The following is a 53,713-nucleotide window of genomic DNA, read 5'->3' as shown; positions in this document are numbered from 1 at the left end:
CAGGCCAGTAGTGGCGGGTCAGCTCGGAGAGCCGACCGAAGGGGGTGACGTGCCCGGCGTAGTGGCCGCGGTGGCTGCGGATGGTGTGGATGGTGCGGCGCCCGACCAGTGGGGTCAGCACCGGCACCAGGCGGTTCGCGTCGGTCCCACCGACCACACGGTCGATCCCGCCGATCACACCCTCGACGGACGGGTACGCGCGGCGGGCGACGACGTCGACGAGGACCTGGCCGTCGAGGGTGACCGCGTGGACGTGGAGCGGGCCGGTCATCCAGCCGTTCAGGTCGTAGGCGGCGAGCAGCACGGTGTCGGGGTCGGCGAGGACCTCGCGGGCCCACGCCGAGGCGGCCGCGCGAAGCCGCAGCCACGACGGCCTTACCTTGGCGGTCCGCTCGATGACTACGCACTCGGTGCAGAGCCGCCGGCCGTTCTCGATGTTCGCCAGCGGGTTGGGTCTCGTGGTCTGGCAGCGGGCGCAGGTCCGCGCGGCGGTCCAGGCGGCCTGCCGGCCCGGCGACAGTGCCGGCATCGCCGCCGACGCGGCGATCTCGTACAGGTCGGTGTGCTTGTTGCCGTGGTAGAACAGCGTCGCTGCCGGTTGCTGGCCCTCGGCCTGGCGGCGGCGGAGGCGGCGCAACATGGTCGCGGTGGCCAGGTGATCGGGGATCTCCCCGACCCGGTACACCGGGAGGCCGGCCGGGTCGGGCTTGCGACTGGCGGTCATGGTGATCCTTCGCTCGTACGGAGACTGGCGCGGATGTACTGGCGGTAACGCCCGGCGTCGGCGCCGGCGAGAACGTGCGGAGTGCCGACCTCAACCAGGCGGCCGGCGGCGCCGAGCTGGGCGCGCAGCGCGGTGATCTCCTCGTAGGTGCCGACAGCCCAGACCTCCAGCCCGAGGCTGGTGTGGGCGCGCGGCCGAGGACTAGGCACGGCGGCCGCCGAACGGCCACGGTCCGGGCGGCTGGGCGTTGAGAGCGGCGTAGCCGGCCCGGGTGAGCCGGAAGCGCGGCGGCGCGGCGTACCCGAGCTGGGCGAGCACAGCGATCGTGATCCCGAGCAGGCGGTCCCGGTCGTCGGCGGACAGCGCCGCGATGGCGTCGGCGGCCTGCTGGCCGGGGCAGACACCGGTGTGGGGGCATGCCTCGGCGTCGGCGTGCTCGGCGGCCGCCGTGACGAGCGCGGCCAGCGCGGCGCGGGCCTGGTCGAGCTGGGCCACGGTCGCCGGGTCAGGCGTCAGGTCGTCCACGGTCTACTCCTCCCGCTCGCCGAGGATCCGGGCCTCCAGCTCGCGGGCCGCCTCCTCGATGGCGGTCGGGCGTGTGGCGGCCGGCGTGGTGTCGGGGTGCTGGACGTCGCCGGCCGCGCCGAGCTTGTTGCAGTCGCGGCAGGGGGCCAGCCCGGTCCACGGGTCCGCCGGCACGCCGTCCTGCTGCACGTAGGGGTGCGGCAGGACGGCGGGCCGGCCGGGGCGGCGGACCGTCTTAGACACGGGTCGAGACGGTCAGGCCGAGCAGCGGGGCCAGGCGCTCGACGACGAGCCGGGCCTGCTCCAGCGGTAGCAGGGTGAGCGGGCCGCCGGCGACCTGGAGGGCCAGGTGCCCGTCGCGGTCGACGTCGTCGACGGCAACGTGGCCGGGGAGCTGCATCTGGGCGGTGACCGCGATGGCGTCACCCATCGGCAGGACGAGGACCAGGCGCTCCGGCACGCCGCGGTGCACACCGCCGGCGGCCGGCAGCGTCGGCACCTCGGCGTCGCAGAGCGGCGGCTGGCACCAGTCGGGGTGTCGGGTGGGCGTCGTCATCGGGCCTCCTCGGCGGGGATGCGGGGCAGGATGGCGGTGGTCTCGGTGCTGGCCGGGACGGCCGGCGATACCGGGGACAGCGGGACCGGTGCCGGCGGCTCCGGAGCGACGGGTGCCGGCGCGAGCCAGCACTCGTCGTACGGGGCCAGCTCGCCGAGCAGGGTCAGCGGACCGAACGTGCCGATCGCCAGTTCGCGGGTGTAGTGCAGGCCGTTGACGGCGGACACCAGCAGCGTCTCGCCGACGTCGCCGGCGTCCTGCCGGTCCTGGACGGCGTGCAGCAGGGTGCCGTCGGTGCCGCGCCAGGTCTGCCCGGGGTGCAGCTCGGGCAGGTGCGGGTGGATCTCGACCAGGTCCTGGAAGCGCCCGTCGCGCAGGGGCAGGGTCACGATGTCGCCCGGGTGGCCCGGCAGGGTGATCCGCATCTGCAGGTCGCCGTGAGCGACGATCGTCGCCTCTGGGATCACCAGCCGGACGGTCGTACCGGGAGGGGTGCGGTCGTAGGTCACCGGCCACGCTCCTTGGCCTGCTCGACGACCTTCACGCCGAGGGCGCGTGCGTGCTGGCGGGCGGCCTGACGCAGCGCGGTGCGCGCCCGGGCCTTGCTGCGGCCGCAGTCGATCACGACCATCTCGCCGCCGCCGTCGGGCCGGTGGACCACCCTCCAGCCGTGCTCGCGGGAGTACCGCGCTTCCGCCAGGCAGTTCTCGGCGTTGTCCGGGCGGCGGGTCGTGCTGAGGGCGGCCTGGGCGTACATCGGTGCGTCGCGGGAGTAGTCGTACTCGACGATTCGGATCTCCGGCGTGCCCTGCTGCGGTGAACGCCGGAGCGGGGCGACGGCGTCGAGCTTGCGCCAGAGCGGGATGAGCCACGAGTAGTCGGCGCCGGTCTTGTCGGTCCACACCCGCACCGGCGAGTGGTCGGTGGCCTGCTCGACGCGCTCGACGGTCTCCTCCCGGCCCACCGGCGACACGAACCGCCAGCCCGGGGCCAGCTTCTCCGCGCTGGGTCGGGTGTCGTCGCAGCCGAGGCACTTCTTGCCGCCGCCGCAGTTCAGGCAGGTCGGCTCGCGCTGCGCGAGAAGCTGGGCGGCCAGGCCCCGGCGGTCGCGCAGGATCCGCAGGACGGCGGAGACCGCACTGGCTGAGCTGTCCTGGTCGATCTCAGCGACCGCGTTGCGCAGCTGAGACAGCGCGTGGTCGAAGTCATAGTCGCCGGTCGGGAGACTCGGGATCTTCGCGTCCGCGTCGCGGCGGAACCAGTCGTCGGTGTTGGTGGCGTAGGTCATCGGGTCGTCGCCTCTCGGTCGCGGAGCCGTACGCGCGGCCGCGGGTGGACGGGACGGTCGTCGAGGTCGGCGTCGTAGGAGAGCAGCGAGCCGGGAGCGGCCTTCTTGGCCCGGTACATGGCGGCGTCGGCCTGCCGGAGCGTGGCGGCCAGGTCGCCGATGACGACCCGGGTCACGCCGACCGAGGCGGACACGCAGACGACCTCGCCGGAGGGCAGCTGCACCGGCCAGTGCCGGGCCACCCCGCCCAGGAGTCGGCCGACCACCACGAACTCGTCGCCACCCAGGCGGGCCGCGATCGGGTACTCGCGCAGGCTGTCGGCCACCGCAGTGAGGAGCGCGTCGCCGGCGGCGTGCCCGTGCGTGTCGTTGACCTGCTTGAAGCCGTCGAGGTCGATCAGCGCCAGCTCCCAGCTGCCCTGGGCGAACGCGTAACCGTCGTCGAGGCCGGCGCGGTTGAGCAGGTCGGTGAGCGGGTCACGGCGGGCCTGGCGCTCCGCCGCCTGCAGCAGCTCCAGCAGGCGGTCGTTCTGGGCGCGCAGCGAGGCCACCTCGGCACGCAGCGAGGCCACCTGGGACCGCCGCACCAGCGGCGCCGCAGCGACTGCGTGGGCCCGGTCCGCCGGGGTCTTCGGCTGCCCCACAGTGGGGGCCTCCGGTACGATCTGCGCCATCTGGGTCTCCGATCTATGGCGGGTCAAGATCCGGTTTTCGTGAGCCCTCGACCGTGTCCGCGGTCGGGGGCTCGCTTGCTACGCCGCGGCTTGGTTGATCAAGCGGCGCTGCGTTGACGGGGCGACCGGCGACGGGATTGGCGCTCCAGTCGGTCGCGGGTCTCCTGGATGGCCCGGTCGCGGTCGCCCTGCGGCGTTTCCTTCTCCTCCGTGAAGGTGGCGAACAGGGCTTCCAACTGGGGGTCGGTGACGTACCGCTCCTTGCCGATCCGGATGTGGCTGAACTGCCGGGCGCGTGCCCGGTCGACCAGCCTCCGAGGCGGAATGCCCAGGAGCTTCGCCACGTCGGCGAGCGGGGTGAGATTGGGCAGGCTCGCGGGGGCGTGGGTCATCGCGTCCTCTCTTCCGCGGTGACGATGCGGCCCTCGGTGTGGGCCTCGATGAACGCCACGTAGCTGCTGAGACGGACCCGGACGGCACCGTTACGGCCGTCCGCCTTGGTGGCCTCGAGGGCGCCCGACTTGATGTAGCGGCCGACGCTCCAGCGGGAAACCCGCAACAGGTCGGCGACCTCATCCACGGTCAGGTGCTGCTCTCCCACGCGGCCCTCCAGCCTGCTACGTGTTGCTGCGTCATGTGCGATGCCGACACTAACTTACTGAGCAATACCTATCAAGACGAAGCAGTTGAAGAGTCCAAAGTGCTGCGCTGGCTTAAGTTGCGGGACGATGCTGTGTCCAAAAGGTGCCCGCGTGCTACAACCTGCTACATGACTGAACGGGGCCCTGCCTACGCTTTCTGGCGACGCATGAAGGCCGAACAGGCGTCCCGCAACTGGACGGATTCCGAGCTGCACCGCCAGTCGGGCGTATCCCGCAACACGATCAAGGACTTAGGGACACGCAAGCGCGTCGAGACAGCAACCATCTCCGCGCTCGCTGACGCCCTCCGCATCCCGCGCACCGAGGCGTACGAACTGGCCGGGATCGTGCCGCCAGACGACGAGGCCGAGGTTGATAGCCCGGCCGCGAACGCTCGTCGGGCGATCCTCGCCGAGCCGCTCTATACCGAAGAGCAGCGGGAGGCCATGCTGCGGTTGCACGACCTGTTCGCCCGCAGTAACCGCCCGGACTAGTCGTCGCCCAGGAGGTCGTCCAGGGCGTCGACCGCAGCCTCCTCAGCCTCCGGCATCAGGTCGCCGTAGATCTCGCTGGTCGTGCTGAGCTGGGCATGGCCGAGCCGGCGCGAGATCGCCAGGGGTGTCATGCGACGGTCGGAGAACAGCCACGCGGCGTGCGTGTGCCTCAAATCGTGGGGGGTGGGTCGGCGACGCAGCACCCCCGAGCAGGCGCAGGTTGACACTGCGTCCGGTGCTGGGCCCATGTGGTTGTGGCACCGCGTCATGCCAGCGGCGGTGACCGCGCCGCACGGTTTGCCGCGGTCGTTTGTGCCGCCGTAGTCGCGGCAGCGGCGCCGGCCGGGCTCGTCGCGAGGCCCTCCTTGATCGGACGGCGGATGTTCGGCGCACCTCATCGCCCGAGCCAGCGCCGGGTTCCAGCGACGCTGGAGGAAGTTGGAGTAGTGGACGGCACCACCAGCGGGCGCGGTGAAGAGGAAGGCGTCGTCCGGCCGGTCCGTCATCTGTGCCTTGAGCGTGGTCATCAGGCTGGACCGAACCGAGAGTTCGCGCCGGCGCCGGCCCTTGGTGGTGCCGAGGTACCAGCCGCCCTTGCCATCGCGCTTCCATGCCCGCCAGATCCGGACCTTGTCCTTACTACCCGCGGTTGTGGCCGGGCGGATGTGGGCGATGCTCAGCGCAGTGGCTTCCGACCACCGGGCACCGGTCGCTGCGAGCAGCTCGACGAGCGGCCGATCCTCCGCCGCGAATGCGGCGAGCAGGATCTTGTACTCGCCCGGCGTGAGCCGCACCTGCTGTTGCTCGCCGGTGTCGTCGTGCTCAACCTGGTCCCGCTTGTACTTGACGCCCTCCGCCGGGTTCTCGGTGATGACCTTGTCCCGGACGGCCGCCTCAAGGATCTGGTTGATCAATGTGAAGTAGCGGGTGACCGTAGTGTTTTTCAGCCCCGGCTCGTCGTCATCCTCTGGGTCGTGCAGCAGGTTGAGCAGAGTGCCGATGTCAGTGGCGGTGATGCGGTCCATCGGTCGCTTCCCGAGCGGCACCTGGCCAAGTTTGGCCAGGGCCGGGTAGACGCGGCTCTCCACCTGGGCCTTGTACGCGGCGCGGGTGCCGGGGGTGATGCCGGTCTTCGCGGCCAGCCACTTCGCGGCGTACTCCTCGAAGGTCTGCACGGTTGACGCGGGTTCGGCAGGGGTCACGCCCATGTCACGGTACACCCGGTCGGCAGCGATCCTGCCTCGGTGGCCGGTGACGATAAGGCGGGCTTCCTCGGCGAGCTCGGGGGTGGCCCAGGTGGTGCGTTCCTTGCGGCCTTCGTGGCGCCAGACGAGTCGCCACGAGGGTCCGTGTTGCTCGATGCTGCCGACGAGCCGCGGGCTGAGGGACGCCTTTGCCATGCGGGGAGGATAGTGTCCCCATGGGGACAATCGCTAGGAGACGGCCGGGATTTGCGGTGACGCACCGTGAGAAACGCACTTGGCGAACAGGGGGAACGTCTCGACGCTCAGCTAGCAGGTACCGACTTGGTCAGACTGAAAATCGGAAGGTCGGCGGTTCGACCCCGCCCCTGGCCACATAGCCTTTCGGAAAATCGGAAGGTCGGCGGTTCGACCCCGCCCCTGGCCACATAGCCTTTCGCCGGGCTACAGAAACGCCGACCAGCGCACTCGCCGGTCGGCGTTTTGCTTTGCGGTGAAGGTTCAGCCGTCCTGGCGGCGTTGCGCCAATCCGCTCTGGATCGCGTCCCAGACGCTGCGACCCGCGTGCAGGATGCTCTCCCCGGTCTGCTCGGCCAACTGGCGGGCCGCCGACGGCTCGGGCCCGGACGACGTCGCCGTGCCAGTCTCCGGCTCCTGCGCGGCCCTGTCCCGCGCGGGCGGCCCGTCCTGACCCGCGCCAGCGCCACCCGGTGCCCGGTCGGCCACCGCCCCGATGGCTCCCACCTGTTGTCCGAGTTCGTCGGTGGCACCGCCCGGTGGTCCGATCCCGGGTTCCGGCGCGTCGCCGGGCCGGTCGGCGGTCCGACCGACGGCCTGGCCCTCCGGTCCGGCACCCCGGCCGGTCGGCGATCCGCCCCTCCGGTCCGCGACCTGGCCGACCGAGGTTGCACCCACCGGGCGGTCAGCGGGCCTGGGCCGGGCACCGCTCGCCGGGTGGCCGGGGTGCTCACCCCTCGGGTCCCTCGCCTGCGGGCCGGGCTGCCCGGTCGGCCCGGCCTGTACGGCTGGTCGGCGTTCCGCCCCGTTCGCCCGCCCGGGCGCGTCGATGACCTGTGGGTTGTGGTCGATCGTGGTGAGGGCGCGGTCGAGGATCGTGACCAGCTTCTCCAGGCGCACCTTGAGCAGGGCCTGGGCCTGCGCGCCGGTGATGTCCAGGTCCACACCCTCCAGACGGACACGGGCCCCGGCGTCGATCTCCACGAGACCGGCCACCCGCGCCCGCAGGGAGAGGTCGGCGTCCAGCCCGTCGACGGAGAGCCGGATCGAGTCGACCGACACCCTCGGCACGTCCAGCAGGACGTCCGGCTCGTCCCGTGCGAGCCCGTCGCCGTCCGCGCCGGGACGGGCGCGCTCCGGGCCGAGGCGTGGCTCGTGCGGCTGTCCGGCCCCGGATACCGACTCCTGCGGCTGTTCGCCCATGCTCTCCGCTCCGCCCCACCGCCCGGACCACCCGGCGGCACCGCGCGGCGGATACCCGCTCCGAAGGCCGCCATCCGCCGATGTCCGCAGCGGACCGGAATCAACCCGTAAGCGGATCTTCCGGCAGGTTACGGCCTTGCCGGGAGCTGCGCAGGCGGGCATCAGCCGGTATGGTCCGGGCCTATGGGACAGGGCATTACCGATCCGGTCGACATCCAGCAGGATCACGAACGGTTCACGATCCACAGCGCCCTGGTCGTCCCGGCCACCCCCGAGCAGGCGTACGCGGTGTTCACCCGCAGGCTCGCCGACTGGTGGGTGACGGAGTACACCTGGTCCGGCCCGGAGGCCCTGGCCGAACTAGGCATGGAACAACAGGCCGGCGGCATGCTCTACGAGATCGGTCCCTACGGCTTCCGCAACGACTGGGGCCGCGTGCTGACCTGGGATCCGCCCCGGCGGCTGGTGTTCACCTGGCAGATCGGTGCGGATCGCGCACCGGTGCCGGACCCGGCGCAGGCCAGCGAGGTCGAGGTGCTGTTCACGCCGGAAGGCTCGGACACCCTCGTCGAGGTCGCACACCGGCACTTCGACCGGCACGGCCAGGCCGCCGAGGGCTACCGGCAGGCGCTGACCGCCGGCTGGCACGAGCTGCTGTCCCGGTACGCCGGCACGGTGGTCCAGTCCGGCACCTGAGGGGCGGTGCCCCGACCGGTCCCGCCGATCGTGGCGGCCCGGCACCGCAGGGTGCTCCGGCTCACGCGGCACCGCAGGGCGGACCGACTCACCCCGACCGGTGCCGCAGGGTGGCCACCGTCGAACCCGCCAGAGTCAGCAGGCACTCCGGCAGCAGCCCGTCGGCCACCGCCGCGCCGAACAGGGCCCGGGCCGTGTCCAGATCCGCGTTCGCGTACGCGCTGACGAAGCGGGCCACCCAGCGGGCGTCGTACTCGGCCTGGTCGATGTCGGGGAAGTCGAGCGCACAGGCGCCCGGCGGCACCGGATCGCCGACCATGGTGGCGGCCAGACACCATGCCACGTCGTACGCCCCGACGAGCCCGGCCCGGTCCACCACCGCGTCGAATGTCCCGACCACACCGTCGGAGTCGCCGTCGAGCGCCGAACTGAGGACGGCGGCGGCGTCGTCGTACGTCTGCTGTGGCGAGTCGGTCACCCACCGCACGGTAGGGGGCCCGGTCAAGCCACCGCCGGATGTCACTCTCCGTGATTAGTGAGGGCGACCTGCGGATAGACAGGCCTCCACGGTCCCGCCGGACGTCACGGCACGTTAGTCTGCGCAGCGGACCTTCGCCGTAGGAAGGACGACGATGCACATGTCACGCGGCTCGCGGGCGGCAATCCTGGCCACCTGCGCCACCCTCCTGCTCGCCACCAGCGCATGCGGGAACGACCAGGCCGAGGAGGCGGGCGCCGACCAGGTGCGCCTCTACGGTACGGACGGCAACATGCTCAACTCGTACCCGGAAGAGTTGCAGGATCGCGCCAACCTGGTCGACGGCATGAAGGGCACCACTCCCCTGACTCCGCTGCCGGACGACTTCAAGAACCGGCTGCGCTCCATCGACTCGGGGCTGAACGACTTCCTCTACGCCGCCGAGGCGTACGACGCGGTGGTGATCAGCGCCCTTGCCACGGAACTCGCCGGCAGCACCAACCCGGCGGCCATCGCCCGGCAGATCGTCGGCGTCACCAACGAGGGCACCCGCTGCGAGACCGCCGCCCAGTGCCTGAAGTTGGCCCGCGACGGCGACGACATCGAGTACCGCAGCGTCTCGATCACCCGCGCCGGGTTCACCGACGCCGGTGAGCCCGCCACCGCCAGTTACGCCACGCTGCACTTCGACAACCAGCAGCTCAACGACGCCAAGACGGAGTTCGTCGGTGCCGGCGACGAGTCGGCCGCGAGCACGAAGGCCCCGCCGCGCGGCAACCGGCAGACCAGCACCGCGCCGCTCGTCCTCGGCGGTCTGCTGCCCAAGACCGGCGACCTGGCCCTGGCGTACCCGCCGATCGCAGCCGGGGTGGCGCTGGCGATCAAGGAGATCAACGCGGCCGGCGGTGTGCTCGACGAGGACGTGGTCTGGATCGACGGCGACGACGGCACGGACCCGACGGTCGCCAAGCGGACGGTCGCCAGCCACGTCGACGCCGGGGTGCACGTGATCATCGGGGCCGGCGCCTCCGGCATCTCGGCCGCCGTCCTGCCGGACGTGGTGAAGGCCGGCCGCATCCTCTTCTCCCCGTCGAACACCGCCGCGTCGCTGACCGATGCGGAGGACAACGGTCTCTACTTCCGTACCGCGCCGCCGGACAGCCTGCAGGGTCGGGCGTTGGCCGACGTGGTGCTCCGCGACGGGCCGCAGAAGATCGCCATCGTGGCCCGTAAGGACGCCTACGGCGAGGGCCTCCAGGAGGCCGTCCGGGCCGAGCTGGAGCGGGCCGGGTTCGGCGGCGACAAGGTGACGCTGCTCGGCTACGAGCCGGGCGAGGGTGCCGACGCCGCACCGATCAACTTCAGTGACGGCGCCAAGCAGATCAAGGATTTCGGTGCCGACGCCGTACTCATCATCGGCTTCAGCGAGTCGGCTGCGGTGATCCGGGCGCTGGCGGACGCCGACGTGCCGCTGGCCGCGCTGGGCCGCTGACCGATCCGACAGCGACGGCCGTACCGGAGGGTTCCGGTACGGCCGTCGCTGTCTCTGCGGTCGGTCTCAGTGTCCGCGACGCCGTTGGAGGAACTCCGTCATCCGGCGGTGCTTCTCGTCGTCCTCGAAGAGCACCGCCTGGCTGACCAGGTCCAGGTGCGGATGGGCGGCGGGCGGCGCGTCGACGGCGAGCTTGGTCAGCCGCAGCGCCAGCGCCGAGCCCTTCGCCATCTCGTCGATCAGCTCGTGGGCGGCCGGCAGCAACTCCTCCGGTGTCGCCGCCACCCGGTTGACCAGTCCGATCCGGTACGCCTCCGCCGCGTCCACCCGCCGACCGGTGAACAGCAGTTCCTTGGCCCGTGCCTCGCCGACCAGCGCCGGCAGCCGGTGGGTCGCGCCGGCACCGGCCAGGATGCCGAGCCGGACCTCCGGCTGGCCGAAGACCGCCCGTTCGGTGCAGACCCGCAGATCGCAGGCGTACGCCAGTTCGGCGCCGCCGCCGAGCGCGGGACCGTCGACGGCCGCCACGGTCGGCATCGGTAGCGATCGGATCCGGGCGAACGCGGCCGAGTTGATCGCGGCGAGCGCGTCCAGGCGACCCCGCTCGCGCAGTTGGCCGATGTCCGCCCCACCGGCGAAGATCCCGTCGGTGCCGCCGGTCAGCAGCAGCATCCGGGGGCGGGCCTCCAGGTCGGCGCAGACCTCGTGCAGCGCGGCGATCAGGTCGGCGTCGATGGCGTTGCGCTTCTCCGGCCGGTCCAGCGTGACCACCAGCCGGTCCGGGCGTTCCTCGACCCGCAGCCCGCCGCTCATCGGACCGCCCTCACGGGGGCGTCGCCCGCCCCGGCCTGCGCCGTGCCGTCGGAGCGCACACCGTCGACCCAGTGGTAGAAGCCCTTCCCGGACTTCTTGCCCAGCCGCCCGGCCGCCACCATCTCGACGAGCAGCGGCGGCGGCGCGAACCGGTCCCCGTACGCGGCCTGGAGGGTACGGGCGATGTCGAGGCGTACGTCCAGACCCACCAGGTCGGTCAGTTCCAGCGGCCCGACCGGGTGCCGGTAGCCGAGCACCATCGCCTTGTCGATGTCGGCCGCGTCGGCCACCCCGTCGGCGACCATCCGGATCGCCTCCAGCCCGAGCGCCACCCCGAGCCGGGAGGTGGCGAAGCCCGGCATGTCGCGTACCACCACGGGGTCCTTGCCCAGCCGGGTGGCGAGCGTGACGGCGGCGGCGGTGGTCTCGGGGGCGGTGGCCGCGCCGACCACGATCTCCAGCAGCGCCATCGCCCAGACCGGGTTGAAGAAGTGCAGCCCGCAGAAGCGCTCGGGTCGGCTCAGGCCCTCGGCCAGCTCGGCGATCGGGATGCTGGAGGTGTTACTGCCCAGCAGGGCCGGGTGCAGCGCCTCCGCCTCGGCCAGCACGGTCCGCTTCAGGTCGAGCCGTTCCGGCACCGCCTCCACGATCACCTGCGGCTGCGCGGCCACCTCGGTCAGCCCCGCCCGCAGGGTGACGCGTTCCTGGTTGGCGGCGGCCTGCGACACGGTCAGCTTGCCGCGCCGGACGCCCCGGTCCCACAGTTCGGCGAGCCGGGTCATGGCCGCCGCGCCGCGTTCCCGGTCCACCTCGACCAGGTCCACCGCGTGGCCGGCGCCGGCCGCCACGTACGCGATGCCGAGCCCCATGGTGCCGGCACCCACCACCACGAATCGTTCAGTCATGGTGCCACCACCGCAGGGTGACGACGACACGCTCTCCGACGCCGCCGACGCGCGGGATCGCCGCTACGCCGCAATCGGCCCGTACGCTCCGCTCAGTCATGCTGCGACCCTATGCAGCACCGACCGGGCCCGATGCGTGGGGGCGGACGGGATCGGGTACAGACCGCCGACAGCCAAGGGAAGGACGAACAGATGAGTCAGGCACCGGAGACCACGGGCGACGCGGGCACCCAGGAGACCGTCGAGACGCGCGGCGACGAGCGCATCGAGTTGCTGCGCGCCGACACCAACAACGACGGCCGTACCGACGTCTGGGTGGTCGACACCGACGGTGACGGTAAGGCCGACCTGTTCCAGTTCGACACCGACGGCGACGGCAAGGTGGACGTCACGATGGTCGACATCGACGAGGACGGCCAGCCCGACGAGGTCGTCGACGGCGACGGCGGCCTGCCGCCCGAGCAGCTCCCCCCGACCGTCCAGGTCTGACGCTCCGGGTCGGATGTAAGGAAGGGTCCCCTGCTAACGCCTACGGCATAGCAGGGGACCCTTCCTTACATCCGGGTGCCCAGGCGCAGCGTCGCCAGGTAGTACGGGGCGTCGCGGTCGTCCACGCCGGTCAGTCGCCAGGCGGTGCCCCGGACCAGTTCGGCGAGTTCGTCCGGCGAGCAGACCAGGTAGTCGAACCAGGGCGTACCGAGTTCGCGGTAGCGCAGCCGCAGCCGGAGCTGCCCGCCGAGACGGCCCCGTCGACGGTTGCGCTCGTGGTAGCCGCTGTGCACCGGATCGGTGGTGCCGTACGGGTCGGTGCCGTGCGCGATCACCTGCGCCCCGGGGTTGGCCATCGCGGCCAGGGCCGCCAGGAAGGCGGGTGCGCGCTCCCGGCCCTCGAACAGGCCCAGGTTGTTGCCGAGCAACAGGAACGTGTCGTAACGCCGTCCGCCGGCGCAGTGCTCGTCGACCGTGCCGTGCACCAGGTCGCGTACGCCCCGACGTCGGCACACCGCGAGCGCGCCGGGCGAGACGTCCAGCCCGGTCACGGGTACGCCGCGCTCCTGCAACAGCAGCGCGATCCGGCCGGCGCCGACGCCGACGTCCAGGGTCGCGCCCCGGACCCGGTCCACGGCCCGGTGGTCGTGTGGTTGCCACTCCTGCGGCCCGGCCAGGTAGTGGGCGGCGGGCGCGCCGTTGACCAGCCCGTCGTCCCGTTCGATGATCTCGATGACCGGTCGGGGCAGGCGCCCGCCGGCCAGCGGCCGGGGACCGACCCCGGTCGCCACCGCCAGCGCGTCGCGCAGCAGTTCTCCGAAGACGTCACCGATCCGTGGTTCCCCCGTCACGTCCGTAACGCTAACGGGCTGCTCAGTCAGGCGCGACGCCCGTATCCTGGGCGACGTGACCACGTTGGACCGCCTCTCGGCGGAGAAGTACATACTCCTCACGACCTTCCGCAAGGACGGCCGCGCGGTGCCGACCCCGGTCTGGGCGGTACGCGACGGCGACGCCCTGGCGGTGTGGTCTGCGGCGGACGCCGGCAAGGTGAAGCGGATCCGGCGCAGTGGGGATGTCACGGTGGCGCCGTGCGACGTGCGCGGTCGGCCCCATGGCGAGGCGGTGCCCGCCCGGGCGAGCCTCTACGACCCCGGAGCGACCGATCGCATCCGGGGGCTGATCAAGCAGAAGTACCGAGTGATCGGGCGGCTGACGCTGCTCGGCAGCCGACTGCGCCGGGGCACCGGCGGCACGGTGGGGATCCGGGTCGAGCTGACCGGCTGAGCCGGTGCGCGACCGGGCCGCACCGGGTGGCGGACATGACGAAGGGCGACGGATTCGCGAGAATCCGTCGCCCTTCGTGTTTCCAGCTATCTACCGGCCAGTCAGTCCCCCTGGCGCTGCTGCGGGATCTGCCCCTGCAACAGCGCCCTGACCTCGGACTCGCGATACCGGCGGTGGCCGCCCAGGGTCCGGATGGCGCTCAGCTTGCCGGCCTTCGCCCAGCGGGTCACCGTCTTCGGGTCGACACGGAACATCGACGCCACCTCGGCCGGTGTGAGTAGCGGCTCTGGTTCGTGCGTTCGCGATGCCATCGGTCACTCCTCCACATGTAGAGACATCGGCCGGGGTCCCGCCGGCCGACGCGTCTCCCATGGTCCGGCTAGTCCCCGATGTCCGACATGGGCCGAACGGCCGAACGTCCCTAGACGGACGGATGAACCATGCCCGATTTATACGACTTTTACACGCCAGAAACTACCTTATTCGGACTCATAGTCACGGTTCGTGACGCAACAACTACGAGAGCACCTCATGTTACAGCCCGAAATTTGGGCAAAAGCGGACTAGTTGCAGCGCTCCAGAAGTTGCACGGCCCGCCAGCGCGCGACGAGCTTGTCGTACGCCGCAGACGCCTCTTCCGCCTCGCCTCGCGACAGTCCGGCGAGTCCGGCGGCGACCAGTTCCGCCGAGTCGTCCTCCACGAGCGTCTCGTCGGAGAGCAACTCGACCAGACCCCCGTAGTCCAACTCCACCACCGAGCGGGGATGGAACTCCTCCAGCCACCGGGCGGCCTCCTCGACCGCCTCGGTGATGGGCGCGTCCCCCACCGACTTGCGCAGCACCGACAACGCGCGCGACGAGCGGCGGCGCGCCTTGGAGATCTCGGTCCGGAAGCGCAGCGAGCGGCGCTCCGGCGCGGTCACGTGGTGGCGCTCCTGCGCCTCGAACAGCACGAACCACCGCAGCGGCACGCCCCAGGTGGCGATCTGCTCGTGCACCCGGGGTACGCCGTGCTCCAGCACCCGGGCCCCGCTGCGCCAGTCCTCCACCACGGCCTTGGCCTGCCCGGCCAGCACCGGCGGCACGAACGCGTCGGCCAGCACCGCCGGCACCCCGTCCCGGGCGCTCAACGCGGCCTCGGCCACCCGGATGCGCAGGTTCCACGGGCACACCAGCAGCGTCTCGTCCGTCTCCAAGACGTACGCCTCGTCGGGCAGGTCGGGCAGCCGGGTCCAGCCGGCGCCGAGCGCCTCGATCACCGAGGTCCGCTGCCGGCCCGGACCCTCCACCGGCGCCACCGCCCGCCCCTGCTCGACGTAGCGCCGCCAGTACGCCTGACGATCGCGATCGAAGGCGGTCAGCGGCTCGTACACGCGCAGGTATGAGGCGAAGAGCGACGGCACGGCGCGATCCTCCCACGAACGGCAAGCCGAGCGTTGCTCGGCGTCACCCGGGTGGTGCCGCGTGGCGAGCCGAAACGAGGGCTCGGAACCCTCGACGCGCCCCTCGCCGGGGGCGGAGGACGCCCGGTGCGTACGCCCGCTGGGCGGGATGCGGACGCCCGGGAGAGGCCGTGGGACGCCCGCCGATACTAGGCTCGCACCACCGGCAGCATCCCCGCCGGCTCGACCGAGGTCCGCGTCCCACAAGGGCGCCCGCCGACACAGGAGCCAGTCATGGGCGTATTCGCCACTTCCGACGACCCGGAATCCACGGGCCATGAGCAGGTCGTGTTCTGCCAGGACAAGCAGACCGGCCTGAAGGCGATCATCGGGATCTACTCCACCGCACTCGGCCCGGCGCTGGGTGGCACCCGCTTCTACCCGTACGCGAGCGAGGAGGCCGCCCTCGCCGACGTGCTCGACCTGTCCCGCGGCATGGCGTACAAGAACGCTCTCGCCGGGCTGGACCTGGGCGGCGGCAAGGCGGTCATCTGGGGTGACCCCGAGCAGATCAAGAGCGAGGCGCTGCTGCGCGCGTACGGCCGCTTCGTGGAGTCGCTGGGCGGGCGCTACTACACCGCCTGCGACGTGGGCACGTACGTGCCGGACATGGACGTGATCGCCCGCGAGACGCGCTACGTCACCGGCCGCAGCGTCGAGCACGGCGGAGCCGGCGACTCCTCGATCCTCACCGCCTGGGGTGTCTTCCAGGGCATGCGGGCGGCGGCCGAGCACGTCTGGGGGGTCCCCACGCTGCACGGCAGGCGGGTCGGAGTGGCCGGCCTGGGCAAGGTCGGCAAGTATCTGGTCGGCCACCTGCTGGAGGACGGCGCCGAGGTGGTGGCCACCGACGTGAGCCCCCGGGCGCTGGACTGGGCCCGGACCGCCCACCCCGAGGTGACGCTGGTCGAGGACGCGTCCGCGCTGGCCGCCGCCGACATCGACGTGTACGCGCCCTGCGCGCTGGGCGGTGCCCTGGACGACGACACGGTCGGGGCGCTGCGGGCCAAGGTGGTCGCCGGGGCGGCCAACAACCAGCTCGCCCACTCCGGGGTGGAGAAGCTGCTCGCCGACCGGGGCATCCTCTACGCACCGGACTACGTGGTGAACGCCGGTGGTGTGATCCAGGTCGCGGACGAGATCGAGGGCTTCGACTTCGACCGCGCCAAGCTGCGGGCGACCCGCATCTTCGACACCACGCGGGAGATCCTCCGGCTCGCCGACACCGACGGCGTACCGCCCGCCGTGGCGGCCGACCGGCTGGCGGAGCGGCGGATGGCCGACATCGGCCGGCTGCGCGCGATTCACCTGCGGTGACCTGGCCGTACGTTGAGGGCGGGCCGCGTTGCTTCCGCCCTCAACGTACGTATCCGGCTAAACTGAAGATACGACGCGTTCATGGAGATTTACCCTGTGTCAGGACCGTTCCCGGCATCGCTCCTTACCGGGTACAGTGGGTGACGACTGGTTGACCGCCACGCGCGGCGGCGGTCAGCGGTAACCCGAGGTGCCGAACGGTGGCATCCCCATGTACCGTAAGAGCCACGAGAGATGCCTGACGTCATCGGGGCCCGCCTTCGGGCTGCCCCGCATTCTGTGCGAGGGGGTCGAGCCATGGGGCGCGGCCGTGCTAAGGCCAAGCAGACAAAGGTGGCCCGGGAGCTGAAGTATCACTCCCCGAACACCGACCTCGCCGCCTTGCAGCGAGAACTCGGCGGCAGCGGCAAGTCGGACCACCATTTCGACGACGACAAAGAGTACGTCGACGATGATGAGGACCACGCCGAGGACGACCCGGACACCTGGGTCCGTCCCACCCGCTGACCCCCGGTCACATCCGAGCACGCGGTAACTCCCCGCGTGCTCACGTATGTGCTCGGCACACGGCGGCGTACCACCCGACGCTCAAGGGCCTGCCACGCCCGGAGGTAATCCGGGAACGTGGCGGGCCCTCGACTCCGGCCGCTCAGCGAGGCCGGTTGTTCCAGTTGTAGAACGTCGGGATGTTCTCGAAGTGGTTCCAGGCGCAGACCGCGCTCGCCCCGTCGCCACCCGTCACCTCCGCCCGTAGGCGTCGTGCGTCCTCTGCCTCCTGGAGCAGGGCGGTGAGCCCGGCGGCGGCCTCCCGTACCCGGTCGGTGATGCGGTCGGCCTCGTTACCCGTCACCCGCTCGGGCTCCCGGTGACTTGTGGTCTCGGGCATGATCCAACACTCCCTCCAGTAGGCGGATCTTGCTGTTGCGGCAGTGCTCGGTCTCCGTACCGTCGAAACGGCCCAGCTCGAAGTAGCGGTTGGCCGCGTGGCCTCCGCCACAGAAACCGAAGTACGGGCAGGACGAGCGGCAGGCTTCCACCCCGCTCAGGAACTCACCGACCCAGCCGGTGCCGGCCGCACCGGCCAGGATCGTGTGCAACGGCGTGGCCAGGACGTTCCCGCTGCTGAAGTCGCCGTGGCGCGGATCGGTGAAGCCGGCCAGCTCGGGTGAGAGCACCACCACCGAGCCGTCGTACGCCACGGTGGGGATCGGGTCGAGGCTGGCCGGCAGCAAGCCGTCCGCCGTGCCGTCGAGGACCGCGGCGGCGTACCGCAGCGACCACTCGACCTCCCGCAGGTGGATCCGCGGATCACGCCGCCAGGCCGCGACCAGCTCGGCCCAGAACCCGGTCACCGCGGCGGCGTCGTGAGCGTTGTCACGGGTGTTGACGCCCTCGGTCTCCTCGATGTTGACCCCGAGCACCTCGCACCCGAGGTCGAGGAAGTAGGCGTACAGCTCCGCCGCCCGGGCCGGCGACGGGTCGTTCACCACGGCCAGCGCCGAGAACGGCAGTCCGTGCCGGCGCAGCGCCGCCACCCCGCGCACGATCCGGTCGTACGCCGGGTGTCCCGCCCGGGTCACCCGGTCCCCGTTACGCGCCCGGGGCCCGTCCACGCTGACGCTGACCCGGATCCGGTGCGTCGCGAAGAACTCGCACCACGCGTCGTCGATCAGCGTGGCGTTGGTCTGCACATGGTGCTCCACCTCGGCGGAGAAGGGCGCCATCAACGCCGCCAGCCGCTCCCGGCCCGCCGCGAGCGGCTCCCCGCCGTGCCACACCACCGAGAACCGCCCCGAGGCGGCCCACGGGTTCACCGAGGCGGCCACCGCCTCCGCCACCGCCACCGGCATCCGCCGGTCGGCGGCACGGAACGGCAGGTAGCAGTACGCGCAGTCCAGATTGCAGAGGGTGGTGGGCTGCATCACGACGTACGACGGGACAGCGGAAAGACCCCGCATCCCACGCAACGACCGTCCCCGTGCAGCCATCGCCCTCCTCACCGGTTGACGGCTGCCGGGCACGCCACGGCACGGGCGCACCCACAGCTTCGAAGCAGCCCTTCAAGGCGAAGCAGCCTCAAGGCTAGGCCGCGACGGCCACTTGGGTGAACCCCTGACCAGGTGGTTGGACGATCGGTGTCAGATGATCAGCCGCGGGTGTGCTGCCCGATCATCTGCACCTCACCGGTGCCCTCGATGATTTCACCGGCCTGCCACGCGTCCACCCCGCGGCCGGTCAGCGTGGCCAGCGCGCGGTCGGCGTCCTCGGCCGAGACGATCGCGAACATGCCGACGCCCATGTTGAAGGTCGCCTCCATCTCCGGGTCGTCGATCCGCCCCTTGGACTGGACCAGGTCGAAGATCGGCTGCGGCTTCCAGGTGGAGCGGTTGACCACCGCGTCCACGTGCTCGGGCAGGATGCGCACCAGGTTGCCGGGAATGCCACCGCCGGTGACGTGGGCCAGTGCCCGCACCTCCGCCTCGGCGATCAGCTTGAGGCAGTCCTGCGCGTAGATCTTGGTGGGGGTCAGCAGCTCCTCGCCGAGGGTGCGCTGCCGGCCGAAGTCGTCGATCACCACGTCCAGCCGCATCCGGCCGGCGCCCAGCAGCACGTGCCGGACCAGGGAGTAGCCGTTGGAGTGCAGGCCGGACGAACGCATGGCGATCACCACGTCGCCCACCTCAACCCGCTCCGGGCTGAGGATCTGGCTCTCCTCCACCACGCCGACGCCGGTGGCCGAGATGTCGTACTCGTCGGGGCGCAGCACACCCGGGTGCTCGGCGGTCTCGCCGCCGAGCAGCGCGCAGCCCGCGTACCGGCAGCCGTCGGCGATACCGGCACCGATCTCGGCGACCCGGTCCGGCACGACCTCGCCGGTGGCGATGTAGTCCAGCAGGAACAGCGGCTCGGCGCCGCAGGCCACCAGGTCGTCGACGACCATCGCGACCAGGTCGATGCCGACCGTGTCGTGGATGTCCATCTGCTGCGCGATCACCAGCTTGGTGCCGACGCCGTCGGTGGAGGAGGCCAGGATCGGGTTCTTGTACTTCGTGGTGTCCAGTCGGAACAGGCCGGCGAAGCCACCCAGGTCGCCCATCACCTCCGGCCGCCGGGTCTGCTTCACCTTGGACTTGAGCAGCTCGACCGCGCGGTCGCCCGCCTCGATCGACACGCCGGCGTCCGCGTACGAGACCGAACGTTTGCGAGCCGGGCGGCCGGTGCCGGCCGTCCAGGGCTGGCGGTCGCCGCCGGCGCCGGTCGGGCTGCTACCTGCGCCGCTGCGCTCGGACACGTGCGTCACGGTTCTCCCCTTAGTGGTTCTCGGCGGCCGTGTCGGCGGTGACCGACGCCGCAGCCGGATGGTGCTATGGGCGGTGTGTGGTCGCCGACATCGTCACGTCGGTGCGGGGCGTCGTGCCGGCCTGCTCACCGGCGTCGACATCGTCGTCGACGCGGTTCGCGACCCGGCGGCTGATCCCTTCGAGCACGTGCTTGCCGATCAGGTTGCCGACGGGCAGCTCGATCGGGTACTCCCCGTCGAAGCAGGCCCGACACAGCCGGGTCTTCGGCTGCTCGGTCGCGGCGATCAGACCGGGCAGCGAGACGTAGCCCAACGTGTCAGCGCCGATCGACCGCCGGATGCCCTCGTTGTCGAGGCCGTTGGCGAGCAGCTCGGCGCGGGTGGCGAAGTCGATGCCGTAGAAACAGGGCCAGGAGACCGGCGGTGAGGAGATGCGGACGTGCACCTCCACCGCGCCGGCCTCGCGGAGCATCCGGACGATCGCGCGTTGGGTGTTACCCCGGACGATCGAGTCGTCGACCACGACCAGGCGCTTGCCGCGTACGTTCTCGCGCAGCGGGTTGAGCTTGAGCCGGATACCGAGTTGACGCAGGGTCTGCGACGGCTGGATGAAGGTACGCCCGACGTACGGGTTCTTCATCAGGCCGGCGCCGTAGGTGATGCCGGACTCCTCGGCGTAGCCGATGGCGGCCGGCGTGCCCGACTCGGGCACCGGGATAACCATGTCCGCCTCGACCGGGTGCTCCTTGGCCAACTGGCGGCCGATCTGCACCCGTGCCGAGTGCACGTTGCGCCCGGCGATGGTGGCGTCCGGGCGGGCGATGTAGACGTACTCGAAGAGGCAGCCCTTGGGCTCGGGCGCGGCGAACCGGTTGGACCGCAGCCCCTCGGCGTCGATCGCGATCAGCTCACCGGGCTCGACCTCACGGACCACGCTCGCACCGACGATGTCCAGCGCCGCGGTCTCGCTGGCCACCACCCAGCCCCGCTCCAGGCGGCCGAGCACCAGCGGACGCACCCCGTGCGGGTCACGGGCGGCGTACAGCGTCGACTCGTCCATGAAGGCGAAGCTGAACGCGCCCCGCAACTGCGGCAGCACCTCCAGCGCGGCGGCCTCGACGGAGAGATCCGGGCGGCTGGCCAGCAGCATGGTGACCAGCGAGGTGTCGTTGGTCGAGCCGTCGGTGCCCAGGCCGCGCTCGGCGACCTCACGCTGGAGATCGGCGGTGTTGACCAGGTTGCCGTTGTGGGCCAGCGCGATCGTGGTGCCCGAGCTGGTGGCCCGGATGGTCGGCTGGGCGTTCTCCCAGGTCGAGGCACCGGTGGTCGAGTATCGGGTGTGGCCGATGGCGACGTGCCCGCGCAGGCTCGCCAACGTCGGCTCGTCGAAGACCTGGGCGACCAGGCCGAGATCCTTGTAGACCACCACTCCGGAGCCGTCGCTGACCGCTATCCCGGCGGCCTCCTGGCCCCGGTGCTGCAACGCGTACAGCCCGAAGTAGGTCAGGTTGGCGACCTCCTCCCCGGGTGCCCAGACGCCGAAGACGCCACACGCGTCCTGGGGGCCTGGTCGTTGGGGATCAAGGTCGTGGCTCAGCCGGCCGTCGCCTCGGGGCACCTGCCGCTCCCTCTTGCTGGTCTGGACTGGCCTGGCGGAGCCACCGGGGCCGCTCCACGCTGCATCGGCCGGAACCACACTGTCGTCGCCTGACAGTGTACGCGAATCCATGTCGCCACATACAGTCACACTGATGCCCCGCAGTGTCATCACGTCACAGGCGTCACTCCAGTTCGAGCGGCAGGTACGCGGACAGATCCGCCCGCGTACCACTCGCCCGTACGCGACCCTCCGTGACGGCCCGCTCCCAGTCGAGGCGTCCGGTGGCGAGGGCGACCCACGTCTGCGGATCCATCTCCACCGTGTTCGGCGGAGTACCGCGGGTGTGTCGCGGCCCCGGAACACACTGAACTGCACCGTAAGGTGGGACACGCACCTCCACCGATCGGCCGGGGGCGCGCTCCGCGAGGGTGGTCAGGAGGGCCCTGACCGCCGCTCGGAGCACCGGCCGTTCGGGCGCGCGCCCCTCGTCGAGCGCCGACAGCGCCGCGGCCACCGCGGCGGACTTAATGTACGGAGAGGACACGACGGGACGATACGGCCCGGCCGCCCGGCGCGTCACGATGGCCCTGGGTCGCGCCGATCCGCCCCGACAAGGCATAGTTGCCGACGGCGTATTCGTACCGTGATGTTCCTTCGGCCGGCGCTCGCCGGTCCGAGGAGGTCAGTCCGGAAGGCGGTGGACGTGTCAACACACCGACGAGCCTGGCAAAAGCGGGCCGGTGTGGTCGTAGCGCTGATTGTCGGTGCCCTACTCGCCGTCCCCGCCACACCCGCACTCGCCGCGAACCCGGACGTCCAGATCACCAACCTGCCGAACGGCACTCTCCAGTCCGGTCAGCAGACGTCGATGACGTTCCGGGTCAAGAACAACAACGAGCTGCCGACGCCGTTCAACATCTCCGTCAACACCTTCAACGGTCTGAGCTGCCAGGGTGACTGCAACATCCCCGCGCGCGTGATCGGGCCCAACGAAGAGGTGTCGATCACGGTCAACCTGGTCGCGGGCGACGTGGCGGCCGGTCAGGAGCGCTCCGGTCGGGTGCGGGTCGCCGCCCGGGCCGGTGGCGACCAGGGTGGCGACGAGCGCGACATGACGGTGCGCGGGCCCAACGCCCCGCCCACCTCCCAGGCGCCGCAGTCGGTGCGTTCCATCGCGGGCAAGATCGTGGAGCGGTCCGGCGCCGCGGTGCCGAACGCCTACGTGCTGCTGGTGGACAGCGCCGGCCGGCAGCGGGACACCACAAGCGACGGCAACGGCAACTTCCGCTTCACCGGCAACAGCGACAACCCGATCGCGCCCGGCCGGATCGACATCGGCGCGAGTGTCGGCGACAAGCGGGCCACGGTCAGCTTCACCGCCAACGCCGGCCAGCAGATCACCGGGCGGCGGATCACGCTTCCCATCGAGTCCTCGGCCAGCCCGAGCGCCACCCCCTCGGCCAGCGAGTCGGTGGAGCCGACCGAGGACCCGTTCGCGGACGACGAGACCGACGAGCCGCAGACGCCCGGTGAGACCCCCGTCGCCCAGGCCCCGGCCGGCAACGAGAGCTCCGGCGGCTTCGGCAACTGGCTGCTGATCCTGCTCGGCGGTCTGTTCGTGGCGATCGGTGTCGGCACGATCGTGCTGCTCTGGATGAAGCGCCGGGAGAACGAGGACGCCGATCCCGACGGTGAGCCCGCCAGCGGAGCGCCGGCCGGAGCGGTACCCGCGGCCCGGGGCTCGTTCGCCGGGGCGGACGACCAGACCCGGGTGGTGAACCGGGTCGGCTCCACTCCGGACCCGACCATGGTGGGTGGTCCGGGGCTGGCCAACGCGCCGACGATGATGCACCAGCCGGTGGTCGACGACGTCCCGCCGGACCCGTACGGTGCACCTCCGCAGCCGTACGGCGCGGCCGGCGGGTCGGGCCAGGCATGGTCGGGCGGTTACGGCGACGAGCAGGGCGGCGGCTACGGCGGCGGCCCGGGTTACGGCAACGCTCCTTCCTCCGGCGGCGGATACGGCAACGCCCCCTCCTCGGGCGGTGGCTACGGCGCCAGCCCGTCCTCAAGTGGCGGTTACGGCAGCCGTGACTACGGTGCGGGCGGCGGCGGGTCCGAGTACCCGCCGGCCGGTGCCGGTGGCGCCGCCGGCTACGGCGGCGAGCGGTACGACGAGCCGACCGGGCGCTACCAGGGCGACGACACCCGTTACCCGGCACCGGCCGACCCGTACGCGACCGGCGTCTACCAGCCGGAGGGTGGCCAGGGTTACGGCCAGGGCGAGCCCGGCGGTTACGGCCGGGGCGAGCCGACCGGCGGCTACGGCCAGGGCGGCGACAGCACCCGAGGCTACGGCCAGGGTGACCCGACCGGCGGCTACGGCCAGGGTGACCCGACCGGCGGCTACGGCCAGGGTGACCCGACCGGCGGCTACGGCCAGGGCGGCGACACCACCCGAGGCTACGGCCAGGGCGAGCCCGGCGGTTACGGCCAGGGCGGCGACAGCACCCGAGGCTACGGCCGGGGCGAGCCGACCGGCGGTTACGGCCACGGCGCGGAGCCGACCGGCGGCTACCACGAGCCCGCCGGCTACGGCCAGGAAGCACCGCAGCAGCGCGCGGGCTACGACAACTACAACGAACCCACCGGGTACGCCCCGGGTGGCTACGGCCAGGGCGGCGGCTACGGCCAGGAGCCACCGCAGCAGCGCGGTGGTTACGACAACGCCTACGAGCAGGGTGGCTACGGCCAGGGCGGCGGCTACGGTCAGGAGCCGCCACGTCAGCGCGGCGGCTACGACAACAGCTACGAGCAGCAGCAGCAGGGTGACGGCTACTACGGCGATCCGGCGCAGGCCGGTCGCGGTCGGCCGGACGGCCCGGGGCAGGAGCGGGGCGGGCGTCGGCTGGACTGGATGGACGACTGACGACCCATACCGCGTACCCGTTGATGCGGGAGCACCGACGAGCAGAGCCGTGGACCGGAGAAGGTCCACGGCTCTCGTCGTCGACGGTGGACCCGGTCTCACACGGGGTCCACGGTGGCCGGACGGGACCCGGTCAGGCGGCGGAGAAGACGCCGTGCCGCAGCAGCGGGACCACGTCGGAGTCGCCGACCCGTACCGCGATCTCGACGTCGTCGGAGAAGCCGGCCTCGATCAGCTCGCGGCCGGACACACAGCCCCGGACCGCCGCAGGGATGTCCGGCGTGCTGGCCAACGCGGCGAGTGCCACCGCCGCCTCCACCGACAGGCCACCCGGCACCCCGGAGACGGCGTCCAGGACGCAGGCCGCACCGAGTTGGTCCTCCACCGACGGCCTGAGCGAGCCGTCCGGCCACTGCTCTCCGGCGGCGACCACGCCGATCGGGTCGGTGGTCGAGCCGTACCCCTGGCGCAGCAGCCAGCTCCCGACGGCGCGGGCGTTACGCAGGTTGGCGGCCACCACCGGTACGCCGGTGGCGCTGGCGGCAGCGCTGATGGCCGAGCCGTTCGGGGAGGGCAGCACCAGCTCGGCGACGAAGGGTGCCCGGCTCAGCGCGGCGGGCGACAGCGACCACGGATGTCGGGCGCTCTGCCGGCGACCGGTCGCGACCACCGCGCCGATCCGCTGTGCGTAGTCGGCGGCCTGGGCTCCCCAGGGGAACGGGTGTACCCGCATCCCCCGCCCGACGGCCACCTCGACGGTGGTGGTGAACGACAACACGTCCACCACCACCAGTGCCGCGCAGACCCGGCCCAGTTCGGCCGCGCCGGCAAGGCCCCAGTCGAACCGGGCTCCCGATCCGGGTTGGGCAAAGACGGCCGAGGCCACCGCCTCAGCGCTCGTCGGGCGCGGCAGGCTGTTCGGTCGCACCGGGCTGCGGAACCTCGGCCCCGGCCCGGTCTGCCGGGTCGTCCCCGACCGGCGAGGTCTCACCGGCGGCGGTCGCCCGGACCGGTGGCGTCGCCCGCTCGGCCGGACGCTCGGCGACCGTGGCGGTCTCCGGCTCGGCCTCGGCGGTCGGCGTCGTCGGCTCCTCGGGCTCGGCGACCGGGCCGTCGGTCGGGGAGACCTCGTCCGTCGACGTCGGCGCCTCGTCCGCCACGGCGGCGGTTTCCGGCGTCACGTCGGCGACCGGAGCCGCCTCGGCGGTCGGGGCGTCGTCCGTGGACCCGGCAGTCTCGGGTGCCTCGTCCTCGGCCGGCGTCTCGACGGCCACCGCCGCGGTCACCTCGAACTGCTGCACGCCCCCGAATAGCTTGGGCAGCGTGTTGGTGTGCGCCTCGCGCAGCTCGTCCAGCTCGATCCGGAACTGGCCGTGCACCTCGAGCGCGGCGGCGGTGGAGTCCGTGACCCCGATCAGCTCCCACGGCACGCCGTGCTCGGCGCAGAGCGCGGTGAACGCCTTCTCGTGTCCACGCGGCACCGAGACGAGCACCCGACCGGCGGACTCGCTGAACAGGAAGACGAACGGCATCGAGCCGCCCTCGAACCGCTCCGGCACCGCGATCCGCGCGCCGACGTCGTGGCGCAGGCAGGACTCCACCAGGCTCTGCGCGAGACCGCCGTCGGAGAGGTCGTGCGCGGAGCTGAGGTGACCGACCCGGGCGGCGGCGGCGAGCAGCCCGGCGAGCTGCTTCTCCCGCGCCAGATCGACCTGCGGGGGTACGCCGCCGAGGTGCTCGTGGGTGACCCAGGCCCACTCCGAGCCGGAGAGCTCCACGTGCGTCTCACCGAGCAGGAAGAGCTGGTCGTGGTCGTTGTTGGTGCGCGCGACGAAGCCGGATGCGACCCGCTCGGCCACGTTCTCCAGCACGCCGAGCACGCCGACCACCGGGGTCGGGTGGATGGCCGCCGCCCCGGTCTGGTTGTAGAAGCTGACGTTGCCGCCGGTGACCGGGATGCCCAGCTCGGCGCAACCGTCCGCCAGGCCGCGCACGGCCTCGGCGAACTGCCACATCACGCCCGGGTCCTCCGGCGAGCCGAAGTTCAGGCAGTCGGTGACCGCGATCGGCGTCGCGCCGGTGACGGCGACGTTCCGGAACGCCTCGGCCAGCGCCAGCTTGGCACCGTGGTACGGGTCGAGCCGGGCGTACCGGCCGTTGCCGTCCACCGAGAGCGCCACGCCCAGGCCGGTCCGCTCGTCGATCCGGATCACGCCCGAGTCCTCCGGCTGGGCGAGCACGGTGTTGCCCAGCACGTACCGGTCGTACTGCTCGGTGACCCAGGTCTTGTCGGCCAGGTTCGGCGAGGCGACCATGCGCAGCAGGGTCTCGCGCAGCGCGTCCGGGTCGGTCGGCCGGGGCAGCGTCTCGGCCCGGTCGGCCTGGAGCAGGATCAGGTCTGCCGGCTCCCGCATCGGGCGGGCGTAGACCGGGCCGTCGTCCACCAGCGACCCCGGCGGCACGTCGACCACCAGGTGGTCCCGCCAGGTGATCAGCAGGCGGCCGGGCTGGCCGTCCGGCTGCGGCGCGGTGACCTCACCGATGGCGGTGGCCAGTACGCCCCACTTCTCGCAGGTCTTGAGCACCGCGTCGAGCTTGTCCGGCTCGACCACCAGGAGCATCCGCTCCTGCGACTCGCTGGCCAGGATCTCGTGCGGCTCCATCGACGGCTCGCGCAGCGGCACCCGCTCCAGCCAGACCCGCATGCCGGTGCCGGCCGCCGCGGCGGTCTCGGTGAGCGCGCAGGTCAGCCCGGCACCGCCGAGGTCCTGGATGCCGGCGACGAGCTGGGCGTCGTACAGCTCCAGGCACGCCTCGATCAGCAACTTCTCGATGAACGGGTCACCGACCTGCACCGACGGGCGACGCTTCTCGCTGCCCTCGCTGAAGGTGGCGCTGGCCAGGACGGAGACGCCGCCGATGCCGTCCCGACCGGTCTTGGCGCCCATCAGCACCACGACGTTGCCGGGGCCGACGGCGGCCTTGTTCTGCAGACGGCTCACCGGAAGGACGCCGAGGCAGAGCGCGTTGACCAGCGGGTTGCCCTGGTAGCAGGGGTCGAAGACGACCTCGCCGCCGATGTTGGGCAGGCCGAGACAGTTGCCGTACCCGCCGACGCCGGCCACCACGCCGGGCAGCACCCGGGCGGTGTCGGGGTGGTCGGCGGCACCGAAGCGCAGCGGGTCCATCACCGCCACCGGGCGGGCGCCCATGGCCAGGATGTCGCGGACGATGCCGCCGACGCCGGTGGCGGCGCCCTGGTACGGCTCGACGAAGCTCGGGTGGTTGTGCGACTCGACCTTGAAGGTCACCGCCAGCTCGTCGGAGATCTGCACCACACCGGCGTTCTCGCCGATGCCGGCCAACAACCGGTCGCTGGGCGGGGCCTTCTCGCCGAACTGCCGCAGGTGGACCTTGCTCGACTTGTAGGAGCAGTGCTCGCTCCACATGATCGAGTACATCGCCAGCTCGGACTGGGTCGGCCGGCGGCCCAGGATGTGCCGGATCCGGTCGTACTCGTCGTCCCGGAGCCCGAGCTCGGCGTAGGGCTGGAGCTCGTCCGGGCTGCCGTCGGCGGCCGGGACGGTGTCCACCCCGTCGGTCCAGTCGGTGGCGTCCTGCGCGGCGGCGTGCCGGGGCACGACGGCCGAGGGCGCGGCGGCAGCCGGGTTCGGCTGGACCGGCGCGGCCGAGAATGCCTCCGGGGTCTCCCGTACCGGGTCCGGATGCGTGGTCATGACATCTCCTCGTTGCGCTCGCCGCCGTCGGGGCGGATGAGCTGACCGTTGATCCCGCAGCCGACGGTCACGCCGGCGTCCCCACCAGATGCTTGAGCACCGAGGTGAAGAAGCCGAGGCCGTCGAGGGAGGGGCCGGTGAGCGCCTCCACCGCGTGCTCGGGATGCGGCATGATGCCGACCACGTTGCCGGCGGGGTTGGTGATCGCGGCGATGTCGCGCTGCGACCCGTTCGGGTTGCCGCCGAGGTACCGGGCGACGACCCGCCCCTCGGCCTCCAGCTCGTCCAGCGTCGCCGGGTCGGCGACGTAGCAACCCTCGCCGTTCTTGACCGGGATCAGCACCTCCTGGCCGGGCTGGAACACGTTCGTCCAGGCCGTGCCGGTCGCCTCGATCCGCAGGACCTGGTCGCGATTGCGGAAGTGCAGGTGCTGGTTGCGGGTGAGCGCACCGGGCAGCAGGTGGGCCTCGCAGAGGATCTGGAAGCCGTTGCAGATGCCGAGCACCGGCAGGCCACCCGCTGCGGCGTCGACGACCCTCTCCATCACCGGGGCGAACCGGGCGATGGCACCGCAACGGAGGTAGTCACCGTAGGAGAAGCCGCCGGGCAGGACGACCGCGTCCACCCCGTGCAGCTCCGCGTCCCCGTGCCAGAGGCGGACCGGCTCCGCGCCGGCGATCCGGACGGCCCGGGCCGCGTCCCCGTCGTCGAGCGAGCCGGGGAACGTCACCACACCGACCCGGGCGGTCACGAGCGGGCGTCCGCGGCTTCGTCGGCCTCGACCAGGTGGACGGTGAAGTCCTCGATGACCGGGTTGGCGAGCAACTTGTCGGCGATCTCCCGGGCCCGGTCCAGGTCCGGTTCACCGGTGAAGTCGATCTCGATCCGCCTGCCGATCCGTACCGAGGCGACGTCGTTGACGCCGAGCCGGGGCAGCGCGTTTGCGACGGCCTGGCCCTGAGGATCGAGGATCTCGGGCTTGAGCATGACGTCGACGACGACGCGAGGCACTGGGCACTCCTGACTGTGTACGCAGTTGGGTGCCGACCCACAACGGGCGAGCGCAGCCAGCCTACCTGGCAGATACGGCACCAGACGCACCGGCCGGACGCGGTCCGGGCGGTGTCCGACCGTGCCCGCGTGGGGCCTTCGGGACCGATACGGGTTCGTTGCAGTCTCGATACGGGTTCGTTGCCGGGAGGCCCGGTCCGGACGGGTCTCGACCCCCTCAGGGCGGGCGACAGGGGACCAATCGACCCTCCTTCCCCGACGTCGGACGATCCGGCTGTTACATCCGATTGTTTCGATGCGCCTCTTGTGAAACACCTCACCGAGCCCTACGGTACATCGTCATACGTCGATTTATTGGCGTAGCGGTGGCGGTTCACCCCCTCCCGCCAGCGCAGATCGACTCGGTGAACCCGAGCCACCGAACCCCGAAGGAGCCCTACCGATGCGCATCCGATCCCTGATCGTGGCCTTCGCCACAGCCATGGTCGGCGTCGTCGGCGCCAGTTCCGGCGCCGTCGCCTCCCCCGTCAGCCCGTACATCATCGGCGGCAGCACCGTCTCCTCGGCGCCCTGGGCGGCGGCCGTGTTCAGCAACGGCTCGTTCACCTGCTCAGGCACGATCATCGCCCCGCAGTGGGTGCTCACCGCCCAACACTGCATCGGCAGCAGCATGTCCGTCCGGGTGGGCAGCGTGAACCTCTCCTCCGGCGGCGTCACCCGCACGGTCAGCGCCACCTACGGCCGCTACGACCTGGCCCTGATGCGGCTGTCCAGCGCGGTGAGCACCAGCTACGTGACGCTCGCCAGCAGCAACCCGCCGGTCAACTCCACCAACTCGATCTACGGCTGGGGCCGGACCTGCTACAGCGGCTGCGCGGCCTCCCCCCAGCTCAAGACCGCGTCGGTGCGGGTGACCAGCACCAGCGTCTCCGACGCGTACGGCGGGCAGGCGATCCGGAGCACCCGGGTCAACGGCAACGCCTGGCGGGGCGACTCGGGCGGCCCGCAGTTCTACAACGGCGCGCAGGTCGGCGTCGCCTCGACCGCCGACGGTGTGAGCATCCAGAACTACGGCAGTGTCGCGTTCAACCGGGCCTGGATCACCTCGGTGGCCGGTGTCTGACGGTTAGCGCCCGGTCGGCGCGGATGGTGGGCTACGCGCCCGCCGTCCGCGCCGCGTCGTTTTGCAGCATCCGATCAGGTGAACAACCCTCACGTTGGCGACCCGCATCGACTGCCAGCATCAGAAACGTGCTGGTCGTGACGACGGACCAACTTCCCGGCTACGAGATCCGCCAGATCCTCGGCGAGGTGGTCTCCTCCATGGCCAGGACCCGCAACCCCTACCGCGAGGGGGTGAAGAACCTGCGCGGTGGCGCGTACGACCCGTCGGCCCCGGACAACCTCACCCGCTGGCGTACCGACTCGGTGGCCCGGCTCGGTGAGGAGGCCCGACGGCTCGGCGCGAACGCGGTCGTGGGCATGCGGTTCGACAGCCGCGACTGCGGCGAGATGTGGATGGAGATCTGCGCCTACGGCACCGCCGTGATCGTGGCACCGACGGTGCCCGACGTCATGCCGCCAGACCAGCCCCTCGTCGCGGCCGAGACCGCCCAGGACCCGTCCTTCGCCGGAACCCCGGGCGGCATCGCCGAACCCGCCAGCGCCCCCAACCTCAGCACCGCCGCCGAAACCCCCACCCGCGACTAACCCCCCCCCCCCCACCCCACCCACCCTGCCCCGCCCTGGCGGCGTTGATCAAGAAGTTTCGGTCGCCCCAGGAGCACTCCTGAGGCCAAAACTCCTTGATCAACGCCGCCAGGGGGGGGTGGGGTGGGGGGTGGGGGTGGGGGTGGGAGGGTTAGAGGATTGGTGGGGGGGCGTAGGTGGCGGCCTGCGGGTGGGACTGGACGATCTTGGAGATTCGGGTGGTCACCGCCTGGATCTGGGCGGGGGCGGCGCCGACGAAGGCGGCCCGGTCGGCGACCAGGGCGTCGATCTCGGCGCGGGTGAGGCCCAGCCGGGGGTCGGCGGCCAGCCGGTCGAAGAGATCGTTCTCGGCGGCACCCTGCTCACGCATGGCCAGCGCCACGGCCACCGCGTGCTCCTTGATCGCCTCGTGGGCGGTCTCCCGGCCCACACCCCGGCGCACCGCCGCCACCAGGATCTTGGTGGTGGCCAGGAACGGGAGGAACCGCTCCAGCTCCCGGTTGATCACCGCCGGGTACGCGCCGAACTCGTCGAGCACGGTGAGGAACGTCTGGAACAGCCCGTCGGCGGCGAAGAACGCGTCCGGCAGGGCCACCCGGCGGACCACCGAGCAGGAGACGTCCCCCTCGTTCCACTGGTCGCCGGCCAGCTCGCCGACCATCGACAGGTACCCCCGGATGATCACGGCGAAGCCGTTGACCCGCTCCGACGAGCGGGTGTTCATCTTGTGCGGCATCGCGCTGGAACCGACCTGGCCCGGCTTGAAGCCCTCGGTGGCCAACTCCTGCCCGACCATCAGCCGAATCGTGGTGGCCAGCGAGGAGGGTGCCGCGGCCACCTGTGCCAGCGCAGCGATCACGGCCATGTCGATCGAGCGGGGGTAGACCTGCCCGACGCTGTCCAGCACCCGCTGGAAGCCGAGGTGCTCGGCGACCCGCCGCTCCAGCTCGGCCACCTTCTCGGCGTCGCCGTCGAAGAGGTCCAACTGGTCGGCGGCGGTACCCACCGGCCCCTTGATCCCGCGCAGCGGGTACCAGGAGATCAGGTCCTCCAGCCGCTCGTACGCGATGATCAGTTCCTCGGCGGCCGACGCGAAGCGCTTGCCCAACGTGGTGGCCTGCGCCGCGACGTTGTGCGAACGCCCGGCCATCACCACGTCCGCGTACTCGTGGGCGTGCCAGGCCATCCGGGCCAGCGTCGCCACCACCCGGTCCCGGATCAGCTCCAACGAGCGGCGCACCTGGAGTTGCTCGACGTTCTCGGTGAGGTCCCGCGAGGTCATCCCCTTGTGCACGTGCTCGTGCCCGGCGAGCGCGCTGAACTCCTCGATGCGGGCCTTCACGTCGTGCCGGGTGACCCGCTCCCGGGCCGCGATCGAGTCCAGGTCGACGTCGTCGAGCACCCGCTCGTACGCCTCGACCACCCCGTCGGGCACCGGCACACCGAGATCCCGCTGGGCCTGGAGCACGGCCAGCCAGAGGCGACGCTCCAGCCGGATCTTCTCCTCCGGCGACCAGAGGGCGACCAGCTCGGGCGAGGCGTACCGGTTGGCGAGCACGTTCGGGATCGTCGTCACCCCGCCATTCTCCCGATGCCGCCGCCGCCCGCCCCGACCGGGTACGGCCGACGACCCGGAGGTCAGCGTTCCAGGATCGCGGTCACGCCCTGGCCGCCGGCCGCGCAGATCGAGATGAGCCCCCGGCCACTGCCCTTGGCGGCGAGGAGCTTGGCCAGCGTGGCGACGATCCGGCCGCCGGTGGCCGCGAACGGGTGCCCGGCGGCCAGCGAGGAGCCGTGCACGTTGAGCTTGTCGGTGTCGATGGCGCCGAGCGGGGCGTCCAGGCCGAGGCGGTCCTTGCAGAACTCCGGCGACTCCCAGGCGGCCAGGGTGGCCAGCACCTGTGAGGCGAACGCCTCGTGGATCTCGTAGTAGTCGAAGTCCTGAAGGGTGAGCCCGGCCCGGGCCAGCATCCGGGGCACCGCGTACGCGGGAGCCATCAACAGTCCCTCGTCGCCGTGCACGAAGTCCACCGCCGCCGTCTCCGACCAGGTGAACCAGGCCAGCACCGGCAGGTGGTGTGCGGCTGCCCACTCCTCGCTGGCCAGCAGCACGGTGGAGGCGCCGTCGGTGAGCGGTGAGGAGTTGCCGGCGGTCATGGTGGCCCGCTCGGCGTCCGGGCCCTTGGCCCCGAAGACCGGTCGCAGCGTGCCGAGCTTCTCCAGCGTGGTGTCCGGGCGGAGATTCTGGTCGCGGTCCAGCCCCAGGTAGGGGGTGATCAGGTCGTCGAAGAACCCCTGGTCGTACGCGGCGGCGAGCCGCTGGTGCGAGCGCAGTGCCAGCTCGTCCTGGGCCTGCCGGTCGATGTTCCAGCGCAGCGCGGTCTGTGCGGCGTGCTCGCCCATGGACAGCCCGGTGCGCGGTTCGGCGTTGCGCGGGACCTCCGGCTGGAACGGCTGGGCCGGGCGCAGCCTGGCGGCGATCCGCAGCCGTTCGCCCAGCGTCCGGGCCGAGTTGAGGCGCAGCAGGGTGCGGCGCATGTCCTCGTTGACGGCGAGCGGGGCGTCGGAGGTGGTGTCGACACCACCGGCGATGCCGACGTCGAGCTGGCCGAGGGCGATCTTGTTGGCGACCAGGATCGCGGCTTCCAGGCCGGTGCCGCAGGCCTGCTGGATGTCGTACGCGGGGGTGCGTGGGTCGAGCTTCGAGCCGAGCACCACCTCGCGGGTCAGGTTGAAGTCCTTGGCGTGCTTGAGCACCGCTCCGGCGACCACCTCGCCGACGCGCTGCCCGGCCAGGCCGAACCGGGCCACCAGTCCGTCCAGGGCGGCGCCGAGCATGTCCGCGTTCGAGGCGTCGGCGTACCGCGAGTTGGAGCGGGCGAAGGGGATGCGGTTGCCGCCGATGACCGCGACCCGTCGAACCTTCTGCACGATCCGCCTCCTCAGGAGTGTTGCCGTACCTTACCCGCCAGTAGGCTACGCCTATGACCGACAGGTACGCGAGTTTTGTCCAGTCGGGCGCCGGGCGGGCGCTGGTCAAGCGCCTCGGGCTGCCCGATCCGCCACGACTTCGCCGACACGCGCCGGGTGAGCCGATCCTCCCCGGGCCGGTCCTGCTCGGCAGTTCCACCGGGGGCCGGCTGGCCGAGCCGGTCGGCCGGATCCTGGCCGCCGCCGGGCTCGCCCTGCGCGACCCGGCCACCGCCACCCCCGATCCCACCTCCGGCCGTACGCCGACCAGCTCCGCCCTGGTCTACGACGCCACCGGCATCACCGACTCGACCGGGCTGCGGCAACTGCACGACTTCTTCCACCCGCAGGCCCGGGCGGTGCAGGCCAGCGGCCGGGTGATCGTGCTCGGCACCCCGCCCGCCGAGTGCGACACGCCGCGCGAGGCGACCGCCCAGCGGGCTCTGGAGGGGCTGACCCGCAGCATCGGCAAGGAGTTCGGTCGGGGCATCACCGCCCAACTGGTGCACGTCACGCGGGAGGCCGACGAGAGCACCTGGACCAGCCTGGAGGCGACCCTGCGGTTCCTGCTCTCCGGCCGCTCGGCGTACGTGTCGGGGCAGGTGATCCGGGTCGGTGCCGGGCGGGCGAGCGCACCGGTGGACTGGGACCGCCCGCTGGACGGGCAGGTGGTGCTGGTCACCGGCGCGGCCCGGGGCATCGGCGCGGCACTGGCCCGGGTACTGGCCCGGGACGGCGCGACCGTGGTGGCGCTGGACGTGCCGGCCGCCGGGGACGCGCTGGCCGGCGTCGCCAACGAGATCGGCGGCAGCGCCGTACAGCTCGACCTGACCGCCGCCGACGCGCCGGCCCGGCTCGCCGACCACCTGGCCGAGCGGCACGGTCGGGTGGATGTGGTGGTGCACAACGCCGGCATCACCCGGGACAAGACCCTCGGCCGGATGGACGCCGACCGCTGGGATCAGGTCATCGACGTCAACCTGTCCAGCCAGGAACGCATCAACGACGTGCTGCTGGACCGGGGCCTGATCCCGGACGGCGGGCGGATCGTCGGCGTCTCCTCCATCGCCGGGATCGCCGGAAACCGGGGCCAGACCAACTACGCGACCAGCAAGGCAGGCGTGATCGGGCTGGTCGACGCGCTGGCTCCGGCGCTGCGCGACCGGGGGATCAGCGTGAACGCCGTCGCGCCCGGCTTCATCGAGACCCGGCTGACCGCCCGCATCCCGTTGGTGCTGCGCGAGGCGGGCCGCCGGATGAACAGCCTCTCCCAGGGCGGGCTGCCGGTGGACGTGGCGGAGACCATCGGCTGGCTGGCCTGGCCCGCGTCCGGCGCGGTCAGCGGCAACGTGGTCCGGGTCTGCGGCCAGAGCCTGTTGGGGGCGTGATGACCGCGCAACGCGAGCGGGTCACGCTGCCCGCCCTGCCGTCGGCCGGTCCGTTGTACCGGCAGGCCCTGCTCGGCGCGGTGCCGGGACGCGGCGGGCGACGGACGGACGAGGTGCCGGCGGTGGAGCTGGCCGTCGACCGGGTGGCCGTGGACCCGGCCCGGTTGGCCGACTACGACCGGGTGTGCGGGTTCCGGCTGGCCGACCGGGTGCCGGCGACCTTCCCGCACGTCGTGGGCTTCCCGCTGGCGCTGCGCCTGATCACCGCGCCGGACTTCCCGATCCCGCCGACCGGGGTGGTGCACGTGGCCAACCGGATCACCGTGCACCGGCCGGTCACGGTTGCCGACCGGTTGGACTTCACCACCTGGGCGGAGAACCTGCGCCCGCACGACCGGGGGCGGCAGGTCGACGTGGTCCTCGTCGGCTCGGTGGACGGGGAGGAGGTGTGGCGCGGCGTCTCGACGTACCTGGGGCGGCAGCGCACCCCGGGCGGTGGCGAGCGGCGCGACCGGAGTGACCGGCCCGCGCCGCCGACCGCGTCCGCGCGCTGGCGGGTCGACCCCCGGGTGGGTACGGACTACGCCCGCGTCTCCGGCGACCACAACCCGATCCACACCTCGCGGCTGGGCGCGCGACTGTTCGGCTTCCCCCGGCCGATCGCGCACGGGATGTGGAGCAAGGCCCGCTGCCTGGCGGCGCTGGAGAACCGGCTACCCGAGGCGTACACGGTCGACGTGGCGTTCAAGCTGCCGGTGCCGTTGCCGAGCACGGTGGCGTTCAGCGCCACGGCGGCCGGGACGGGGTGGGACGTCGCCCTGCACGACCAGCGGGGACGACCGCATCTGACGGGCACGATCCGCTGAGGTGAGGGTCGGGCACTTGCCCGGCCCTCCTTTTCGCGCTAAGTTGTTCTCGCATAGAGATGTTCTCAGAGTGAGAGTGATTGAGCGTGAACGAGCAGGACTTCCTCGCCGCCTACGACCCGCACGCCTACCCGGCCGTGGCGGTCACCGCCGACGTGGTCGCGCTGACCATCCGGGACGACGCGCTGCACCTGCTGCTGATCCGCCGCGCCGAGCCGCCGTACGCCGGGCACTGGGCGCTGCCCGGCGGTTTCGTCCGCCCCGACGAGGATCTGGCCACCGCCGCCCGCCGGGAGCTGGCCGAGGAGACCGGGCTCGGCGGGGAGCGGCTGCGGCGCGTACACGTGGAACAGCTCGCCAGCTACGGCGCGCCCGAACGCGACCCACGGATGCGGATCGTCTCCGTCGCCCACCTCGCCTTCGCCCCCGACCTGCCGGACGCCACGGCCGGCACCGACGCCGACGAGGCCGACTGGGTGCCGGTCACCGAGCTGCCCGGCCGGGAGCTCGCCTTCGACCACCGCCGGATCGTCGACGACGGGCTGGAGCGGGCCCGCTCCAAGCTGGAGTACACCCCGCTGGCCACCCGCTTCCTCGCACCCGAGTTCACCGTCGGCGAGCTGCGCGCCGTCTACGAGACGGTCTGGGGGCACCCGCTGCACGCCGGCAACTTCCACCGCAAGGTGCTCTCCGTGCCCGGCTTCGTGGAGAGCACCGGCGCCAACACCGAGCGCGGCGGCACCCGGGGCGGGCCCCGGGCCCGGCTCTACCGGGCCGGCGACGCCCGGCTGCTGCACCCGGCGCTGCTGCGGCCCGCCCGGGAGGAGACGGTGCGATGAGGACCGACGAGGCGATCCGCCTGGTCACCGCCGCCCGCGACGACCACGACCTGTTCGGCGCCGACGCGCCGGAACGCCGCTACCGGGAACTGGTCACCGCCCTGCACCCCGACCGGCTGGACCGGGCCGCCCCGGGCGTACGCGCCGAGGCCACCGACGCGTTCGTCCGGGTCACCACGCGCTGGCGCGCCCGCCGGGTGACCGTGCTGCACGGCTACCGCTGCGGCGCACCGGCGTACTCGGGGGACCTCGCCGACCTGTACGACGTCGGCGGGGACCGGCTGCTCAAGCTGCCCCGCGAGGCCAGCGACAACGACCTGATGATCCGCGAACAGCGGGCGTTGCGCCGACTCGCCGACCACGGCGACCCGCGCTGGCTGCCGTACGTGCCCCGGCTGGTCGACACGTTCCCGCACCAGGACCCGGCCACGGGGGCGGAACGCCAGGTCACCGTGCTCGCCACCGCACCGGGCCTGCACAGCCTGGCTGACGTGCGGCGGGCGTACCCGGACGGGCTGGACGCCCGCGACGTCGCCTGGATGTGGCGACGGCTGCTGGTCGCGCTCGGCCTGGCCCACCGGGCCGGCGTGGTGCACGGCGCGGTGCTGCCGCCGCACGTGCTGATCGAGCCGGACGCGCACGGCGTGGTGCTGGTCGACTGGTGCTTCGCCACCGAGCCCGGCGGCGTCGTGTCCGCGCTGGTCCCCGACCACCGCGACTGGTATCCGGACGAGGTCACCGAGCGTCGGCCGTGCGGGCCGGGCACCGACATCGCCATGGCCGCCCGGTGCATGACCTGGCTGATGGGGCACCACGCCCCGGACGAACTGCTCGCCTTCGCGGCGGGCTGCCGGCAGCGGTCGCTGTCGAACCGCCCCGACGACGCCTGGCGGCTGCTCGCCGAACTCGACGAGGTGCTGCACCGGCTCTACGGGCCGCGCACCTTCCGACCCTTCACCCTCAACCCCTAAGGAGGCTGCCATGGGCAGCGGAATGTGGTCCACCGACGTGTACACCGCCGCCGACCGGTACCGCCGGGCCACCGGCAAGAGCGCGTTCTCGTACAGCGACAGCGGCGCCAAGGTGGTGCACCCGCGACTGGACCCGCGCGACGCGACGCGGGAGAGCCGCGACTCGGCCGAGCACCCGCGGTCGACCCCGGTCGCGGTGCTGTTCGACGTGACCGGCTCGATGGGGCACGTGCCCCGCACCCTCCAGGCCAAGCTGCCGCAACTGCTGGGGCTGCTGCTGCGCCAGGGCTACGCTCGCGACCCACAGGTCATGTTCGGCGCGATCGGCGACGCCACCTGCGACCGGGTGCCGTTGCAGGTCGGCCAGTTCGAGTCGGACAACCGGATGGACGAGGACCTCGGGCGGATCGTGCTGGAGGGCGGCGGTGGCGGCCAGATGATGGAGTCCTACGAACTGGCGCTCTATTTCATGGCCCGGCGGACGGTCACCGACAGTTGGGAGAAGCGGGGCCGACGCGGCTACCTCTTCATCATCGGCGACGAGCTGGCGTACCCGGCGGTCAAGGCCGCCGAGGTGGCCCGCCTGATCGGCGGCGACCCCCGGGAGGACGTGCCGGTGCGGCAGATCGTCGACGAGGTGACCCGCCGTTGGGACACCTACTACCTGCTCCCGGCCGGCAGCCACTACTCGGGCAACCGCAAGGTGCTCGACTTCTGGCGCGGACTGCTCGGCCAGAACGCCCTGGAACTGGACGACCTCGACGCGGTCTGCGAGACGATCGCGCTCACCGTCGGCCTCGGTGAGCAGGCCATCGACCTCGACACCGGCCTGCGGGACCTGGACCGGACCGGCTCGACGGCCACCCGCACGGTGTCGAAGGCACTGGCCCGGCTGAACGGGGCACGCCGCGCCGAGGTGGCCGACCTGCCGGCCACCCGGACCACCGGCGGCGGAGTAGTCCGGCTGTGAACGAGCAGGTGAGCGCTGCGCGTCCGGGTGTCCCGGCACCCGGGCGCGCTCCGGCGGACCGGCTTCCGGCCGACCCGGCTGACGGTTCGGCCGGCGGCCCGGTGGGCGGGTCGACAGACCGGCTCACGGGTGGCCCGGCGGACGGGTCGGGTCCGGAGCACGCGATCGTGGTCGACCTCGGGTACGGCGACGCCGGCAAGGGCACGGTGGTGGACTGGCTCTGCGCCACCCGCCCGGTGCACACCGTGGTCCGGTTCAACGGGGGCGCGCAGGCGGCACACAACGTCGTCCGGCCCGACGGCCGACACCACACGTTCGCGCAGTTCGGTGCCGGCACCTTCCACCCCGGCGTACGCACCCACCTGTCCCGGCACGTCGTGGTGGACCCGCTGGCGCTCGCCGCCGAGGCCGACCACCTCGCCGCCGTGGGGGTGCCCGACGCCTTCGACCGGCTGACCGTGGACGGGGCGGCGCTGCTGGCCACCCCGTACCACCGGGCCGCCAACCGGGCCCGGGAGACGGCCCGGGGAGCCGACCGGCACGGTTCCTGCGGGCAGGGGGTGGGCGAGACCGTCGCGTACGGGCTCGCCCACCCCGACGAGGCACCCCGGGTCGCGGACTGCGGCAGCCCGGAGGTGCTGCGCCAGCGGTTGACCGCACTCCGGGACCGGCTGACCGCCGAACTCGGTCCGCTGGACGCCCCGCCGGTCGCGGACTGCCTGCCGGCGTACCGTGCCTTCGCCGAGCGGGTGGCGATCGTCGACGGGTCCTGGCTGGCCGGAGCGCTGCGGGCCGGGCCGTGCGTGTTCGAGGGCGCCCAGGGCGTGCTGCTGGACGAGTGGCACGGCTTCCACCCGTACACCACGTGGAGCACCACCACCTTCGCCAACGCCGAGGCCCTGCTGGCCGAGGCCGGGCTGGCCGGATCGGCGCTGCGGATCGGGGTGCTGCGTACCGTCACCACCCGGCACGGTCCGGGGCCACTGGTCACCGAGGACCCGTCGCTGCCGCTGACCGACCCGCACAACGCGACGAACCCCTGGCAGGGCCACTTCCGGTTCGGCCACTTCGACGCGGTCGCGCACGCGTACGCCCTGGCGGTCGCAGGCGGGGTGGACGGCCTGGCGCTGACCCACCTGGACCTCGCCGACCGGGATCTCGGGTTGCGGATCTGCCGCCGCTACGACGGCCTGGACCGGCTGGTCCCGGGCCCGGCCGGCGACCTCGACCGGCAGGCCGCGCTCACCGCCCGCCTGCTGCGGGCGCGCCCTCACTACGACGAGGTCCCCGCGACCGACTGGCCCGAGGCGGTCGGCGAGGCGCTCGGCGCTCCCGTGCTCCTCACCTCGCACGGCCCCACCTCCGCCGATAAGCAGGTTCGTAAGGAAGGGCACCTTATTAACGCCTGGTGTAGAGGAAGGGCCCCTTCCTAACAGGCTGTGCCCTGAGCATGGAGACATGGAGGCCGCGCTCGACCTGCTCCGGCAGACACTCACCTCACCGTGGGTGTACCTGCTGATCTTCGGGCTCACCGCGGTCGACGCGTTCTTCCCGCTGGTGCCCTCGGAAGCGGCGGTCATCAGCGTCACCGTGCTCGCCACCGGCGGCGAGCCGAACCTGGCACTGATCATCGTGGTGGCCACGCTCGGTGCGACCGCGGGCGACCACGTCTCGTACGGCATCGGTCGCGGAGGCGGATCGCGCCGGCTGGACCACTCACCGGTGGACAGCCGACGCCGGGCCGGCTCGGAGTGGGCCCGGCGGGCGGTCGACCGGCGCGGCGGCGTCATCCTCATCGCCGCCCGGTACGTCCCGGGCGGGCGGACGGCGGTCACCCTGGCCATGGGCGCGGTCCGTTATCCGCTGCGCCGGTTCCTCCTCTTCGACCTGATCGGTTGCGGCTCGTGGGCGCTGTACTGCGTGCTGCTCGGCGTCTTCGGCGGACTCGCCTTCGAACGGCACCCGTTGCACGGCATCCTGGCCGGCATCGGGCTCTCGATCTCGGTGACGCTGCTGGTGGAGGCGATCCGCTGGCTCCGGCACCGGGCGCACCGGCGGGCGGCGAGCGGCGCGGACGGCGGCTGTTGAGCCGGGGGTGTTAGGAAGGGACCCCTGCTCTACCGGAGGCGTTAGGAAGGTGCCCTTCCTTACAACTCCTCGGGCGGCTGCCAGCTCACGCCGCGCAGGAGTTGCCCGGCCCCCAGCCAGGCGGCGTTCATCATCCGGGTCGCGGTCTTCGCCGGGTCGGCCTCGGGATGGTCCGCGAGCCAGTCACCGAGCGACTCGGTCGCCCCGACCAGCGCGTACGCGACGACTTCCAACTCGGTTTCGGCAGCGGTACGCCCTTCGGCCCGCAGCGCGTGGTCCAGCATCCCGGCGACCACCTCGACCATTCTGGTCCGCATCTGGGCCAGTTCCCGGGCGAACGGCTGCTCGGCGCGGGCCTGCCGGCAGAGCACCGACCAACCGTCGCGGTGTGCGCCGACGAAGCCGAAGAACGCCCGCAGACCGCGCCAGAGTCGCTCGTCGGCGGGCAGGTCGGGGACGGCCGCCCCGGCGATGGCCTCCATCATCCGGGTGCCCTCGCGGTGCAGGCAGGCGACGAAGAGTTCCTCCTTGGTGCCCAGGTACGCGTACACCATGGGTTTGGAGATGCCCGCGTCCTCGGCGATCTCGTCCATGCTGGCGCCGTGGTAGCCGCGCCGGGAGAAGACCCGCACGGCGGCGTCGAGCATCTGCTGCTCGCGTACGGCCCGGGGGAGACGCTTGTAGGCGGGTGTCGCGGACACCTTGCGAGCATACCTACCGGTGCGTAGGGTTACGCCTGAGTAACCACTGTTCGAGAGGTGCGTTCCATGACTGACTTCGACCCGGCCAACTTCGCCGACATGGGCCCGAAGGAGTTCGCCCAGCTCGTCAAGAGCACCCCGGATAGCAAGCTCGCCGAGATCATGTCGGGTGAACTGCGCGGCAAGATCCTCGGCGAGGTCTTCGGCCGGATGCCGCAGATCTTCCGCGCGGACCGGGCCGGTTCCACCAACGCGGTGATCCACTGGAACATCACCGGCGCCCCCGACGGCGGCACCGACACGTACGAGGTGGTCATCGCCGACGGCACCTGCACGGTCAACGAGACCCCGCAGCACGAGCCGCGACTGGCCCTGACGCTCGGCCCGGTCGAGTTCCTGAAGATCGTCTCGGGTGGCGCCAACCCGGTCATGATGTTCATGACCGGCAAGCTCAAGGCAAAGGGTGACCTGGGCCTGGCCGCCAACATCGCCAACCTCTTCGACATCCCCAAGGCCTGAGATGGTCGAATTCTCGCTCGACCTGAACGAGGAACAGCGGGATCTGCGCGACTGGGTGCACGGCTTCGCCAGCGAGGTCGTGCGCCCGGCCGCCGCCGAGTGGGACGCCCGGGAGGAGACACCCTGGCCGATCATCGGCGAGGCGGCCAAGATCGGCCTGTACGGCTTCGAGTTCCTCGCCACCTGCTGGGCCGACCCCACCGGGCTCTCCCTGCCGATCGCCAGCGAGGAACTGTTCTGGGGAGACGCCGGGATCGGGCTGAGCCTCTTCGGCACCTCACTCGCGGTCGCCGCCATCTACGGCAGCGGCACGCCCGACCAACTCGTCGAGTGGGTGCCGCAGTGCTTCGGTGACGTCGACTCGCCGGCGGTCGCCGCGTTCTGCTCGTCCGAGCCGGAGGCCGGTTCGGACGTCTCCGCGATGCGGACCCGGGCCGAGTACGACGAGGCGACCGACGAGTGGGTACTGCGCGGCCAGAAGGCGTACGCCACCAATGGTGGGATCGCCGCCGTACACGTGGTGACCGCCTCGGTCGACCCGGAACTCGGCTCGCGCGGTCAGGCCGCATTCGTCGTACCGCCCGGCACCGCCGGCCTCTCCGCCACCCGCAAGCTGCGCAAACTCGGCCTACGTGCGTCGCACACGGCGGATGTCTTCCTCGACGACGTGCGGGTGCCCGGCCGGTGCCTGCTCGGCGGCCGGGAGGCGCTGGAGGAGCGGTTGGCCCGGGCCCGGTCCGGACAGCGCGCCTCCGGCCAGGCCGCGATGCGCACGTTCGAGCTGTCCCGACCCACCGTCGGCGCCCAGGCGCTCGGCGTGGCGCGGGCCGCCTACGAGTACGCCCTGGACTACGCCCGGGAGCGGGTCCAGTTCGGCCGTCCGATCATCACCAACCAGGCGGTCGCCTTCGCGCTCGCCGACATGCGGACGGAGATCGACGCCGCCCGGCTACTGGTCTGGCGGGCCTCCTGGATGGGCCGCAACAACCGGCTGTTCAGTGCCGGCGAGGGGTCGATGTCCAAGCTCAAGGCCGGTGAGGTGGCCGTGTCGGTCACCGAGAAGGCGGTCCAGTTGCTCGGCGGCGCCGGCTTCCTCCGCGACCACCCGGTCGAGCGGTGGTATCGGGACGCCAAGATCTACACCATCTTCGAGGGCACCTCCGAGATCCAGCGCCTGGTCATCTCCCGGGCGATCTCCGGCATGCAAATCCGCTGACCTCCGCCCGTCCGACACGGACGGCACCCGGTCGGTGCTCCGCGCGTGAGCACCGACCGGCCCGACGTGGGCGAACCACGCCACCACCAGGCAAGGCTGGAAGGGTGGGCATCGGGCTGCGAAAGGAAACCTCCGGGCATGGAACTGCCGTTCGTCGTCGCCACGCTGACCCGGCGGGGCCTGCTCACCCCGGGTCGGCCGAACCGGGTGGCCGCCCAACTCCACGCAGCGTCAGTTGGCCACCCGGTCGACATCGAGCAACTTTAGCCCCTTAAGTTCGATAGGTCTAAATGTTCATGGGATTCTCATTCGCCTCGTCCCGTTGACCACATCCCATCGCCCTCTGTCTAATTGGCGACAGCGATGAGTCCGTCCACAGTGACCACGGGGGAGGAACGACGAATGGCATCCACGAGCCGTGACGAGGAGGCCGACCAGGGCGAGAGGGCACGGGAACACCTGCATCCTGTGCACGCCACCTATCTCACCACCGCGATGGCGCTCCTGACCGTGCTGCTGTTGGCGGTTCTCGGCGGTTGCAGCAAGACCGACGGTACGGCCATCGCCGGGATCGCGGCGGTAGGAACGATCATGACGGCCGCGTTCGGCGTGGCCGCCGCGTACGCCCGCCGACCGTCCGGCCCCCGCTCCGGCCGCCGTCGTGACGACACGTGAAGGCGATGACCGGCGGCACCCCGTCTGGACGGATGGCAGGACACGTGCGTCCGTAATGCTGGATGTAAGGAGGGGTCCCCTGCTATGCACCAGGCGTTAGCAGGGGACCCCTCCTTTCACCGACCTCAGCGCTCGCTGGCACGACCTATCGCGGCGGCGACTCCACTGACCCGGTCGGCGAGCAGGCCGAGTGCGCCCACCGCGCGGTCGACCGGGTCGTCGCCTCCCCCGCCCAGTGCCTTCGACCGCTGGAAGGCGTCCTTCACCTCGGCCCACCGGGCGGCCTGTTCCGGGGTGAGCCGACCACGCAGCTCGGCGAGCTTGAGCAGGTTCGCCTCCGCGCCCGCCGCGAGCGTCTGCGCCTCGCCCAGGTAGTGGTCGTCGATCACCGCCTCCAACTCCTCGTCGGTGAGTACCGGCACGACCCGCTCGGCGAGCTTGTTCATGTTCCGGTACGAACCCTGGAGCTGGAACTGCGGCTCGGTGCGGGCGTCGTCGGACTGGGCCGCCGAGGCGATGTACGCCTGGTTGTTGGCCAGCACCACCTGCTGCACCCGCAGCAGCTTGCGCAGCACCGACACCATCTGCTCCAACTCCACCGGCTGGTACGGGTGGGAGAGCTGGTCGGCGCGGACCGAGTCGTCCCCGCGCGCCATCCGGACCAGCAGTTCCAGGTCGCCCCGGTCCCGTCCGGAGAGCGGTGCCAGCACCGCGTTGGCGGTGAGCGCGTTCTCGATGTAGCTGAGCGCGAACGCCTCCTCCCGACCGGAGAGCACGTCACCGAGGTTCCACACGTCGGCCCGGTTGGCGAGCATGTCCGGGATCCGGAACCGCTTCCCCGACTCGGTGTACGGGTTACCGGCCATGCACACCGCGAACCGCTTGCCCCGCAGGTCGTACGTGCGGGTGCGGCCCTCCCAGACGCCCTCCATCCGGCGCTGCCCGTCACAGAGCGAGATGAACTTTTGCAACAGCTCCGGGTTGGTGTGCTGGATGTCGTCCAGGTAGAGCAGCACGTTGTTGCCCAGTTCCAGGGCGAAGGAGATCTTCTCGACCTCCTGCCGGGCCGTGGCGTCGGGCGCCTCGGCCGGGTCCAGCGAGGTGACCTTGGTGCCCAGAGCCGGTCCGTTGACCTTGACGAAGACCAGTCCGAGTCGGCTGGCCACGTACTCCATCAGGGTCGTCTTGCCGTACCCGGGCGGGGAGATCAGCAGCAGCAGGCCGGACTGGTCGACCCGCTTGCCGTCGCCGGTGGCACCGAGCTGCCGGGCCAGGTTGTCGCCGATCAGCGGCAGGTACACCTCGTCGAGAAGCCGGTTGCGGACGAAGGCGTTCATCACCTTCGGCCGATACTCCTCCAGCCGCAGGCGGTCCCGCTCGACGTCCACCAGCGCGTTGCGTCGCCGCTGGTAGTCCCGGTAGGCGGGGACCAGCTCGGTGCGGAACGCCCGGGTCCGGGCCAGCATCTCGTCCAGCCGTACGTCGAGCGTGGAGCCCTCGATGCGCGGGTGCGCGCCGAGCAGCCCGCCGACCGCCTCGGTCATCGTCGCGGTGCTGTCCTGCCGGGCCGGCTCCGCACCGCACAGCTCGACGGCGACCGCCTCCGGCAGGTCGTACCCGGACAGGTTGCCGTCGTCGGTGGCCAGGAACGCGGTCAGCCACGCCTCCACCAGTTGGTGACGACCGGCGAGGTCGTCGCCGAGGGCCCGCAGGTCGTCGTCGAACTCGCGGGACGAACGCGACTGCGGGCCGCCGAGCGCCCGCCGGAACCGGTCGAGCAGGGCGCGCGCCCCGCCACCGGTGACGAACCGCACCGGCGGCGAGGACAACTCCTCGAAGAGGTACTCGCCGGCGAGCGCCGTCCCACCGGGCGGCACCGGCAGTCCGACGCCGCGCAGGAATGCGTCGGCCGCCTCGGCGAGCTGCGCGCCGAGCCGGTCGGCGGCGTCCTCGCCCTCGGGGCGGCCGAACCGCTGCCGGGCGCGGGCCAGCGAGGCGGCCCGGGCGGTCCAGACGGACCGGGTCGGCTCGTCGGTGCCGAACCGCCAGAACAACTGTGCGGCGGCCCGGTCGGCGGGTGGGTAGCGCAGCAGTCCCGCACCGGCGTGCAGGCGCAGCAGCACCCGCAGGATCTCGGCGGCGTCGTGGTCGTGCACGCCGCGCTCGTACCCCTCGTCGTAGCGGGTCTCGGCGATCCGCCGGACCAGTTCCCGCAGCCCGTCGGTGTCCACCGCCGCGGTGTGCAGCGCGTCCAGGGTGAGCCCGTCGCGGCCCGCCTCGGCGGCGGCGAGGATCGCGGTGGCCAGGTACTCGGCCCGGTACACCTGCGCCGACTCGGAGACCAGCAGTTGGTCCCAGAACCGCCGGGTCTGCTGGAACTCCTCGTCGCGCACCGGTGCGCGGTAGTCGGTGCCGGTCACCGCCACCACCATCCGGCCCTCGGCCGGCACCACCGCCACGTCGATCGGTTGGGTGTTCACCGCGAAGCGGTGCCGGCCCAGCCGGATCGTCTCGCCACCGTCGGCGTACAGGTCGAGGCGGTCGCGCAGACCGCGCCCGGCCTCCTGGCGCGCGGCCCGGACCCGGCCGTCCAGCTCCTCGGCCCGCACCGCGTCGCCGAGGGTACGCAGCTCCTCCACCACCGAGCGGAGCTTGCCCACCATCGGGTCGGCCGCGAAGTAGGTGTTGATCTCGTCGAGCGAGCCGAGCGTGCCGGCTCGCCGCTGCACGCTGACCAGGATCCGCTCGGCCGAGGCGACCAGCCGGTCGGCCCGCCGGGAACGTTCGTCCAGCAGGGCCTGCTTGCGTGCCGAGAACGCCTCGTAGATGTCGGTACGCCGGGTGGCCAACTCGGTGAGGAAGTCGTCGAACTCCCCGAACCGGGACTCCAGTTCCTCCACCCGCAGCAGCAGGCGGCCGAGTTGCTCGTCGCAGCGTTCGGCGGTGTCCGCCGCCGCCAGCGCCCCGGTGACCGCCTGCCCGAGCAGGGCGAACTCGGCGGCGAAACCGGCCCGGCCCTCCACTGCGGCCAGCTCCTGGCGCCGCTTGTCGAGCACGGCCCGAGCCCGGTTGACCGCGCCCAGCACCTCGCCGACCCGACCCAGGATGTTGGTCCGGACGGTCGCGTCGGCGATGTCCAGCCCACCCACCACGTCGGTGATGGTCTGGAGACCGTCGGTACGGGCGGCCAGCTCGTCGCGGACGGTGCCGGCCTCGGCCACCGTACCGATCTCGGCGGCCCGCGCGGCGAGTCGCTCCACCTCCTGTTGGTAGCCGGTGAACGCCTCGTCGCGGCGGAGGAACTCCACCGCGCGTCGACCGGCCACCGACAGTTCCTCGTCCAGCCGGGCGGCCAGCTCGTCGATCCGGTCGTGGTCGACGTACCGCAGTTCGCGCAACGACTCCAGGTGTCCGCGCACCCGACGCAGCCCACCGAGCTGGGTGACCCAGTCGTCGGCGGTCAGCGGTGCCTCGCCCCGGGCCCGGCGGGCCAGCGAGGCGATCTGCTCGGCGCTCTCGTCCAGCTCCGCGCGGGCCTGCTCGGTGAGCGTACGGACCTTCTCGTGCTCCTCCAGCACGGAGCTGGCGGTACGCCGCAGTCCACTCAACGGGGTGGCCAGGTCACCCAGCTCGTCCTCGCCGAGCCAGTGGTAGTGGTCGGTGATCCGGGCACACGCCGCGATCAGCGCCTCGTACACCCCGGCGGTGGCGCTGCCCTGCACCATCCGCGCCGCCGAGAGACAGTCCGAGATGCCGCGTACCAGGTCGGCGTTGCCGACCCGCTCCAGCGGGCCGGTGCCGGCCGGCTGCGCCGCCGCGTACGCGTCGGAGACGTACGGCGTCTGCCAGATCTGCATCGGGTGGACCCGGGTCGGCTCCTCGGAGACGGCCCGGAACACCACCAGCGTGCCGTCGTCGAAGAGGGAGAAGCCGTGGCACGGGATCGGCGCGGCCACCTCCTTGCGGATCGCGTTGTACGGCAGCAGCAGCGAGCGCCCCTCGGCTCGGGCGTGGAAGACGTAGAGCACGTCCTCACCGTTCGGCGACCGCACCACCCGCTCGAACTCCAGGTCGGCGACCTCGGTGTCGAAGGTGCGGGTGACGCCGGTGGCCAGGTGGTAGCCGCCGGGGAAGATGATGCCGTGGTCCTCGGGCAGCCGCTGGCAGGCCACCCCGATGCCGTCGAGGCGGACCACCTCCCGGCTGAGCGTGTTGAAGACCAGGTGCCGCCACTGCGTCTCCTTGTACGGCAGGATCCGCAGCAGGATCAGCGGCCCCACCCGGGCCCACTGCACGTCGGCGTCGGCCAGGCTCTGCAACGGCTCGTCCACCGGCTCGCTGTAGACGCCCTCGCCGACCTCGGTGTTGTTCTCCACCTTGACGGTCAGCGTGCCGCCCACCGTCTCGACGAAGATCTCACCGTCGATGTCGATGTGCGGGTGCCGGCCGAGCACGTGGTCCTGCCGGGTCGTCTCGATCCACTCGAAGTCGTGGCTCGGCGGGAAGACGTGGTCCCGCTCCCCCCGGCTGTCCAGGTACTCCGGGATGCCGTCCACGCCGACCTGCCAGCGCAGCACCCGGATGTCCTCGGTACGCGGCCCGGTCTGGAACACCGCCAGCAGCCGGGCGTCGACCCGGCGCAGTTGCAGCAGGCGCGCCTGCCGGTAGTAGCGGTACAGCTCGCTGAAGTCCCGGACGAACTGCGGGTGCCGCAACAGGCCGGGCAGCTCGTCCTGCCCCGCCTCGTCGAACCGGAAGGCGACCTCCTCCGATCCACCCTCGCGCTGTTCGCGGGTGAAGCGGTGCAGCGAGAAGACGTCGTCGACGGTCGTCTCCGGCTTGAGGCCGATGAAGACGTTGTAGCCGAACAGCATCAGCCCGCCGACCGGGACGATGTCCCGGGGCACGCAGTTGTGCTCGGTACGGATCCGTTCGGTGCTCAGCAGCCGCAGCTCGGTGCTGCCGAACACCTCCAGCCGACGGGCGTTGAGCGACTCGGCTCGCCGGGCCAGCTCGGCGGCCTGCCCGGCGAGCCGCTTGCGCAGCACCTCGTAGCTGCCGTCGTCCAGCCCCGGCCGGGTACCGCCGTCCGGATCGACCTCGGCCGGGTCGGGGCCGCCATCGGCCCGGCCCACCGCGGCCGGTCCGGCGGCACCGGGCGTACGCCCGGTGGTCGCCGGACCGGCGGTCGGCTCACTCACCGGCGGACTGCCGCGAACCGGTGAGGGCGGCGACCGGGGTGTCCGCCACACCCAGGCGCTGCGCGGCCTTCAGCAGCTCCTGGAGCTTGCCCTTGTCGGCGCCGCCGGAGCGCATCTGCTGCGCCAGGAACGCCGAGAGCGTGAGGTTCTGCACGTCGGCGGTGTTCAGCGAGCCGATCATCCGGGTCAGGTCGTCGGTGAAGCTGGCACTGCCGTCCAGCCACGGCTGGGTGAGGTTCTTCGCCACGTCCGAGTGGGCCACGAAGCTGTCCACGCTCTTGCCGAACGAGATCGAGCTGAGCAGCCGGTCGAAGAAGACGCTGTCGCCACCGACGATGTCGATGTTCGCCTTCTCCAGGCCGGTGGCGACCAGCGCGGCCTGCGCCTCGGCGACCTGACGCTGGGTGTCCAGCCCGGCCAGCCGGACCTCCTTCTCCAGCTCCAGACGCAGCCGGTACTCCTCGTGCTCGCGGGTCGCGTCGTCCAGCGCGGCCATCGCGGCGGCCTTCTCGGTGAGACCCTCGGCCTCGCCCTTCAGCTTCTCGCGCACCGCCTCGGCGGCGGCCACCGCCTTCTCGCGCTCGACTGCGGCCTCGGCCCGACCGACCTTCTCGATCGCCTCGGCACTGCGCTCCTGCACCTGCACCTCGGCCAGGCCGGCGGCTGCCGACTCGGCCTGGATGCCCTCGGCCAGTCGGATCTTCGCGCGGGTGTCCAGCTCGGCGGCCTGCTGCCGGGCCTCGGCCAGCACCAGTTCCTCGCGGGCCTTGTGCTTCGCCGCCGCCTCGGCGGCTTCCGCCGCCTTGATGTCCTTGACCAGGCTCTCCTGCGCCTCGGCCTCGGCCTGGATGACCAGCGCCTGACGGGTCCGCTCGGCCTCCTCGACCACGCGCAGCCGCTTGATGTTCTCTTCCTGCTCGGCCACGGTCTTCTCCACCGCGATCCGCTCCCGGACGACCTCGGCGATGGCCCGCTTCTCGGCCTCCACCTCCTTGTCCTTGGCGATGGTGCTCAGCTCGGTCTCCCGGTCCCGGCCGATGACCTCCAGCATGCGGTCCTTCTCGATCCGCTCGGTCTCGATGGCGATGACCCGCTCGCGGTTCTTCTCCGCGACCGCGATCTCCCGAGCCCGGTTCTCGTGCTGGATGCCCAACTGCTCGTCGGTGCGGATGTTCGCCGTCTCGGCCCGCAGCCGCTCCTCGGCGCGTACCCGGGTGATCTCGGCCTGCTCGCGGGCCCGCACGGTCTCGATCTCGCGCTGCTGCTTGGCCTCGGCGTCGGCCTGCCGCCGCTCCAGTTCGAGGATCGCCTCCTTGGCGTCCACGTTCTGGCGGGTGATCTCCTTCTCCTCGCTGCGCCGGAACTCGTTGGTCCGGACGTGCTCCTGCGTGGTCAGCTCGGTGATCTTCCGGATGCCCTGGGCGTCGAGGATGTTCTTCGGGTCGAGCTGCGACATCGGCGTCTGCTCAAGGAAGTCGATCGCCGCGTCCTCAAGGCTGTAGCCGTTGAGGTCGGTGCCGATGACCCGGATGATCTGGTCGCGGAACTCGTCACGCTTCGTGTAGAGGTCGACGAAGTCGAGCTGCTTGCCGACCGTCTTCAGCGCCTCGGAGAACTTCGCGTTGAACAGCTCCTGGAGGGTCTCCCGGTCACTGGCCCGCGCGGTGCCGATCGCCTGCGCCACCTTGATGACGTCCTCGTTCGTCTTGTTCACCCGGACGAAGAAGGTGATCCGGATGTCGGCCCGGATGTTGTCGCGGCAGATCAGACCCTCGTTGCCGGTCCGTTCGATGTCGATCGTCTTGACCGAGATGTCCATGATCTCGGCCTTGTGCAGGACGGGCATCACCACCGCGCCGGTGAAGGTCACGTCGACCCGCCGGATCTTGGAGATGATCAGCGCCTTGCCCTGCTCGACCTTGCGGAACAGCCGACTGACCATGAACACCACGCCGAGCGCGACGAGCAGGACGACGGCGAGGAGTACACCGATTCCGGTGGTGATCACATCCATGGTTGGGCGCGCGGACGGCGGCAGCCGGCGGCGGAGCCGGGGCGGGACGCCGCGCATCCTCCTTTCGAGGGGTGTCAGGGGCGGCGAGGGGGCGGACCGGACGAAGGGGGTTCGCACCGGCCGCCTCGGATGAGGTCGGGGTGATCCGCGCGGAGGCGAACTCACCAGGGGCGATTACTCGGGGGCATGTCTGAGGGGGTCGAAGGCGGGCCCGGCGGGCATCACCCAGAAGAACTCACCCTCGGTGTCGTAGTCGTAGATCAACGCGGAGGTGCCGGCCGTCAACTTCTCGTCGCCCGGCTGCCGGACCTGCACCACCGCCGACGAGCCGTCCGCCGCCGTCACCTCGGCCTGACCGAAGTCGGCGGTGACCGTGCCGGTCCGCACCACGCAGAGACGGCCGACGAAGGTGTTGCGGCTGGCGTCCGAATCGGTCGGGAAGAGACGTCCCAACGGCACCGCGATCAGCCGGGTCACCGCGTACGCGCAGAGCGTGGCGGCCAGCAGCACGCCGACCGAGACCGCGATCCGGGTGCCGGCGCCGAGCCCGATGCCGTCGAGCAGCACGGTACCGGCCAGGCTGACGAACCAGGCCACCGCGACGAGCAGGGAGAAGATGATCGCACTGGGTACGCCGCCGAGCCCGAGACCGGCGAGGAACGTACCGGCTCCGCCGTCGACGTCCAGGTCGTCGCCCAGATCCAGCACCCCGGTCAGCACCAGCAGCCAGTAGCCGACGACGACCACGAGCAGGAAGCTGAACAGCACGGTGGGGAAACTGAGTGCCGTGGCCAGAAAGCCGGTCACCTTGTCCTCCTCCCCGCACCCGACGGCCCGACCAGGCCACCGGCACGATGATCGTGACACGGGGTGTCAACCGCACGGTCAGGGCCGATCGGCCGGTCCCCCCGGTCTGACCGGCCAAGATCAGTCCAGGTTCGCCTCGACGAGCGCGTCCAGCGTCGCCGCACGGACCTGCGGCGTGTCCCCGGTCACGGAGACGAACAGGGTACGCCCGTCGGGCAGCCACGCGGACAGGTAGGCCGTCGAGGTCGCCATGTCGTCCGTGGCCAACACCTGCGCCGCAGTCGCCACGGTCACCTCGTGGGGTACCCCGGGCAGTCCCAGTACCGCCTCGACGTCGAAGACCGCGACCACCCGGATCACCGGCCCGGCCCCCTCGTACGCGACCCGGACGCCGGGCGGCACCGCCTGTGGGCGGGCCATCCGCAGCACCGCCTCGGCCGGGTCGGCCGGTCGCAGGTAGGCCGGCACGCCGCGCAACGCGGGCACGGTGGGCCCGGCGGGTGCCGCGACCTGTGTCGTGGTTGCCGGTCGACCCGCCGTCACCACGGTGAAGACGCCCAGGCCGACCACCGTGCACAACCCCAGTGCCACGGCGACGGCCTGGACGCGTCGACGACGCCGCAGGCGGTCCCGCACCACCGGCAGCGGATCCGGGCCGGAGGGATAACCCTCGTCGTCCCAGAATTCGCGCAGCGCCTCCCGGACGTCGGTCATCCCGCCATCTTCCGGTCGGCTCGCGCGCGGACCGCCGACAGTGCCGGACCGATCGCGTCGAGCGCGTGCCGACGCAACGACCGGACGCTCGCCGGGCGTCGCCCGACCGCCTCGGCGATCGCCGCGTCATCGAGATCATCGAGGTACGACAGCACGAGGACCGCCCGGCGCACGGGCGGCAGCCCGGCCAGCAGTCGACGCAGCAGGTCACCGTCCTCGACGCCGTCGCCGGACCAGCCGTCCTCGACACGATCGGACGCACGCCCGATGACGCGGCCGAGACCGCCCTCGGTGCTGCTGCCGGACCCACCGTCGGTGCGGCTGCCGGACCCACCGTCGGTGACCAGCGGTGACGCCGCCGACGTGCGCCGGAACCGGCGGACCAGCGTCCGGAGCCGGCCGGTGTGCAGGCGGATCATCGCGGTCTTGGCGTACGCGAACGGGTCGCCGTCGGCGAGCACGCGGTGCCACACCCCGGCCACCCGGACGTAGGTCTCCTGGAGAAGATCCTCCGCCTGGTCCGGGTCGGCGGCAACGGCACGGGCGTACCGGCGCAGCGCCGGAGCGGACCGGCGAACGAACGTCTCGAACTCGACGGCTTCCATCCCACCTCCCTCGCCACTAAATACGCTGCGGGGAGGTCGTTACGTTGCGGCCCGTCGACCACAACCGCAGACCGTTCGGTCACCGAGGTCCGACGCGGCGGCTCACCCGACGAACCGGATCAGCACCATCACACGGCCGGACAGCCGACCGACCGGTCGAGCCGCCGGTCCGGTGGAAGCCGCCGAGCCCAGTCCGACGCCGCCGGACAGGGCGGGCCGCCGGACAGGGCGGGCCGCCGGACAGGGCGGGCCGCCGAGCCCGGTCGACACCCCGCCGGGCCAGTCGACGCCGCCGAATCGGGCGAAGCCGCCGGATGGGCGAAGCCGCCGGGGCCGGTCGACACTGCGCCGGGACCGGTCGACACCGCCAGGTCGGCCGACGGTGGTTCGGTGGGCTCAGGCGGGGAGCGTGATCCGG

At 71.9% G+C, this 53,713-nt stretch carries 57 protein-coding genes and 1 tRNA gene (1 of these 58 running past the window's edge); 23 read left to right on the top strand and 35 right to left on the bottom strand.

Features of this window, described 5'->3' with window-relative positions:
- Positions 1 to 395 precede the first annotated feature (395 nt).
- Positions 396 to 581 (top strand): hypothetical protein, encoded by a 186-nt coding sequence (locus tag ACQVFL_RS31375; protein ID WP_431728247.1) that lies wholly within the window; start codon positions 396 to 398, stop codon positions 579 to 581.
- Between the two features lie 139 nt (positions 582 to 720).
- On the opposite strand, the gene ACQVFL_RS31370 is transcribed toward ACQVFL_RS31375, so the two are convergent.
- From ACQVFL_RS31370 to ACQVFL_RS31330, 9 genes are all read right to left on the bottom strand, one after another.
- Positions 721 to 933: a hypothetical protein gene (locus ACQVFL_RS31370; protein ID WP_431728246.1), complete on the bottom strand. Its 213-nt coding sequence runs from the start codon at positions 931 to 933 to the stop codon at positions 721 to 723.
- Positions 926 to 1,249 carry a hypothetical protein gene (locus tag ACQVFL_RS31365; RefSeq protein ID WP_431728245.1) on the bottom strand — a complete coding sequence of 108 codons (324 nt, stop codon included), beginning with the start codon at positions 1,247 to 1,249 and terminating at the stop codon, positions 926 to 928. The genes ACQVFL_RS31370 and ACQVFL_RS31365 overlap by 8 nt, the downstream gene beginning before the upstream one ends.
- A 3-nt stretch (positions 1,250 to 1,252) precedes the next feature.
- On the bottom strand, positions 1,253 to 1,492 hold the full coding sequence (locus ACQVFL_RS31360) for a hypothetical protein (protein WP_431728244.1): 240 nt from the start codon (positions 1,490 to 1,492) through the stop codon (positions 1,253 to 1,255).
- A complete protein-coding gene (locus ACQVFL_RS31355) occupies positions 1,485 to 1,805 on the bottom strand; it encodes a hypothetical protein (protein ID WP_431728243.1) in 321 nt (106 codons plus the stop codon). Before ACQVFL_RS31355 ends, ACQVFL_RS31360 begins: the two co-directional genes overlap by 8 nt.
- Positions 1,802 to 2,314, bottom strand: coding sequence for a hypothetical protein (locus tag ACQVFL_RS31350; RefSeq protein WP_431728242.1), 513 nt, complete (start codon positions 2,312 to 2,314; stop codon positions 1,802 to 1,804). Before ACQVFL_RS31350 ends, ACQVFL_RS31355 begins: the two co-directional genes overlap by 4 nt.
- Positions 2,311 to 3,093 (bottom strand): hypothetical protein, encoded by a 783-nt coding sequence (locus ACQVFL_RS31345; RefSeq protein ID WP_431728241.1) that lies wholly within the window; start codon positions 3,091 to 3,093, stop codon positions 2,311 to 2,313. Before ACQVFL_RS31345 ends, ACQVFL_RS31350 begins: the two co-directional genes overlap by 4 nt.
- On the bottom strand, positions 3,090 to 3,767 hold the full coding sequence (locus ACQVFL_RS31340) for a GGDEF domain-containing protein (RefSeq protein ID WP_431728240.1): 678 nt from the start codon (positions 3,765 to 3,767) through the stop codon (positions 3,090 to 3,092). Before ACQVFL_RS31340 ends, ACQVFL_RS31345 begins: the two co-directional genes overlap by 4 nt.
- A gap of 98 nt (positions 3,768 to 3,865) precedes the next feature.
- Positions 3,866 to 4,159 carry a hypothetical protein gene (locus tag ACQVFL_RS31335; RefSeq protein WP_431728239.1) on the bottom strand — a complete coding sequence of 98 codons (294 nt, stop codon included), beginning with the start codon at positions 4,157 to 4,159 and terminating at the stop codon, positions 3,866 to 3,868.
- Positions 4,156 to 4,368, bottom strand: coding sequence for a helix-turn-helix domain-containing protein (locus ACQVFL_RS31330; RefSeq protein ID WP_431728238.1), 213 nt, complete (start codon positions 4,366 to 4,368; stop codon positions 4,156 to 4,158). The genes ACQVFL_RS31335 and ACQVFL_RS31330 overlap by 4 nt, the downstream gene beginning before the upstream one ends.
- Before the next feature lie 207 nt (positions 4,369 to 4,575).
- Here ACQVFL_RS31330 and ACQVFL_RS31325 point away from each other — a divergent pair, with 207 nt between their 5' ends.
- Entirely contained in the window at positions 4,576 to 4,902 is a 327-nt protein-coding gene (locus ACQVFL_RS31325) for a helix-turn-helix domain-containing protein (RefSeq protein ID WP_431728237.1), read from the top strand.
- Here the strand turns inward: ACQVFL_RS31325 and ACQVFL_RS31320 are convergent.
- Positions 4,899 to 6,302: a tyrosine-type recombinase/integrase gene (locus tag ACQVFL_RS31320; RefSeq protein ID WP_431728236.1), complete on the bottom strand. Its 1,404-nt coding sequence runs from the start codon at positions 6,300 to 6,302 to the stop codon at positions 4,899 to 4,901. The two genes, ACQVFL_RS31325 and ACQVFL_RS31320, sit on opposite strands and share 4 nt — an antisense overlap.
- A gap of 114 nt (positions 6,303 to 6,416) precedes the next feature.
- Between ACQVFL_RS31320 and ACQVFL_RS31315 the strand changes: the two genes are divergently transcribed.
- A tRNA-Phe gene (locus ACQVFL_RS31315) sits at positions 6,417 to 6,479 on the top strand.
- 126 nt (positions 6,480 to 6,605) lie between these two features.
- Here ACQVFL_RS31315 and ACQVFL_RS31310 read toward each other — a convergent pair.
- The gene (locus ACQVFL_RS31310; RefSeq protein WP_431728235.1) at positions 6,606 to 7,544 is read right to left on the bottom strand and encodes a hypothetical protein; all 939 of its coding nucleotides are present in this window, start codon (positions 7,542 to 7,544) and stop codon (positions 6,606 to 6,608) included.
- Positions 7,545 to 7,727: 183 nt separating this feature from the next.
- Between ACQVFL_RS31310 and ACQVFL_RS31305 the strand changes: the two genes are divergently transcribed.
- Complete coding sequence (locus ACQVFL_RS31305; RefSeq protein ID WP_396691932.1) at positions 7,728 to 8,240, top strand: SRPBCC family protein; 513 nt, start codon at positions 7,728 to 7,730, stop codon at positions 8,238 to 8,240.
- An 88-nt stretch (positions 8,241 to 8,328) separates the two neighbouring features.
- Here ACQVFL_RS31305 and ACQVFL_RS31300 read toward each other — a convergent pair whose 3' ends face one another.
- Positions 8,329 to 8,718: a hypothetical protein gene (locus ACQVFL_RS31300; RefSeq protein WP_396691931.1), complete on the bottom strand. Its 390-nt coding sequence runs from the start codon at positions 8,716 to 8,718 to the stop codon at positions 8,329 to 8,331.
- 154 nt (positions 8,719 to 8,872) lie between these two features.
- On the opposite strand from ACQVFL_RS31300, the gene ACQVFL_RS31295 reads away from it, so the two are divergent.
- Positions 8,873 to 10,210 (top strand): ABC transporter substrate-binding protein, encoded by a 1,338-nt coding sequence (locus ACQVFL_RS31295; protein WP_396691930.1) that lies wholly within the window; start codon positions 8,873 to 8,875, stop codon positions 10,208 to 10,210.
- A 66-nt stretch (positions 10,211 to 10,276) separates the two neighbouring features.
- On the opposite strand, the gene ACQVFL_RS31290 is transcribed toward ACQVFL_RS31295, so the two are convergent.
- A complete protein-coding gene (locus tag ACQVFL_RS31290) occupies positions 10,277 to 11,023 on the bottom strand; it encodes an enoyl-CoA hydratase/isomerase family protein (protein ID WP_396691929.1) in 747 nt (248 codons plus the stop codon).
- Positions 11,020 to 11,928 carry a 3-hydroxyacyl-CoA dehydrogenase family protein gene (locus ACQVFL_RS31285; RefSeq protein ID WP_431728234.1) on the bottom strand — a complete coding sequence of 303 codons (909 nt, stop codon included), beginning with the start codon at positions 11,926 to 11,928 and terminating at the stop codon, positions 11,020 to 11,022. The genes ACQVFL_RS31290 and ACQVFL_RS31285 overlap by 4 nt, the downstream gene beginning before the upstream one ends.
- A 192-nt stretch (positions 11,929 to 12,120) precedes the next feature.
- Here ACQVFL_RS31285 and ACQVFL_RS31280 point away from each other — a divergent pair, with 192 nt between their 5' ends.
- Entirely contained in the window at positions 12,121 to 12,417 is a 297-nt protein-coding gene (locus ACQVFL_RS31280; RefSeq protein WP_350697571.1) for a hypothetical protein, read from the top strand.
- A 65-nt stretch (positions 12,418 to 12,482) separates the two neighbouring features.
- Here ACQVFL_RS31280 and ACQVFL_RS31275 read toward each other — a convergent pair whose 3' ends face one another.
- Complete coding sequence (locus ACQVFL_RS31275; RefSeq protein WP_431728233.1) at positions 12,483 to 13,268, bottom strand: class I SAM-dependent methyltransferase; 786 nt, start codon at positions 13,266 to 13,268, stop codon at positions 12,483 to 12,485.
- Between the two features lie 55 nt (positions 13,269 to 13,323).
- Here ACQVFL_RS31275 and ACQVFL_RS31270 point away from each other — a divergent pair, with 55 nt between their 5' ends.
- Entirely contained in the window at positions 13,324 to 13,704 is a 381-nt protein-coding gene (locus tag ACQVFL_RS31270; protein ID WP_117229983.1) for a PPOX class F420-dependent oxidoreductase, read from the top strand.
- A gap of 101 nt (positions 13,705 to 13,805) precedes the next feature.
- Here the strand turns inward: ACQVFL_RS31270 and ACQVFL_RS31265 are convergent, their stop codons facing one another.
- Positions 13,806 to 14,015, bottom strand: coding sequence for a BldC family transcriptional regulator (locus ACQVFL_RS31265; protein WP_007073996.1), 210 nt, complete (start codon positions 14,013 to 14,015; stop codon positions 13,806 to 13,808).
- Between the two features lie 252 nt (positions 14,016 to 14,267).
- Positions 14,268 to 15,107 (bottom strand): hypothetical protein, encoded by an 840-nt coding sequence (locus tag ACQVFL_RS31260; protein WP_431728232.1) that lies wholly within the window; start codon positions 15,105 to 15,107, stop codon positions 14,268 to 14,270.
- 273 nt (positions 15,108 to 15,380) lie between these two features.
- Between ACQVFL_RS31260 and ACQVFL_RS31255 the strand changes: the two genes are divergently transcribed.
- Together ACQVFL_RS31255 and ACQVFL_RS31250 are read left to right on the top strand one after the other, a co-directional pair.
- Positions 15,381 to 16,463, top strand: coding sequence for a Glu/Leu/Phe/Val family dehydrogenase (locus ACQVFL_RS31255; protein WP_431728231.1), 1,083 nt, complete (start codon positions 15,381 to 15,383; stop codon positions 16,461 to 16,463).
- Between the two features lie 297 nt (positions 16,464 to 16,760).
- Positions 16,761 to 16,970 (top strand): DUF3073 domain-containing protein, encoded by a 210-nt coding sequence (locus ACQVFL_RS31250; RefSeq protein ID WP_131051420.1) that lies wholly within the window; start codon positions 16,761 to 16,763, stop codon positions 16,968 to 16,970.
- A gap of 142 nt (positions 16,971 to 17,112) precedes the next feature.
- Here ACQVFL_RS31250 and amcA read toward each other — a convergent pair whose 3' ends face one another.
- The 5 genes from amcA to ACQVFL_RS31225 all read right to left on the bottom strand — a co-directional run bounded on the left by amcA (position 17,113) and on the right by ACQVFL_RS31225 (position 21,878).
- On the bottom strand, positions 17,113 to 17,349 hold the full coding sequence (gene amcA / locus ACQVFL_RS31245) for a multiple cyclophane-containing RiPP AmcA (protein WP_431728230.1): 237 nt from the start codon (positions 17,347 to 17,349) through the stop codon (positions 17,113 to 17,115).
- Entirely contained in the window at positions 17,303 to 18,421 is a 1,119-nt protein-coding gene (amcB, locus tag ACQVFL_RS31240; protein ID WP_431729921.1) for a cyclophane-forming radical SAM peptide maturase AmcB, read from the bottom strand. Before amcB ends, amcA begins: the two co-directional genes overlap by 47 nt.
- A 188-nt stretch (positions 18,422 to 18,609) precedes the next feature.
- Positions 18,610 to 19,764 carry a phosphoribosylformylglycinamidine cyclo-ligase gene (gene purM, locus ACQVFL_RS31235; protein ID WP_431728229.1) on the bottom strand — a complete coding sequence of 385 codons (1,155 nt, stop codon included), beginning with the start codon at positions 19,762 to 19,764 and terminating at the stop codon, positions 18,610 to 18,612.
- A gap of 64 nt (positions 19,765 to 19,828) precedes the next feature.
- Positions 19,829 to 21,382, bottom strand: coding sequence for an amidophosphoribosyltransferase (gene purF / locus ACQVFL_RS31230; protein ID WP_431728228.1), 1,554 nt, complete (start codon positions 21,380 to 21,382; stop codon positions 19,829 to 19,831).
- Between the two features lie 163 nt (positions 21,383 to 21,545).
- Positions 21,546 to 21,878, bottom strand: a complete 333-nt coding sequence (locus ACQVFL_RS31225; protein ID WP_396692690.1) for a sterol carrier family protein — start codon at positions 21,876 to 21,878, stop codon at positions 21,546 to 21,548.
- A 228-nt stretch (positions 21,879 to 22,106) separates the two neighbouring features.
- Here ACQVFL_RS31225 and ACQVFL_RS31220 point away from each other — a divergent pair, with 228 nt between their 5' ends.
- Positions 22,107 to 24,293, top strand: a complete 2,187-nt coding sequence (locus ACQVFL_RS31220) for a carboxypeptidase-like regulatory domain-containing protein (protein ID WP_431728227.1) — start codon at positions 22,107 to 22,109, stop codon at positions 24,291 to 24,293.
- A 133-nt stretch (positions 24,294 to 24,426) separates the two neighbouring features.
- Here the strand turns inward: ACQVFL_RS31220 and ACQVFL_RS31215 are convergent, their stop codons facing one another.
- From ACQVFL_RS31215 to purS, 4 genes are all read right to left on the bottom strand, one after another.
- Positions 24,427 to 25,179, bottom strand: coding sequence for a 2-phosphosulfolactate phosphatase (locus tag ACQVFL_RS31215; protein ID WP_431729920.1), 753 nt, complete (start codon positions 25,177 to 25,179; stop codon positions 24,427 to 24,429).
- Positions 25,180 to 25,183: 4 nt separating this feature from the next.
- Positions 25,184 to 28,030 carry a phosphoribosylformylglycinamidine synthase subunit PurL gene (gene purL, locus ACQVFL_RS31210; RefSeq protein ID WP_396691919.1) on the bottom strand — a complete coding sequence of 949 codons (2,847 nt, stop codon included), beginning with the start codon at positions 28,028 to 28,030 and terminating at the stop codon, positions 25,184 to 25,186.
- 67 nt (positions 28,031 to 28,097) lie between these two features.
- Positions 28,098 to 28,781 carry a phosphoribosylformylglycinamidine synthase subunit PurQ gene (purQ, locus tag ACQVFL_RS31205; protein ID WP_396691918.1) on the bottom strand — a complete coding sequence of 228 codons (684 nt, stop codon included), beginning with the start codon at positions 28,779 to 28,781 and terminating at the stop codon, positions 28,098 to 28,100.
- Complete coding sequence (purS, locus tag ACQVFL_RS31200) at positions 28,778 to 29,041, bottom strand: phosphoribosylformylglycinamidine synthase subunit PurS (RefSeq protein WP_131051412.1); 264 nt, start codon at positions 29,039 to 29,041, stop codon at positions 28,778 to 28,780. The genes purQ and purS overlap by 4 nt, the downstream gene beginning before the upstream one ends.
- A 442-nt stretch (positions 29,042 to 29,483) precedes the next feature.
- Between purS and ACQVFL_RS31195 the strand changes: the two genes are divergently transcribed.
- Positions 29,484 to 30,164 (top strand): S1 family peptidase, encoded by a 681-nt coding sequence (locus ACQVFL_RS31195; RefSeq protein WP_431728226.1) that lies wholly within the window; start codon positions 29,484 to 29,486, stop codon positions 30,162 to 30,164.
- Positions 30,165 to 30,187: 23 nt separating this feature from the next.
- Entirely contained in the window at positions 30,188 to 30,751 is a 564-nt protein-coding gene (locus ACQVFL_RS31190) for a YbjQ family protein (protein WP_396691916.1), read from the top strand.
- A gap of 151 nt (positions 30,752 to 30,902) precedes the next feature.
- Here ACQVFL_RS31190 and purB read toward each other — a convergent pair whose 3' ends face one another.
- Both purB and ACQVFL_RS31180 read right to left on the bottom strand, forming a co-directional pair.
- Positions 30,903 to 32,327 carry an adenylosuccinate lyase gene (gene purB, locus ACQVFL_RS31185; protein WP_431728225.1) on the bottom strand — a complete coding sequence of 475 codons (1,425 nt, stop codon included), beginning with the start codon at positions 32,325 to 32,327 and terminating at the stop codon, positions 30,903 to 30,905.
- A gap of 62 nt (positions 32,328 to 32,389) precedes the next feature.
- Complete coding sequence (locus tag ACQVFL_RS31180) at positions 32,390 to 33,682, bottom strand: acetyl-CoA C-acetyltransferase (RefSeq protein ID WP_431728224.1); 1,293 nt, start codon at positions 33,680 to 33,682, stop codon at positions 32,390 to 32,392.
- A 53-nt stretch (positions 33,683 to 33,735) separates the two neighbouring features.
- On the opposite strand from ACQVFL_RS31180, the gene ACQVFL_RS31175 reads away from it, so the two are divergent.
- The 7 genes from ACQVFL_RS31175 (at position 33,736) to ACQVFL_RS31145 (ending at position 40,843) form a co-directional block, all read left to right on the top strand.
- Positions 33,736 to 35,109 (top strand): 3-oxoacyl-ACP reductase, encoded by a 1,374-nt coding sequence (locus ACQVFL_RS31175; protein WP_431728223.1) that lies wholly within the window; start codon positions 33,736 to 33,738, stop codon positions 35,107 to 35,109.
- On the top strand, positions 35,109 to 35,975 hold the full coding sequence (locus ACQVFL_RS31170) for a MaoC/PaaZ C-terminal domain-containing protein (RefSeq protein WP_431728222.1): 867 nt from the start codon (positions 35,109 to 35,111) through the stop codon (positions 35,973 to 35,975). Before ACQVFL_RS31175 ends, ACQVFL_RS31170 begins: the two co-directional genes overlap by 1 nt.
- Positions 35,976 to 36,055: 80 nt before the next feature.
- On the top strand, positions 36,056 to 36,814 hold the full coding sequence (locus ACQVFL_RS31165; RefSeq protein WP_431728221.1) for an NUDIX hydrolase: 759 nt from the start codon (positions 36,056 to 36,058) through the stop codon (positions 36,812 to 36,814).
- Positions 36,811 to 37,785 carry a serine/threonine protein kinase gene (locus ACQVFL_RS31160; protein WP_431728220.1) on the top strand — a complete coding sequence of 325 codons (975 nt, stop codon included), beginning with the start codon at positions 36,811 to 36,813 and terminating at the stop codon, positions 37,783 to 37,785. The genes ACQVFL_RS31165 and ACQVFL_RS31160 overlap by 4 nt, the downstream gene beginning before the upstream one ends.
- Before the next feature lie 10 nt (positions 37,786 to 37,795).
- The gene (locus ACQVFL_RS31155) at positions 37,796 to 38,755 is read left to right on the top strand and encodes a hypothetical protein (protein WP_396696630.1); all 960 of its coding nucleotides are present in this window, start codon (positions 37,796 to 37,798) and stop codon (positions 38,753 to 38,755) included.
- A 101-nt stretch (positions 38,756 to 38,856) separates the two neighbouring features.
- Positions 38,857 to 40,188 carry an adenylosuccinate synthetase gene (locus ACQVFL_RS31150; RefSeq protein WP_431728219.1) on the top strand — a complete coding sequence of 444 codons (1,332 nt, stop codon included), beginning with the start codon at positions 38,857 to 38,859 and terminating at the stop codon, positions 40,186 to 40,188.
- A 25-nt stretch (positions 40,189 to 40,213) separates the two neighbouring features.
- Positions 40,214 to 40,843 (top strand): DedA family protein, encoded by a 630-nt coding sequence (locus ACQVFL_RS31145; protein ID WP_396696628.1) that lies wholly within the window; start codon positions 40,214 to 40,216, stop codon positions 40,841 to 40,843.
- Between the two features lie 59 nt (positions 40,844 to 40,902).
- Here the strand turns inward: ACQVFL_RS31145 and ACQVFL_RS31140 are convergent, their stop codons facing one another.
- Positions 40,903 to 41,544, bottom strand: coding sequence for a TetR/AcrR family transcriptional regulator (locus tag ACQVFL_RS31140; RefSeq protein WP_431728218.1), 642 nt, complete (start codon positions 41,542 to 41,544; stop codon positions 40,903 to 40,905).
- Positions 41,545 to 41,610: 66 nt separating this feature from the next.
- On the opposite strand from ACQVFL_RS31140, the gene ACQVFL_RS31135 reads away from it, so the two are divergent.
- From ACQVFL_RS31135 to ACQVFL_RS31120, 4 genes are all read left to right on the top strand, one after another.
- Positions 41,611 to 42,063, top strand: coding sequence for an SCP2 sterol-binding domain-containing protein (locus ACQVFL_RS31135; RefSeq protein ID WP_396696624.1), 453 nt, complete (start codon positions 41,611 to 41,613; stop codon positions 42,061 to 42,063).
- Position 42,064: 1 nt separating this feature from the next.
- On the top strand, positions 42,065 to 43,279 hold the full coding sequence (locus ACQVFL_RS31130) for an acyl-CoA dehydrogenase family protein (protein WP_431728217.1): 1,215 nt from the start codon (positions 42,065 to 42,067) through the stop codon (positions 43,277 to 43,279).
- 138 nt (positions 43,280 to 43,417) lie between these two features.
- Positions 43,418 to 43,546 (top strand): hypothetical protein, encoded by a 129-nt coding sequence (locus ACQVFL_RS31125; RefSeq protein WP_431728216.1) that lies wholly within the window; start codon positions 43,418 to 43,420, stop codon positions 43,544 to 43,546.
- 135 nt (positions 43,547 to 43,681) lie between these two features.
- Positions 43,682 to 43,954, top strand: a complete 273-nt coding sequence (locus ACQVFL_RS31120; protein ID WP_431728215.1) for a hypothetical protein — start codon at positions 43,682 to 43,684, stop codon at positions 43,952 to 43,954.
- A gap of 125 nt (positions 43,955 to 44,079) precedes the next feature.
- On the opposite strand, the gene ACQVFL_RS31115 is transcribed toward ACQVFL_RS31120, so the two are convergent.
- From ACQVFL_RS31115 to purD, 6 genes are all read right to left on the bottom strand, one after another.
- On the bottom strand, positions 44,080 to 49,155 hold the full coding sequence (locus tag ACQVFL_RS31115; RefSeq protein ID WP_431728214.1) for a DNA repair ATPase: 5,076 nt from the start codon (positions 49,153 to 49,155) through the stop codon (positions 44,080 to 44,082).
- Entirely contained in the window at positions 49,148 to 51,169 is a 2,022-nt protein-coding gene (locus tag ACQVFL_RS31110; protein ID WP_396696614.1) for a flotillin family protein, read from the bottom strand. The genes ACQVFL_RS31115 and ACQVFL_RS31110 overlap by 8 nt, the downstream gene beginning before the upstream one ends.
- A gap of 174 nt (positions 51,170 to 51,343) precedes the next feature.
- Positions 51,344 to 51,976 carry a hypothetical protein gene (locus tag ACQVFL_RS31105; RefSeq protein WP_396696612.1) on the bottom strand — a complete coding sequence of 211 codons (633 nt, stop codon included), beginning with the start codon at positions 51,974 to 51,976 and terminating at the stop codon, positions 51,344 to 51,346.
- Between the two features lie 120 nt (positions 51,977 to 52,096).
- Entirely contained in the window at positions 52,097 to 52,690 is a 594-nt protein-coding gene (locus tag ACQVFL_RS31100) for a hypothetical protein (RefSeq protein WP_431728213.1), read from the bottom strand.
- Positions 52,687 to 53,295, bottom strand: coding sequence for an RNA polymerase sigma factor (locus ACQVFL_RS31095; RefSeq protein ID WP_431728212.1), 609 nt, complete (start codon positions 53,293 to 53,295; stop codon positions 52,687 to 52,689). The genes ACQVFL_RS31100 and ACQVFL_RS31095 overlap by 4 nt, the downstream gene beginning before the upstream one ends.
- 396 nt (positions 53,296 to 53,691) lie before the next feature.
- A protein-coding gene (purD, locus tag ACQVFL_RS31090) for a phosphoribosylamine--glycine ligase (protein WP_396696606.1) crosses the window boundary here: on the bottom strand, positions 53,692 to 53,713 show its end. 1,229 nt of this gene lie beyond the right edge of the window; 22 of the gene's 1,251 nt are visible here — the last part of the coding sequence; its start codon lies off the right edge, out of view; the stop codon is at positions 53,692 to 53,694.

It is taken from the genome of Verrucosispora sp. TAA-831 (assembly GCF_050780145.1).
In the GTDB taxonomy this organism is placed as follows: domain Bacteria; phylum Actinomycetota; class Actinomycetes; order Mycobacteriales; family Micromonosporaceae; genus Micromonospora.
This window is presented reverse-complemented; position numbering and strand designations above follow the sequence as displayed.

Coding starts and splice junctions, on each gene's coding strand:
- ACQVFL_RS31375 (WP_431728247.1), top strand. CDS start 396: ATGACTACGCACTCGGTGCAGAGCCGCCGGCCGTTCTCGATGTTCGCC.
- ACQVFL_RS31355 (WP_431728243.1), bottom strand. CDS start 1,805: ATGACGACGCCCACCCGACACCCCGACTGGTGCCAGCCGCCGCTCTGC.
- ACQVFL_RS31345 (WP_431728241.1), bottom strand. CDS start 3,093: ATGACCTACGCCACCAACACCGACGACTGGTTCCGCCGCGACGCGGAC.
- ACQVFL_RS31340 (WP_431728240.1), bottom strand. CDS start 3,767: ATGGCGCAGATCGTACCGGAGGCCCCCACTGTGGGGCAGCCGAAGACC.
- ACQVFL_RS31335 (WP_431728239.1), bottom strand. CDS start 4,159: ATGACCCACGCCCCCGCGAGCCTGCCCAATCTCACCCCGCTCGCCGAC.
- ACQVFL_RS31325 (WP_431728237.1), top strand. CDS start 4,576: ATGAAGGCCGAACAGGCGTCCCGCAACTGGACGGATTCCGAGCTGCAC.
- ACQVFL_RS31320 (WP_431728236.1), bottom strand. CDS start 6,302: ATGGCAAAGGCGTCCCTCAGCCCGCGGCTCGTCGGCAGCATCGAGCAA.
- ACQVFL_RS31310 (WP_431728235.1), bottom strand. CDS start 7,544: ATGGGCGAACAGCCGCAGGAGTCGGTATCCGGGGCCGGACAGCCGCAC.
- ACQVFL_RS31305 (WP_396691932.1), top strand. CDS start 7,728: ATGGGACAGGGCATTACCGATCCGGTCGACATCCAGCAGGATCACGAA.
- ACQVFL_RS31295 (WP_396691930.1), top strand. CDS start 8,873: ATGCACATGTCACGCGGCTCGCGGGCGGCAATCCTGGCCACCTGCGCC.
- ACQVFL_RS31290 (WP_396691929.1), bottom strand. CDS start 11,023: ATGAGCGGCGGGCTGCGGGTCGAGGAACGCCCGGACCGGCTGGTGGTC.
- ACQVFL_RS31285 (WP_431728234.1), bottom strand. CDS start 11,928: ATGACTGAACGATTCGTGGTGGTGGGTGCCGGCACCATGGGGCTCGGC.
- ACQVFL_RS31280 (WP_350697571.1), top strand. CDS start 12,121: ATGAGTCAGGCACCGGAGACCACGGGCGACGCGGGCACCCAGGAGACC.
- ACQVFL_RS31265 (WP_007073996.1), bottom strand. CDS start 14,015: ATGGCATCGCGAACGCACGAACCAGAGCCGCTACTCACACCGGCCGAG.
- ACQVFL_RS31255 (WP_431728231.1), top strand. CDS start 15,381: ATGGGCGTATTCGCCACTTCCGACGACCCGGAATCCACGGGCCATGAG.
- ACQVFL_RS31250 (WP_131051420.1), top strand. CDS start 16,761: ATGGGGCGCGGCCGTGCTAAGGCCAAGCAGACAAAGGTGGCCCGGGAG.
- amcA (WP_431728230.1), bottom strand. CDS start 17,349: ATGCCCGAGACCACAAGTCACCGGGAGCCCGAGCGGGTGACGGGTAAC.
- amcB (WP_431729921.1), bottom strand. CDS start 18,421: ATGCGGGGTCTTTCCGCTGTCCCGTCGTACGTCGTGATGCAGCCCACC.
- purL (WP_396691919.1), bottom strand. CDS start 28,030: ATGACCACGCATCCGGACCCGGTACGGGAGACCCCGGAGGCATTCTCG.
- ACQVFL_RS31195 (WP_431728226.1), top strand. CDS start 29,484: ATGCGCATCCGATCCCTGATCGTGGCCTTCGCCACAGCCATGGTCGGC.
- ACQVFL_RS31190 (WP_396691916.1), top strand. CDS start 30,188: ATGGTGGGCTACGCGCCCGCCGTCCGCGCCGCGTCGTTTTGCAGCATC.
- ACQVFL_RS31175 (WP_431728223.1), top strand. CDS start 33,736: ATGACCGACAGGTACGCGAGTTTTGTCCAGTCGGGCGCCGGGCGGGCG.
- ACQVFL_RS31170 (WP_431728222.1), top strand. CDS start 35,109: ATGACCGCGCAACGCGAGCGGGTCACGCTGCCCGCCCTGCCGTCGGCC.
- ACQVFL_RS31160 (WP_431728220.1), top strand. CDS start 36,811: ATGAGGACCGACGAGGCGATCCGCCTGGTCACCGCCGCCCGCGACGAC.
- ACQVFL_RS31155 (WP_396696630.1), top strand. CDS start 37,796: ATGGGCAGCGGAATGTGGTCCACCGACGTGTACACCGCCGCCGACCGG.
- ACQVFL_RS31145 (WP_396696628.1), top strand. CDS start 40,214: ATGGAGGCCGCGCTCGACCTGCTCCGGCAGACACTCACCTCACCGTGG.
- ACQVFL_RS31135 (WP_396696624.1), top strand. CDS start 41,611: ATGACTGACTTCGACCCGGCCAACTTCGCCGACATGGGCCCGAAGGAG.
- ACQVFL_RS31130 (WP_431728217.1), top strand. CDS start 42,065: ATGGTCGAATTCTCGCTCGACCTGAACGAGGAACAGCGGGATCTGCGC.
- ACQVFL_RS31125 (WP_431728216.1), top strand. CDS start 43,418: ATGGAACTGCCGTTCGTCGTCGCCACGCTGACCCGGCGGGGCCTGCTC.
- ACQVFL_RS31120 (WP_431728215.1), top strand. CDS start 43,682: ATGGCATCCACGAGCCGTGACGAGGAGGCCGACCAGGGCGAGAGGGCA.
- ACQVFL_RS31110 (WP_396696614.1), bottom strand. CDS start 51,169: ATGGATGTGATCACCACCGGAATCGGTGTACTCCTCGCCGTCGTCCTG.
- ACQVFL_RS31100 (WP_431728213.1), bottom strand. CDS start 52,690: ATGACCGACGTCCGGGAGGCGCTGCGCGAATTCTGGGACGACGAGGGT.
- ACQVFL_RS31095 (WP_431728212.1), bottom strand. CDS start 53,295: ATGGAAGCCGTCGAGTTCGAGACGTTCGTTCGCCGGTCCGCTCCGGCG.